Consider the following 57,671-nt stretch of genomic DNA (forward strand, 5'->3'; position numbering starts at 1 on the left):
TGGTCGTCGTCGTCAAGCAGCCCTTCGACATCGGCTTCGCCGCGGCGGGGGCGCCGGGGGCGGTCATCGAGGACCATCCCGGGATCGGAACCTGGGTCACCGCCGGACACAGCCTCGGCGGCGTCGTCGCCTCGACGTATGCCGCCGACCACCCCGACGAGATCGACGGCCTGCTGCTCTGGGCGTCCTACCCGCTGGACGACCTGAGCGGGCGGGAGGACCTGGCCGTCGCCACGGTGTCCGGCAGCGAGGACGGGCTCGCCACCCCGGCCGACATCGAGGCCAGCCTGGCCGACCTGCCGCCGGACACGCAGGTGGTCGAGGTCGCCGGCGGGATCCACGCCTTCTTCGGCGACTACGGCGAGCAGCCGGGCGACGGCATACCGGGGATCAGCCGGGCGCAGGCGCAGGCGGAGATCGTCGAGGCCAGCCTGGCCCTGATGGACGCCGCGGGCGCGCCTTGACCGGGCGACTGGCCCGCTGACCTGCCCCGTCACCCCACCTCGCCTGGATAGGGTGGAGGGGACCGCCCGGCGCCGTGCAGGCTGAGGGGACGGTCGCCGTGGGTTCTGCGTCCATGTCGGGCCACGACCCACCGGTTGGACCACACGTCATACCTGAGGAGCCCCATGGATCTCGCCGGTCCCGTCCTGATCGTCGCGTTCGTCGTCATCGTCCTGGTCGTCCTGGGGGTGGTGGCCTTCGTCTACGCCAAGGTGCGGTTCAAGATCGCCACCCCCGACGAGGCGCTCATCATCACCGGTCGCAAGAGCGGCACCCCCGTCATCAACCCCGAGACCGGCGACGAGACCACCGACCTGTCCGGCCAGCGGGTGGTCATCGGCGGCGGCACGTTCGTCAAGCCCATCTTCGAGCAGGTGGCGCGGCTGTCGCTGGCCTCGCAGAGCTTCCCGGTCACCGCCGAGGACGCCACCACCAAGAGCGGGGTCGGGGTGACCCTGCGCAGCATCGCCGTCGTCAAGGTGGGGGGCACCGAGCGCATGGTGCGGGCGGCCGCGCAGCGCTTCGCGGGGCGCAGCCAGGAGCAGGTCATCGAGCAGCAGACCAGTGAGGTGCTGGTCGGTGTGCTGCGCACCATCGCGGGCACGCTGACGGTGGAGTCGATCCTCTACGAGCGGCAGGACTTCTCCAAGGAGGTCAAGGACATCGCCGTGCCGATGCTGGCCGAGCGCGGGCTCATCCTGGAGAACTTCGAGATCCAGACGGTCGAGGACTCCGGCGACTACATCCGCAACCTGGGCCGGCCGCGCGCCGCCGCGGTCGCCCGGGACGCCGAGATCGCCGAGGCGCAGGCCCGGCAGGAGAGCACCGAGCGCTCCAACGAGTCGGCCGTGCAGATCGCGGAGTCCGACAAGGCGCTGGCGCTGCGCAACGCGCAGATCGCCCGCGAGACCGCGCAGGCCGAGGCCGAGGCCGGGGCGGCGAAGGAACGCGCTGAGGCCGAGGCGCAGCAGTCGGTGCTCGTCGAGCAGGAGCAGGTGGCCCAGCGCCGGGCGGCGCTGCGCGAGCAGGAGCTGCAGACCGAGGTCCGCAAGCCGGCCGAGGCGCGCAAGTACGAGGCGGCCCAGGAGGCCGACGCCCGCAAGTACGCCGCGGAGCAGGAGGCCGAGGCCGCCAAGACCACGGCCATCCGCAAGGCGGAGGCCGAGGCGCAGCGCACGACCGCGCAGGCCGACGCGGAGGCCGCAGCCCTGCGGGCCCGCGCCGAGGCCGCGCTGGTCGAGCAGCAGCGGAACGCGGAGGGTGCGCTGGCGCAGGCCCGCGCCGAGGCCGACGGGGTGCAGGCGCGCGGTGAGGCCGAGGCGGCCGCCGAGCGGGCCAAGGGCGAGGCGCGCGGTGCCGCGATCAAGGCTGAGGCCGACGCCTACCAGACCTTCCCCGAGTCGGCGCGCCTGCAGATGGTGCTCGACGCGCTGCCCAAGATGGCCCAGCCCTACGCCGACGCCCTCGGCAGCATCGACGACATCACCGTCATCGACCGCGACGGCGCCTCCCGGCTCTCCGGCCAGGTCTCGACCGGGGTCCAGGAGCTGGCGAAGCAGCTGAAGTCGCAGACCGGCATCGACCTGCTGCAGATGCTGCGCAGCGGGCGGTCGGCCGACGACCGGCCGGCGGACGAGGTCGTCCCGTCGGCCACGGTCGACACGGCGGACAGCACCGTCGACGGCTGACCGGGCGGTCCGTCGCGCGGACGCGTCGACGCCTCCGGTGACACGGGCCCCGGCCCGGGCCGACGAGGCCTGAAGGAGGGTCCATGGAGAGGACGGACGAGCCCGACCTGGCCGCGCTCGTGCGCCAGGAGGACCTGCGCGCGGTCCGGGAGCGCCTGCTCGAGCTGGACCTGCCCGTGCTGCTCGACGAGCTCGAGCGGTTGGACGCCCGGGCCCGGGCCGTGGCATACCGGATGCTGCCGAGAGCGGCGTCGGTGCGGGTCTTCGAGCTGCTCGCTCCCGCGCTGCAGAGCGAGCTCCTGACGCAGCTGCGCTCCCAGGACGTCGGGCTCCTCGTGGCCGAGCTGGACCCGGACGACCGGGCCTCGTTGCTGGACGAGCTGCCCACGTCGGTGGCCCGGGAGCTGCTCACGGGCCTGGAGCCGGACGAACGCCGCATGACCCTCGCCGTGCTCGGCTACCCGCCGGAGTCGGTGGGTCGCCGCATGACCCCGGAGGTCCTCTCCCTGCCGCTCGGCATCACCGTGGCCGACGCCCTGGTGCAGGTCCGGGAGGGGGCGGACGCGGCGGAGACGATCTACATGCTGCCCGTGGTCGACCCGGGTCGGGTGGTCGTCGGCGTGGTGTCGCTGCGGCGCCTGCTGGTCACCGACCCCGAGACGGTCGTCGACGCCGTCATGTCGGCGCCCATCACGGTCACCGCGACCCTGGACCAGGAGGTCGCCGCCCGGTCGGTCCGCGACCACGGCGCGCTCGCGGTGCCGGTCGTCGACGCCGAGGACCGACTGCTGGGGGTGCTCACCGTGGACGACGCCATGCGCATCCTGGAGCTGGAGGAGTCCGAGGACGTCGCCCGCTCGGGGGGCACCGTGCCCACCGGCCGTCCCTACCTCTCCACGTCGGTGTGGCGCCTGGTCCGCAGCCGAGTCGCCTGGCTGCTGATCCTCATCGTCGCCGCCGCTCTGACCGTCAACGTCCTCGACTACTTCGAGGACACGCTCGCCCGGGTCGTCACGCTGGCGCTCTTTGTCCCCCTGCTCATCGGCACCGGCGGCAACGTGGGCGCCCAGTCCGCGACGACCGTCATCCGCGCTCTCGCGCTGGACGAGGTGCGCACCCGGGACGTCGGCCGGGTCCTGGTCCGGGAGGTGGCGGTCGGCGTTCTCCTGGGCGGTGCGCTGGCGCTGCTCGCGTTCCTGCCGTCGGCCTGGCTGGCCGGGGTCGACATCGCCGTCGTGCTCGCCATCTCGTTGGTGGCGGTGTGCACCCTGGCGGCGGGCGCCGGTGGCGTCATCCCCATCGTCGCGCGCCGCCTGGGGGTCGACCCGGCGGTGATCAGCGCGCCCTTCATCACCACGTTCGTGGACGCCACCGGGCTCGTCGTCTACTTCCTGGTCGCCGGGCTGGTCCTGGGGCTGTAGGCGGGTCGGTCACTCCAGTGACAGACCCAGCTCGGCGAGCACCCGGTCGCTGACCACCGCGGACCCTCCCACGACGTAGATCGCCGAGAGGGTGAGCCGGTCCAGGGCGGCGGCGGTGCGTCCGGGCACCGTGGTCTCCCGGGTGAGCAGCAGGGGAGCGTCCTGGCGCCCCGCCCGTGCGGCGGCCACCAGCGCGTCGGGGTATGCGGTGCCCGAGGTCACGTAGGCGCGGCTGGTGCCGGCGGGGTAGAGCTGGGCGACGGACTGGGCGGTGGCGTACCGGTCGGCGCCGGACACCCGGGTGAAGCCACCGGTGTCGCTGAAGCTGCCGGCGGCCCGTGCCGTGGCCCCCGAGACCGCCGCATCGCCGCCCAGCACGATGACCTGGCCGGGGGAGAGGCGTCGCAGCTGCTCGGCGACCACGGGGGGGAGCGACGTCGGGCGGGTGAGCAGCAGCGGTGCTCCCTGGCGGGCGGCCAGGGCGGCGCCGGAGAGCGCGTCGGGGTAGTCCTGCCCGCTGGCCAGGTAGACCCGCGGGACGTCCGGCGGGTAGTGCGCGGCGACGGTGGCCGCCACGTGGTAGCGGTCGGCGCCACCCAGCCGCTGCACCTCCCCGCTCGAGGAGTATGCCGCCAGCTGGGAGACGACCGTGTCGGAGACGGCCGCCGAGCCCCCGACCACGACGATGCGCCCCGGCTGCAGTCGGGCCAGCGCCTGGGCGGTCGACGACGACAGCGACGCCGGGTCGGTGATGAGCAGGGGCGCGTCGCGGACCCCGCTGCGGGCTGCCGCGGTGAGGGCGTCGGGGAAGTCGCGACCGGAGGCGATGTAGGCGGTGGAGACCCCCACCGGCCAGGCACGCGCCACGGCGGCGCTCGTGGCATACCGGTCCGCGCCCGCGATGCGGGTGGCAGGTCGCACCGTGGGCTCGGCGACGAAGGTGAAGTAGTGCGAGGACAACCCGTTGCGGTGGGTCGGGTACGGGCGGGCGAAACGCAGGTCAGGGCCGGTCACGTCGCGGTAGGTGTAGCGCCCCGCGGAGGTGTAGCCCTCGATCCGGGCCCTCACGACGCGGCCACCGAAGGCCCCGAACCCGTCGCGCTGCAGCACCTGCACCCGTTCCACCCAGGAGATGCCGAAGGTCGACTCCAGGGTGCTCACGGGCAGCTCTGCGGTCCAGGTGTGGCGGGCGTTGCCGGCGACGCCGTCGTAGGCGTCCGGGTGGGCACGCAGGTAGGGGTGCGCCGCTGAGCCTGGTGCGGTGTGCCCGCCCGAGGAGGAGGAGAACATCGTCGTGGCCAGCGCCCGGCCGGTGCCGAACGGGTAGCTGAGCACCTGGCCCGCCGTGGCGCCGACCGCGGCGTCGGTGTTGGGGTGCTCGTAGGAGGTGATCCCACCGCCGCTGGTCCGCACCCCTCTGCCCCGGTAGACCTGGCAGGCCACCGTGTCGCACGTGTCGTAGATCGCCGTCCCACCCACCCCACGGGCGGCATACGTCCGCGCGCTCACGGCCTGGCTGCGCAGGGCGGCGGCGTGGAAAGAGGCGGGCATCTCCGAGGCCACGACCGAGCGCAGGTACGACTGCATCGGCAACCGGTTGACCGTCTGGAGGGTGGACGTGCCGGTGTGCACCGCCGTGAGTGCGCCGCGGTAGATCCGCCGGGAACCGTCGGGCAGGAAGAGGTCGACCGTGCCCTCGGTCGGGGAGCTGAAGGTCAGCGGGCAGGCGCGGGTGAGACCCGCCGGCCAGGTGGTCGACCACACCCCGTCGACCCGGCCCTGCAGGGTGCAGCTCCTCGACGAGGTGCCCGTCGCCGTCACCCGCCACTGGGCGCGACCGGAGGGCAGGGCATACGTCGTGGTGCTGGTGGCGGCGTTGCCGACCCGGAGGCCGGAGCGGTGGGCCACCCGGGTCACCCCGTCGTCGTCGACGGTGATGCCGACGCGGATGGGCCCGAAGGTGAGCGTGTCCAGGCGGGTGCCCGGGTAGTAGTAGCTCAGGATCTGGCCGTGGGTCAGCCCGGCGAGGCCGGCTCCGTGCGCGCCGTACTGGGACATGCCGATGCCGTGGCCGAAACCGCGTCCGCTGATGGTGTACGACCCGTCCACGGGGCGGCGGTAGACCTCGGCGCCTGGCTGGGGAGGGGGCAGCTGGGACAGGACCGGTGCTGCAGCCGACACTGCGGGCGACACCGCCGGACGCGCAGCACCAGCACTGTCGGCCTGGGCAGGGACCTGCCCCAGCGCGAGGGCCAGCGCGGAGCCAGCCACCACCACGGCTGTCGAGAACCGTCGAAGGAGCATCATGGACTCCTTGTCCTCCCGGCGGCCCACGAGGTCGCCGATCTCCTCAGTGTGGCACTCCGCGCCCAGGATGGACAGAGCCTGTGCGGGACCGAACCTGCACCACCCTCTCGAGGTGCGTTCGGCGAGCTCAGGGGCCCGACCGGCCGGCGGGTATCAGCGCAGGTGGCTTGCCCCGTTGAGGTCCAGGACCGCCCCCGAGGCCCACTCCGCCCGCGGATCGGCGAGGGCGAGCACGGCATCGGCGACCTCGTGCGGCTGAGCGACCCGGCCGAACGGGCTCTGCGCCTTCGTGGCGGCCCCCCGGTCCCCGGCCAGCGCATACCCGGCCATCTCGGTCTCGATGAAGCCCGGTGCCACCGAGGTCACCGCGATCCCGTGCCTCCCCAGCCGGATCGCCATCGACTGGCCGAAGGAGTGCAGGCCGGCCTTGCTCGCGCCGTAGGCCGGGATGTCCGGCTCGCCCCGGTAGGCACCGCGGCTGCCGATGTTGACGATCCGACCCACCGGGACGCCGTCCGCGGGCCGCACGTCGATCATATGGCGCGCCACCTGCCAGGTCAGGTGGGCCGGGCCGAGCAGATTGGTCTCCAGGGTGCGCCGCCAGATCTCCACCCACTCGGGGTATGCCGTCTCCTCCAGCGGGTGGTCGCCGCGCCGGCTCCCACCCTCCGACGGTGCGGCGAGCATCGCCGCGTTGTTGACCAGGACGTCGACCCGGCCCAGGGCCTCGACCGCCTCGGTCGCCAGCCGCTCGACGGCGTCCGGGTCGGCGAGGTCTGCCTGCACGACGGCGTGACCGTCACCCGGGAGGGAGCGGCATACCTCGTGCGCGGCCTCGTCGCTGCCCAGGTAGTGGACGACCGCCCGGTCGCCGCGCGCAGCGAAGGCGCGGGCCACCGCCGCCCCCACACCTCGGGAGGACCCGGTGACCAGGACGCCGCGGGAGGGGTGGGAGCTCATCCGACCATCCTGTCACCCACCGGAGGGAGGCGCCCATGACGCAGGCCCTCCCCGCGGTGCGGGAAGGGCCTGTGCCGTCACTCGGTGGAGGCGACCGGACTCGAACCGACAACCCTCTGCTTGCAAAGCAGATGCGCTACCAATTGCGCCACGCCCCCGAGGGGTATGAAGTTGTCCGACCGCCGCGCACCCGCTCCTGCTGGGCGGGAGCCGGGTCCGGCGGGTGGTGGGGTTACTGGCCCGGCTGACCGGGCACGTCGTCGGTGGCCTCGGCCCACAGGTCGCGCTCGGCCTGCTGGTCCTGCATCCGCTTGAGGGCCACGAGGCCGGCGGCGGCGGCGGCCACCATGAGGAGACGCTTCATCTGTCGATCAACTCCTGATCTCGGCGACGACGCAGGTGGGTGGTGGGCCTAACTGGACTTGAACCAGTGACCTCTGTCTTATCAGGACAGCGCTCTAACCGACTGAGCTATAGGCCCGGGCACGTGCGAGGCACGCGACGGTCGAGATTACCTCACGGCCCGGAGCGCCGCCAAAACACCGACCTCCGGCTCCTCGCACCGATAGCAGGTCTTGAACACTATGTAGCAGGTCTACTACATTGGCTCCATGTCGTCCTTACCAGCGGCGATCCACTGCCACGGCCTCACGATGTCCTACGGCGACCACCTGGTCCTCGACGGGATCGACCTGGAGGTGCCCCGCGGCCAGGTGGTGGCCCTGCTGGGACCCAACGGCGCGGGCAAGACGACGACGGTCGAGATCCTCGAGGGCTTCCGTCAGCCCTCCGCCGGCCAGGTCACGGTACTGGGGGAGAACCCGTCGACGGCCCCCGAGTCGTGGCGGTCCCGGGTGGGCGTGGTGCTGCAGAGCTGGCGCGACCACGGCACCTGGAAGGTGCGCGACCTCATCGAGGTCATGGGTGGCTACTACGCGCCCTACGCCACCGCGGCCGTGCCCCGTCCCTGGTCGACCGACGAGCTGCTGACCCGCGTGGGGCTCGCGACCCAGGCCGGCGGCCGCATCGACAAGCTCTCGGGCGGGCAGCGCAGGCGCCTGGACGTGGCCATCGGCCTGGTGGGCCGGCCCGAGCTGCTCTTCCTGGACGAGCCGACGACCGGCCTGGACCCGGCCGGCCGGCGCGACATCCACGACCTCGTCGCGGACCTCGCCGACCTGCGGACGACCGTCCTCGTCACCACCCACGACCTCGCGGAGGCGGAGAAGATCGCCGACCGGCTGCTCATCCTGGCCGGGGGTCGCATCGTGGCCGACGGCACCCCGGACGCGCTGCGCCACCAACTGTCGCGGTCCAGCGAGGTGCGGTGGCGCGACCGGGCGACAGGGCAGGTCACCGTGCACGCGGACGCCGACCCCACGGCATACCTCGCGCATCTCCTCAGCACCCGTCCGGGCGAGGTCGAGGTGCTCGAGGTGCGCGCGGCCTCCCTGGAGGACATCTACCTCGACATCGTGCGCCGCTCCGAGACCGACGAGCACGACGGCGCCGACCTACCCACCGCCGCCCTGGAGGCTCTGCGATGACCACGGCCATCCCGACCGCCGTGGTCCGGTCCGCCGCCCGGCAGGCCCGGATCACCCTCGTCCGGAAGTACACCTCGCCCGCCGGCCTGAGCGTCGTCGTCGTCTCGCTCGTGGTCCTCGTGGTGCTGTGGTTCCTGCGGGACGCCGAGTTCGGTGTCGCCCAGGTCGGGGCGAGCGGCTACATCTTCAGCGGCTTCCTCGCCTTCGGCGTCATCTCGGCGGCCGTCCTCGGGGTCGCCGGCGAGCTGCAGGCCGAACGTGAGGACGGCACCCTGCTCCGCGCGAAGGCGGTGCCCCACGGTATGACGGGTCACCTGCTCGCCAAGATCCTCGTCGCGCCCTTCGACGCGCTCATCCCCATGCTGCCGGCCATCGTCGGGGCGGCGATCTTCCTGCCCGACGTCATGCCCCGCGACCTCCTCGGGTGGGTGCTGCTCCTCGTCGTCTTCCTGCTGGGGGTGGTGACCATGCTCCCGTGGGGTGCGGTGCTCGGCTCGGTCTTCCGCACGATGATCGGCCTCGCCTGGGCGATGATGGCGATGTATGCCGTGGCCGCCCTCTCCGGGGTGTTCTACCCGGTCGGTGGCTGGCCGGCGCCGCTGCAGTGGGCCGCGCAGTGCAGCCCGCTCTACTGGATCGGGGTCGCGGTGCGCTCCGTCCTGCTGCCGCCGGAGGCGGCCGCGGCCGAGATCGGGGGCGAGTTCCGGCTCGTGCTGGCCCTGCTGGTCCTCCTCGGGTGGGCGGTGGTGGGCCTGCTCGTCGCCCCGGTCCTGCTGCGCCGGATGGCGCGCCGGCAGTCCGGCAGCACCGTCCAGGCGGCCCGCGAGCGTGTCCTGGCGAAGGGCTACTGACCCCCGTGCCCAGCGAGTCACCGCCGCTGCACAACCGCATCGCGATGCTGCGGGTGGAGCGCGGCATCAGCCGCCGCGAGCTGGCCGAAGCGCTGGGCGTGCACTACCAGACGGTGGGCTACCTCGAACGGGGCGAGTACAGCCCCTCCCTCGTCCTCGCGCTGCAGATCGCCGAGTACTTCGCCGTGCCGGTCGAGACCGTCTTCAGCCGACGACCCTTCCCGCCGCTGGGCGGCTGACCGCCCCTGCCGACGATGGCGGGCAACCCCCTCACCAGGCTACTATTGAGTGTAGTAGTTATCCCACAGAGAGGTGAGGACGATGAACACCACCCAGAGCACGACCCGACCGATCGTCGTGGGCTTCGACGGGTCGCAGAGCTCCCAGGACGCCATCCGGTGGGCGGCTGACGCCGCGGCCCGCCTGGTCGCGCCCCTCGTGGTCCTGCACGCCGCCGACCGCATCGTCCACGCGCAGGACGTCTCCATCGGCATCTGGGACCCCGCCGCCGAGCACCAGCGGGCCGCCGACCTCGCCGAGCAGGGCGCCGCGATCGCCCGGGAGGCGCATCCCGACCTCGAGGTCACCGCGCAGGGGTCCTTGCTCGGTCCCCGCCAGGCGCTCGACGAGGCGTCCGCCCACGCGAGGGGCGTCGTCGTCGGGTCGCGCGGCTTCGGCCGGGTCCGCAGCACCCTCCTGGGCGCCACCGCCTACGGCCTCACCGGCCACGCCCGGTGCCCGGTCACCGTCGTCCCGGGGCCGGCCTCCATGCCCGGGCCCGAGTCCCGCGTGGTGGTCGGTGTCGACGGGTCCCCGGAGTCCGAACGGGCCGCCGAGGCTGCCGCGAGGTGGGCCCAGGCTTGGGGCGCGGACGTGCTCGTCGTCAGCAGCTGGGAGCGGCCGACGACCGACCCGTGGGGTCTGAGCGTGGACGGTATGCGGTCGGTCGACGAGGCCGCCGAGGTGCGCCGTGAGCGGGCGGCGGGGCAGGCGCGGCATGCCGCGGACGCCCTCACGACCGCCTTCCCCGACCTCTCGGTGGAGATCGCCACCCCCAGCGGGCGCGCCGACGAGAACCTCGTCGAGGCATCGTCCGACGCGGCGCTGCTGGTGCTGGGCAACCGGGGCAGCGGACGGCTCTCGTCGTTCCTGCTGGGGTCGACGACGCGCAACATCCTGCACATGAGCATGGTGCCGGTGCACATCGTGCGCTGACCCGGCCGTCCCGTGCCGGCACCGGGCGGCCGGCTCACCTCACTCGTCGGAGAGCGTCACCTGGGCGCCTCCGACGAGGGCGGCGCAGATGTTGTAGAGGAAGGCCGAGAGGGTCGCCAGGGCGGTGAGCAGGAAGACGTTGAGCACGCCCAGCACCGCCGACAGGGCCATGACCCGGCTGAACCCGAGGTAGTCGGTGAGGTCGATGGTCGGGCCGCTGGCCTCGCCGCTGGTGATCTGGGCGAGGAAGCCGTTGATAGTCGAGAAGACATTCATCCCGGACAGCACGGTCCACAGCACCGCCACCATGACGACCCCGGAGATCCCCAGCGCCACCGAGACGAGGAAGCTGATCTTCAGCACCGACCACGGGTCGACGCGCTGCGCGGTGAGGCGCACGCGTCGCGGGCCGCCGCGACGTGGGGCCGGGCGGCCGGGCGGGCGGTTGCCGGACGTCCGGGCCGTGCTCCCCTGGATCCCGTCGCGCGGGCCCGCCCCCCGAGCCGTGGACCCACCCCGTCCCGCGCTGGCCCCTGCGGCCGACCCCGAGGCCAGGCCGGCGGTCGCGCCACGCAGGGCACGGGCCTTGCGGGCGGCCAGGTCACGACCCTGAGCGGTGCGCGCGAGCGCCCCGTCCTTCATCTTGGCGGCCGCCGAGCGGTCGTCCCCGTCGTCCCGGGGGGTGGACGCCGACCCGCGCTGGGGGGAGGCGCCGGCGTCGCCGGCGGCCTTCTGGTGCACCTGCGTCTCGTCGGTCGAGGAGCGGGACCCCGAGGGGCCCGGAGTGCTGCTCATGCGCCGTCGTCCTCCGTGCTCTCGGTGCTGTCGGTCTCAAAGCCCTCGGTGCCGTCGGCCGCGTGCTCGCCGGCCGGCACGGTGTCCTCGTTCTGACCCGACGGTACGCCATCGTCCTCGCGGACCGCCGCATCCGCGCCGTCGACCTGCCCGGCGACCTCGGCAGCCTCGACGGCCTCCGCGGCCTCCTCGAGCTCCTCCTCGCCGGCCGCCTCCGCGTTGCGGGCGATCGCCAGCACCGCATCGCCCCGGCCGGGGTTGGCGAAGCGCACACCGCTGGTGTCGCGACCGGTGACCCGGACCCCGCGCTCTCCGCCCACCGCCGAGCGCACGACGTTGCCGCGCTCGGTGAGCACGAGCACCTCGTCCGAGTCGTCGACCAGCAGCGCTCCGACCACGGGCCCGGCCTTCTCGGTGGCCTTGGCGACCTTGATCCCGAGCCCACCACGACCCTGCACGCGGTACTGCGACACCGGGGTGCGCTTAGCCATACCGGTCGAGAAGACGACGAAGACGTAGGGGTCGGTGCCGGCGGCGACGACCTGCATCGCCAGCAGCTCGTCGTCGCGGCGGAACTTCATCCCGGTCACGCCCGAGGTCGCGCGCCCCATCGGGCGCAGCATCTCGTCGGCCGCGGGGAAGCGCACCGACTGGCCGTCCCGGGAGACGAGCAGGACGTCGTCGTCGCCGTGGGCCAGGGCCGCACCCACCAGCTCGTCGCCGTCGCGCAGGTTCACCGCGATGAGACCGCCGGAGCGGGGGGAGTCGTAGTCGGTGAGCCGCGACTTCTTGACCAGGCCGTTCTTGGTCGCCAGGAGGAGGTAGGGCGCCTGCTCGTAGTCGCGCAGCGGCAGCACCGATCGGATGGTCTCGTCCGGCTGGAAGGCCATGAGGTTGGCGACGTGCTGACCCTTGCCGGTCGGTCCGGCCTCGGGGAACTCGTAGGCCTTGGACCGGTAGACCCGCCCCTGGTCGGTGAAGAAGAGCATCCAGTGGTGGGTGCTGGTGACGAAGAAGTGCTGCACGACGTCGTCCGCCCGCAGCGCTGCCCCGCGGCGGCCCTTGCCGCCCCGGTGCTGGGCGCGGTACTCGCGCACCGGGGTCCGCTTGACGTAGCCGCCCCGGGTGATGGTGACGACGACGTCCTCCTCGGTGATGAGGTCCTCCATCGACATGTCGCCGTCGAACAGGTCGATCGTGGTGCGCCGGTCGTCGCCGAACTTGTCGACGATCTCGGCGAGCTCGGTGGAGATGATCTCCCGCTGCCGGGCCGGGCTCGCCAGGATCGCCTCGAACTCGACGATCTGCGCCTCCAGCTCGTCGTGGTCGGCCTGGATCCGGGCCCGCTCCAGCGCCGCGAGCCGGCGCAGCTGCAGGTCGAGGATGGCGCGGGCCTGGAGCTCGTCGATCCCCAGCATGTCCATCAGGCCGGTCAGCGCCTCGTCGGCCGACGGGCTGCGCCGGATGTGCGCGATGACCTCGTCGAGCTGGTCCAGCGCCTTGAGGTAGCCGCGGAAGACGTGGATCCGCTTCTCCGCCTCCCGCAGCCGGAACTGCGTGCGCCGGACGATGACCTCGACCTGGTGGTCGACCCAGTGCCGGATGAACGCGGAGATCGGCAGCGTCCGCGGGACCCCGTCCACGAGCGCCAGCATGTTGGCGCCGAAGGACTGCTGCAGCTGGGTGTGCTTGTAGAGGTTGTTGAGGACGACCTTGGCGACGGCGTCCCGCTTGAGCACGATGACCAGCCGCTGCCCGGTGCGTCCGGAGGTCTCGTCGCGCAGGTCGGCGACCCCGGTGAGCTTGCCGTCCTTGACGAGGTCGGCGATCTTCTTGGCCAGGCTGTCCGGGTTGACCTGGTAGGGCAGCTCGGTGGCCACGAGGCAGGTGCGGCCCTGGATCTCCTCGACCTCGACGACGGCCCGCATGATGATCGAGCCGCGGCCGGTGCGGTAGGCGTCCTCGATGCCCTTCTTGCCCATGATGAGCGCACCGGTGGGGAAGTCCGGGCCCTTGATGATCCCCAGGAGCGCGTCGAGCAGCTCCTCCCGGGAGGCGTCCGGGTGCCGCAGCAGCCACTGCGCGCCCTCGGCGACCTCGCGCAGGTTGTGCGGCGGGATCTGCGTGGCCATCCCGACGGCGATGCCCGCCGAGCCGTTGACCAGCAGGTTCGGGAAGCGTGACGGCAGGACCGCGGGCTCGCGGGTCTTGCCGTCGTAGTTGTCGACCATGTCGACGGTGTCCTCGCGGATGTCGCGCACCATCTCCATGGCCAGCGGGTGCAGCCGGCACTCGGTGTAGCGGGGTGCGGCCGCCGGGTCGTCCCCGGGCGTGCCGAAGTTGCCCTGCCCCTGCACCAGCGGGTGCCGCATCGACCAGTCCTGCACCAGCCGGACCAGGGCGTCGTAGATCGCGCCGTCGCCGTGCGGGTGGTACTGGCCCATGACGTCGCCGACGACGCGCGAGCACTTGTTGAAGCTGCGGTCGGGGCGGTAGCCGCCGTCGTACATCGCGTAGAGCACCCGCCGGTGCACCGGCTTGAGGCCGTCCCTGACGTCCGGCAGCGCCCGGGAGACGATGACGCTCATCGCGTACTCGATGTAGCTGCGCTGCATCTCGGCGTTGATGTCGATCGGCTCGATCCGGTCGCCGACGCCGGTCACCGCCGCCTCGAGGGCGGCGTCGGCACTCTGGGCCGCGGTGGACGCGTCGGGGATCTCGGGCAGGTCGGGGGTCTGGTCGTCAGCCATGGGTCCTTCGGTATGCGGTCACGCGGGTCGGGGGGTGTGCGGGGGCCACGCGGTTGGGGGGTGTGCGGGGGGCGGAGCCCCCCGCATGATCAGATGCAGCGTCTTCTGGACATCTTCGTCATCGCTCGTTCCTCGCTTGATCCTCAGATGTCAAGAAAACGCACGTCGCGGGCGTTGCGCTGGATGAACGCCCGCCGGGACTCCACGTCCTCGCCCATGAGGATCGCGAAGATCTCGTCGGCCTTGGCGGCGTCCTCCAGCGAGACCTGCAGCAGCACCCGGGTGTCCGGGTTCATCGTGGTGTCCCACAGCTCGCTGTAGTCCATCTCGCCGAGTCCCTTGTAGCGCTGCACCCCTGTGTCCTTGGGCAGCCGCCAGCCCTTGGCCGCGCCCTCCTCGAGGAGGGCGTTGCGCTCCCGGTCGGTGAAGGCGAACTGGTGCTCGGCGTTGGTCCACTTGATCCGGTAGAGCGGCGGCTGCGCGAGGTAGACGTAGCCGGCCTCGATGAGCGGCTTCATGAACCGGAAGAGCAGCGTGAGCAGCAGGGTCCGGATGTGCAGGCCGTCGACGTCGGCGTCGGCCATGAGCACGATCTTGTGGTAGCGCGCCTTCGAGATGTCGAAGTCTTCGCCGATCCCGGTGCCGAAGCCGCTGATGAGCGCCTGCACCTCCTGGTTCGCCAGGATCTTGTCCAGGCGGGCCTTCTCGACGTTGAGGATCTTGCCTCTGATCGGCAGGATCGCCTGGTTGTGCGGGTTGCGGCCGCGCACCGCCGAACCGCCGGCCGAGTCGCCCTCGACGATGAAGACCTCGGAGATCGTCGGGTCGTTGGACTGGCAGTCGCGCAGCTTGCCGGGAAGCCCGCCGGACTCCAGCAGGCCCTTGCGCCGGGTGGCGTCGCGCGCCTTGCGGGCGGCGATGCGGGCGGTCGCGGCCTGGACCGCCTTGCCGACGATGTCCTTGCCCTCGCGCGGGTGCGCCTGCAGCCAGTGCCCGAACTCCTCGTACATCGCGGTCTGCACGAAGCCGCGCACCTCGGAGTTGCCGAGCTTGGTCTTGGTCTGCCCCTCGAACTGCGGCTCGCCGAGCTTGACGCTGATGACCGCGGTCAACCCCTCGCGGATGTCGTCACCGGTGAGGTTGGGGTCCTTCTCCTTGAGCAGCTTCTGGTCCCGGGCGAAGTCGTTGACCATGCGGGTCAGCGCCGACCGGAAGCCCTCCTCGTGGGTCCCGCCCTCGTGGGTGTTGATCGCGTTGGCGTAGGTGTGGACCGCCTCGGTGTAGGCGCCGGTCCACTGCATGGCGATCTCCAGGCTCAGCATGCGGCTCTCGTCGACGCTCTCGAACGCGATGACGTCGGCGTGCACGGGCTCGCTGCGCTTGGACTTGTTGAGGTAGGTGACGTAGTCCAGCAGGCCGTTGTCGTAGCGGTAGGTGTGCGAGCGGCCCGTGCCCGACCCCTCGCCACCGCGCTCCACACCGGGGGTGGTGCCGTCGTCGTCGGCCTCGCCCTCGCCGTCCATGGGGTCGTCGTCCAGGGCGTCGACGTCGATCTCCACGTGGCTGGGACGCTCGTCGACGAGGGCGATGGTCAGGCCCTTGTTGAGGAAGGCCATCTGCTGGAAGCGCGCCCGGATGGTCTCGTAGTCGAAGTCGACGGCGTCGAAGATGTCCGGGCTGGGCCAGAAGGTGATCGTCGTGCCGGTCTGCCGGTCGGCGTCCGAGGCGGGCTCGTGCTCGGCCAGGGGCGCCTGGGGCACGCCCAGGTGGTAGGTCTGGGTGAAGACGGTCCCGCGCTGGCGCACCTCGACGTCCAGCCGCTCGGAGAGCGCGTTGACCACCGAGGACCCGACTCCGTGCAGCCCGCCGGAGACCTTGTACCCGCCACCGCCGAACTTGCCACCTGCGTGCAGCTGGGTGAGGACGAGCTCGACGGCCGGCTTCTTCTCGACCGGGTGGATGTCCGTGGGGATGCCGCGCCCGTTGTCGCGCACCCGCACCGCCCCGTCGGCCCTCAGGGCCACGTCGATCCGGTCGGCCTCGCCGGCCAGCGCCTCGTCGACCGCGTTGTCCACGATCTCCCACACCAGGTGGTGCAGGCCGCGCGCGCCGGTGGACCCGATGTACATCCCCGGTCGCTTGCGGACGGCCTCGAGGCCCTCGAGGACGGTGATGGCCGAGGCGTCGTAGGCCGAGGCCGTGGCGAGCGACTCCGGTGCCCCGGACTCCGGTGCCGTCTCCGGGAGCTCCGGCATGGCCGGGTCCTCGGTGACGTCGGAGATCGCTCCGTGCTCTGGTCCGGCACTGGACAAAGGGGCTCCTCGGGTGGATGTGTCAAAGACGTCTCAGTCTACCCCTTTCGAGTTCCAGAACCGAGTTTCCACTGCCCCTCGTGCGTCGTCTGGGCCGTCCCAACGGCGGTGTGAGCGGAGCGACCCTCGATCAGGCATCCCCCCACGCACCCGGGGTCGCGACCGCCAGGAGCGCGTCTCAGCCGTAGGTGTCCCGCGGCCCGCGACCTCCGGAGGACAGCGGCCCCTTGCGCCAGTGCGGCCCGGCCGGCCCCTGCACGACGATCTCGGCGACCACACCCTCCCCGACGAGCTCCTCGATCCGCGCCAGCACCGTGGACGTGAGCAACCGCATCTGGGTGGCCCACGCGGTGGAACGGGCGCGGACGGTGAGGGTGCTGCCCTCGAAGGCGACGACCTCCACCTGGTCGGCCACCTGGTCACCGACGATCGCGCGCCACCGACCGACGACACCACCCACCTGCACCTCGCCGGCCCAGCCGCGACCGGCGACGAGACGCTCCATCTCGTCGCCGAGCAGCTGCGGGTCGCGACGGGCCCGCGGGTCGGGCTCCTCGCCGGCACCCCCGCCGCGGCGGCGGCGGGCGCGTCCCGGGGATCCGGGCCGCAGACCCTTGTCGCGCGCGGTCCGGCGGGCGCGCGAGAGTGCCTCCCGGGCGGCCTCCATCGCCCCGTCGCCCGCGGCAGCGTCCTCGTCCCCCGCCCCCGGTCCCGCAGGAGGCCCGGCGTCGGTCATGGCTGCGCGGGCTCCTGCTCAGGGGACGCCTCGGTGGACTCCGAGGTCCGGGCGGTCACCGAGCCGAGCGTCACGTCGAAGACCCGGCTCCCGGGGCCGAGCAGGCGTGCGGGTACGTCCTCGGCCACCGCCGCGGTCACGAGCACCTGCTCGCAGTCCGCGACGAGCCCGGCGAGCCGTTCCCGGCGACCGGAGTCCAGCTCGGCGAAGACGTCGTCGAGGACGAGCACGGGGTCGGTGCCGAGGTCGTGCCGCAGCAGGTCGAAACCGGCCAGCCGCAAGGACAGGGCCAGGCTCCAGGACTCGCCGTGGCTGGCGTAGCCCTTGGCCGGCAGCTCGCCCAGCGCCAGCACCAGGTCGTCGCGGTGCGGTCCGACGAGGCATACCCCGCGCTCCTGCTCTTGGGTCCGCACCGCCTCGATCGACTGCAGGAGGGCCGTGGTGAGCTCCTCCCGGGTCGGGACCTCACCGGCGGCGACGGCCTCCGTGACGTCCGTGCCGGGGTCCAGGCTGCTGCGGTAGGTCGCTCCGGCGCGGGTGTCGCTGTCGCTCAGGGTCCGGTAGGCCTGCTCCAGGTAGGGCCGCAGGTCCCGCAGCAACCGGAGCCGGGCGTAGAGCAGCGCCCCGCCGATCTGCGCCAGCTGCTCGTCGAAGACCGCGAGCGTGGCCAGGGCCCCGTCGCGGGCCTCCTCCAGGCTCTCACCAGGGGCCAGCCGTGGGCCGCCGGAGCGCCGGGTGGGGGCGCGCCACAGGTGGCCGGCCTGCTTGAGCAGGGCCCCGCGCTGGCGCACCGCCCGGTCGTAGTCGGCCCGGACCGACGACCACCGCGGCTGGCGGGCGACGAGGAGGTCGTCGAGCAGGCGGCGCCGCTCGCCCGGGTCCCCCTTGACGAGCGCGAGGTCCTCGGGGGCGAAGAGCACGCTGCGCAACGTGCCGAGGACGTCGCGCTGGCGCCCGACCGGGGCCCGGTTGAGCCGGGCCCGGTTGGCCCGGCCGGGCACGATCTCCAACTCGACCAGGGACTCGCGGCCGTCCCGCAGGACGGTGGCCCGCACGATGGCCGAGCCGGTCGCGCCTGCGCGCACCAGCGGCGCGTCCTGGGCCACCCGGTGGCTGCTCAGGGTCGCGACGTAGCCGGCGGCCTCGACGAGGTTGGTCTTGCCCTGCCCGTTGCGCCCGAGGAGCACGCTCACCCCGGGCTCCAGGTCCACCTCGGCGGCGGGGTAGCTACGGAAGTCGCTGACCTCCAGGTGTGTCAGGTGCACCGCTCTCGCGTCGGCTCAGTGCGCGTCGCCGGTGCCGGAGGTCGGCCCGGGCGCGTCCTCGGTGGCACCGGAGCCGGAGGAGGGCCCGGCGTCGGGCGAGGAGGCGGGCTCGTCGCCGCCGTCCTGGCGGGCACCCGGGCGCTGCTTGCTGTCGGAGTCGTCCTTCTTCGGCTCCGCGCCCCCGTGCACCTCCTTCTGGTCCTCCTCCAGCTCCGCGTCGTCGAGCAGCCGCACGTCGTGACCGCCGAACTGGCCGCGGAGCGCGGCGACGGCCTGCATGGCGGGGGAGTTCTCCTGGCGGGAGGCGAAGCGGGCGAAGAGCGCGGCGCTGATGACGGGCATCGGGACCGCGTTGTCGATGGCCTCCTCGACGGTCCACCGCCCCTCGCCGGAGTCGGTGGTGTAGGCGTCGATGCCCTTGAGCCCGGGGGTGTCGCCCAGGGCGCTGACCAGCAGGTCCAGCAGCCAGGAACGCACGACCGTGCCGCGGCTCCAGGCCTGGAAGCAGCCGCGCACGTCGGTGACGATGTCCTTGGCCATGAGCAACTCGAAGCCCTCGGCGTAGGCGTGCATGAGGCCGTACTCGATGCCGTTGTGGACCATCTTGGCGTAGTGACCGGCCCCGACCTCGCCGGCGTGCACGAAGCCCTCCTCACGGGGGCCCTCGGGGCGCAGCGCGTCGAAGATCGGCATGGCCTTCTCGACATCCTCCTCCCGCCCGCCGCACATGAGGCCGTAGCCGTTCTCGAGCCCCCAGATGCCACCCGAGACGCCGCAGTCGACGTAGCCGATGCCCTTGGGCTCCATGAGCGCGTCCAGCTCACGGTCCTCGGTGTACTTGGAGTTGCCGCCCTCGATGATGAGGTCGCCCTCGTCGAGCAGCTCCCCGAGCTGCTCGACCGTGGAGCGGGTCGGCGTGCCGTGCGGGACCATCACCCAGACCACCCGCGGGGGCTCGAGCGCCTGCACCAGCGACTCGACGTCGTCCACGTCGCGGAGGTTCTCGTCCAGGTCGAACCCGACGACCTCGTGCCCGGCGCGACGCAGTCGCTCGCGCATGTTGCTGCCCATCTTGCCCAGGCCGATCATGCCGATCTTCATCTGCTGCTCCTTCGGTGGGTGGTGATCTGGCGGCTTCGGGTCAGCCCGCGAAACGTACCGGCATGAGGACGTACCGGTAGGAGTCGTCGGCGTCCCCGTCGAGCTCGGCCTGGCCGGAGATTACGGCCGGGCGTGAGGGCTGGGTGAACGACAGCCGCGTGTAGGGCTGCCCGAGGACCCCGAGACCGTCGAGCAGGAACTGCGGGTTGAAGGCGATCTCGATCTCCGGACCCTCCAGGGTGGCCTCCACGGCCTCGCTGCCCTGGGCGTCGTCGCCCGTGCCGGCCTCGATCGCCAGCTGGCCGTCGGTGAAGCGCAGGCGTACCGGGGTGTTGCGCTCGGCGACCAGCGCGACGCGGCGCACCGCCTCGATGAAGGACTGGGTGTCCACCACCGCGACGCTGTCGACCGAGGACGGGAAGATGGAGGTGACCTTGGGGTACTCGCCGTCCAGCAGACGGGTGGTCGTGCGGCGCCGACCGGCCTCGAAGCCGACCAGGCCGTCGCCCCGGCCCGCGGCGCCCAGCGAGAGCTCGACGGCCGCGCTGGCGCCCAGGGACTTCGCGGTCTCGGAGAGGGTGCGCGCCGGGATGAGGCACACGTGGTCGGCCTCGGGGCTGCCCGGCGACCACGTCAGTTCCCGCTGGGCCAGGCGGTAGCGGTCGGTGGCCAGCATGGTGATCCGCTCGCCGTCGATCTGGACGCGCACCCCGGTGAGGATCGGCAGGGTGTCGCCGCGGTCGGCGGCGATGGAGACCTGGTTGACGGCCTGGGTGAACGCGTCGCCGGGGACCGACCCGCTGGTCTCCGCCTGCGCCGGCAGCTGCGGGTAGTCGGCGACCGGCATCTGGATGAGGGCGAACCGGCTCGAGCCGCAGGTGAGCGAGACCTTCGCACCGTCGGTGGACACCTCGACCGGCTTGGTGGGCAGGTTGCGGGCGATGTCGGCCAGCAGCCGGCCGAGCACGAGCACCTGACCGCCCTCGGCCACCTCCGCCTCGACGGTGACCGTGGCGGAGACCTCGTAGTCGTAGGCGGAGAAGGTCAGAGTGCCCTCGGGGTCGGCCGTCAGCAGGACGCCGGCCAGCACCGGGACGGGGGGACGGCTGGAGAGGCCACGAACGACCCACGCCACCGCCTCGGAGAGCACATCGCGCTCGACACGAAACTTCACGACACCTGGAACCTTCCGCACTGTGTGGTCTTCGGGGCAACTCTGCCACGAACCCCCCGGTCCTGCTGCAGCACGTCCCCAGGGACGTAGGAGGATCATCGTGGGGGAGGAGAGTGTTCGTCATCGTCATCGGGCCTGTGGATCCTGTGGACAACCCGGGTCCGGGAGCCTGTCCATGCAGGTGGGCAGGCGTGCCGAGCCAGGGGCCCGCCTGTGCACACCCCGTGCAGGGACCGGTGGAGCACGAGGCGGTGCCTGGGGACGGATCGGCGCGCTCCCCAGGCCGCGACCGTCCCTGCACCGTCCTTCCCCATGCTGACCTGCGCCGATGCCCAGCTTCTCCACACGTCGTGCACACCCGGACCACCGGTCTCCGGACGCGCGGCCGCGGCGGGGTGAGGAACGGGTGTGACGGCGGTGAACGCTGAGCCGCAACGCACAGGGTTATCCACAGGTGTGGACAGAGAGGTGGGCGAGGGCAGGCGGGCGGTCAGCGCTGGGAGGCTCGCCGGATGCGCCCGGTGAGCTCGGCGATCTGGTCGTAGAGGGCGCGTCGTTCACCGATCTGACCCCGGATCTTGCGCTCGGCGTGCATGACCGTCGTGTGGTCGCGACCGCCGAACTCCTGGCCGATCTTGGGCAGCGACAGGTCGGTGAGCTCACGGCACAGGTACATCGCGATCTGCCGCGCGTTGACCAGGGTCCGGGAGCGCGAGGTGCCGCACAGCTCCTCGATGGTGATCTGGAAGTACTCCGAGACCTCGCGGATGATCGTCGACACGGTGATCTGGGCCGTCTCGCTGCCGGGGACGATGTCCTTGAGCACGTGGGCCGCCAGGTCGGCGTCGGCGGGCTGGGAGGACAGCGAGGCGAAGGCCGTCACCCGGATGAGGGCTCCCTCGAGCTCACGGATGTTGGTGGTGATGCGGCTGGCGATGTGCTCGAGCACCTCGTCGGGGAGCTGCATACCCTCCTGCGCCGCCTTCTTGCGCAGGATCGCGATCCGGGTCTCGAGGTCCGGCGGCTGCACGTCCGTGAGCAGTCCCCACTCGAAGCGGCTGCGCATGCGCTCGGCGAACCCGGACAGCCGCTTGGGCGGCTGGTCGGAGGTGATGACCACCTGCTTCTCGCTGTTGTGCAGCGTGTTGAAGGTGTGGAAGAACTCCTCGACCGTCTGCTCCTTGCCCTGCAGGAACTGGATGTCGTCCACCAGCAGGAAGTCCACGTTGCGGTAGCGGCGCTGGAAGGCGCCGGCCTTGTCGTCGCGGATGGAGTTGATGAAGTCGTTGGTGAACTCCTCGGAGTTCACGTAGCGCACCCGCACCCCGGGGTAGAGCTTGCGCGCGTAGTGGCCGATGGCGTGGAGCAGGTGGGTCTTGCCCAGGCCGGACTCGCCGTAGATGAACAGCGGGTTGTAGGCGCGGGCCGGCGACTCGGCCACCGCCAGCGAGGCCGCGTGAGCGAACCGGTTGGACGGGCCGGACACGAAGGTGTCGAAGGTGTACTTGGGGTTCAGCCGCGCCTCGTCCGCGGCGCCGGTGACCGCGGGACCCGCCGGTGTCGCTGGGCGGGGTATGCCGTTGCCCGAGGCGCCAGGCCCGGCACCGTCCCGGGCCGTGGGGGGCGCGGAAGCCGATGCCGACGAGCTGGGTTGGGAGGCAGGGCGGGTGAGCGACTCGCGGGTCGCAGGGTCGTCGTCGGTGTCGTCGGCCTCCTCCTCCACCTGGTGGCGCAGGTCGTCGTCGACGGTGATGGCCAGCCGGATCTCCCGAGCGAGCTCCTGGGAGAGGAGGTCCACGATGGGCTGGCGCAGGCGTGTCTCCAGCAGCTCCTTGGTGTGCGGGTAGGGCACGGCCAGCAGCACCGTGGTGTCCAGCACCCCGACCATGCGGGTGATCCGCAGGAACGCCTTCTCCCGAGCCCCCAGCCCGTTGGCCTCGAGCGCCGTGACGACCCGTCCCCAGGTGTCGTCCGCGTCGGTCGAGGGTGAGGACATGGGTGGGCTCAGCCCCCTCTCGAACGGACGAAGACGATCGTGGTGGCAGTCATCCACAACGTTATCCACAGGATGTGGATGAGGGGGTGGACATGTGCCGGAAGCGCCGACGCTAACAAGCAGCCGCCGCGACCCGCAAGTGGCCTGGTGGAGGATCGGGTTCCGCCCGGCGTGTCGTCAGCACCGGCTCGACGGTCGACGGCAAGATGCGGAGTTTGCCCTTCCTCCCCTCCGGGCCCCGGCGCAGTTTGACCGGCGAGGACGCGCTCCCGTACCGTGGACCAGGCCGATTCTCGGCCGCTTTCGCCTGCCCGTGCCTGGACGTCTCCGCCCTCGTGCGCGGGCTTCCGTTGGCGGCCGACCCCGGCCCTGCCGACCGTACCGCCCGCACCGACCGGAGTAGTGATGAGCAAGCGCACCTTCCAGCCGAACAACCGCCGTCGCGCCAAGAAGCACGGCTTCCGCCTGCGGATGCGCACCCGTGCCGGACGCAGCATCCTCAACGCTCGTCGCCGCAAGGGCCGCTCCTCCATCTCGGCCTGAGCCGTCGGTACCGCCGGCGCTGCGTCCGTGCTTGCGCGCCGCCACCGCCTGACCGCCGGAGAGGACTTCCGTGCGGTCCTGCGGGGTCGTGGTGACGGACGACGGCGCCAGCGGGCCGGTACCGACCTCCTCGTCGTGCACGTCTGCCTGCCCCGACCCGACGCGACTGCCGTCGCGTCCCTCGGCGCCTGCCCACGCGTGGGCTTCGTCGTGTCCAAGGCGGTCGGCAACTCGGTCGTGCGTCACCGCACCGTCCGTCGTCTGAGGCACCTGGTGGCGGACCGGTTGGGGGGCCTCCCTCCGGCCGCGGACGTGGTCGTGCGGGCGCTGCCGCCCGCGGCGAGGGCCACCTCGGCCGAGCTCGGTGCCGCCCTCGACCAGGCCCTCGCTCGTGCTGTGACGAGGCGCTCGTGACCGGCCGGCCGGCCGATGGTCCCGGCGAGCAGCTGCGCGACGTCCACCGCGGCGGGGTGGGACCTGGGGAACGCCGCAGCGTTCTCGCTCGTCCTCTGGTGTGGCTGGTGCGGATCTACCAGTGGACGGTCTCACCGCTGCTGGGCCCGGTATGCCGGTACTACCCCTCGTGCAGCGCCTACGGCGTGACGGCGCTCGAGCGGCACGGTCTGCTGCGCGGCGGCTGGCTGACCGTGGGCCGGGTGCTGCGCTGCCACCCGTGGGCGGCCGGTGGCGTCGACCACGTGCCGCCGCGGCATACCGACGCCTCCACGCCCGACCCGTCCGGGGACCACCCCGGACCCTCCACCTCGGTGGGCGGCTCTGTCGCGCACCGCCGACCCTGAGGACCGCATGGGATTCTTCGACACCCTCCTCTTCCCCTTCATCTGGTTCGACTCCGCCATCCTCGTGGGGCTCGAGTGGTTGCTGACCCGGATGGGTCTGCCGGACACCAGCGGGTGGACCTGGGTGCTGGCCATCGTCGGCCTGGTCGTGACGCTGCGGGCGCTCCTGACCCCGCTGATGATCCGGCAGATCAAGAGCCAGCGACGGCTGCAGATCGTGCAGCCCGAGCTGATGAAGATCCAGGCGAAGTACAAGGGCAAGAAGGACCAGGCCAGCCAGAAGGCCTTCCAGGAGGAGACCTTCGGCCTCTACCGGGAGGCGGGGGCCAACCCGTTCGGGGCGTGCCTGCCCATCCTCATCCAGATGCCGTTCTTCTTCGCGCTCTTCCGTCTGCTGAACACCGCGGAGACGGTCTCCCGCGGGGAGATCGAGCCACTGGGTCTGTTCACGCAGGAGCTGGCCAGCAAGATGGCCGGGTCGGAGATCTTCGGCGCAGGGCTCACCTCGACCTTCCTGCACGACCAGGACCTGTCGGCCAAGATCCTCTCCCTCATCCTCATCCTCGTGATGTCGGGGACGCAGTTCATCACCAGCCACCAGCTCATGCGGCAGAACATGTCGCCCGAGGCCCTCAACAGCCCGATGGCCCGGCAGCAGCAGATCCTCATCTACGTCCTGCCCATCGTCTTCGCGGTCACCGGTGTCAACTTCCCGGTGGCGCTGCTCATCTACTGGACGGTCAGCAACTTCTGGACGATGGGGCAGCAGTTCTTCGTCATCCGTAACATGCCGGCGCCGAACACCCCGGCCGAGGAGAAGTACAAGGCCCGCATGGCGCGCAAGGGCAAGTCCGCCCTCGGCGTCCAGCTCAAGAACCCCAACTTCATGGCCGAGCGTGAGGCGGCCCAGGCGCAGGTCCAGGCGCGCGTCGCCGGCCAGCGGGCCCAGCCGAAGAGCAAGAAGCGCCGCAAGAAGCGCTGACGACGGCCTGCCCGTCCCGCGTCGCCCCCACTGACCCGACCGTCCTCGAGACAGGAGTGCAGATGAGCACCACGAACGACACCGACACCACGACCACCGACGAGCAGGCGGCGGCCGAGCATCCCGCGGCGCAGGAGCCCACCCAGGGCGGACCGGTCACCGACGAGCAGGGCGGGACGGACGACGGCACCGACCCCACGGATGTGACGCAGGTCACTACCGGCGACGAGGTCCCGGAGGCGGGTGACGGGGCCTCGCCCGACCTCGTCCGGGAGGGTGAGGTGGCCGCAGACTTCCTGGAGACCCTGCTCGACATCGCTGACCTCGACGGGGACCTCGAGGTGGACGTGGACGGCGATCGCGCCGCCGTGGCTCTCGTCGACTCCGAGGACGGTGCGGCACCCCGTCGGCTGGTCGGCCCGGGCGGTTCGGTCCTCGAGGCGCTGCAGGAGCTGACCCGGCTGGCCGTGCAGGCAGAGACCGGGGAGCGCAGCCGGCTGATGCTCGACGTCGCCGGCTACCGCGCGGACCGCCGCAGCGCCCTGGTGAGTCAGGCCCGCAGCGCCATCGCGGAGGTCAAGGAGTCCGGGCAGCGCCGAGACCTGGAGCCGATGACCGCTTTCGAGCGCAAGGTCGTGCACGACGAGGTGCTGGCGGCAGGACTCACCTCGGAGTCCGAGGGTGCGGAGCCCTCGCGCTACGTGGTCATCCTGCCGGCTGACTGACGCCGTGCCGGCCACCGGGGGCGCGCCACCGCCCTCTGACCAGGCGCGCGAGATCTTCGCCGACCGCCTGCCGGTGGCGGTGCGGTATGCCGAGCTCCTGGCCACGACCGGCATCAGCCACGGGCTCATCGGCCCGCGGGAGGCGGATCGCCTGTGGGACCGGCACCTGGTCAACTGTGCCGTCGTCGAGGTCCTCTGCGAGGACGACGCCCAGGTCGTCGACATCGGGTCGGGTGCCGGGCTGCCGGGTGTCGTCCTGGCCATCGCCCGGCCCGACCTGAGGGTGCACCTCGTGGAGCCGCTGCTGCGACGTACGACGTGGCTGGAGCAGGCCGTCGTCGCGCTCGGCCTGGACAACGTGACGGTGCACCGGGGACGGGCCCAGGCGGTCGACCTGCGGGCGCCGGTCGTCACCGCCCGGGCGGTGGCCTCGCTGGACAAGCTCGTGACGTGGGCCTTGCCCCTGCTCGCCGAGGGTGGTCGGCTGCTCGCCCTCAAGGGGCAGGCGGCGGCGACCGAGCTCGAGCAGGCGCGGCCGGTGCTGCGCCGGCACGGGGTGCGCGACGCGCAGGTGCATGTCCTGGCGGAGAGGACGCCCGCCGGTCCGGTCCGGGTCGTGGAGATCGTCCGTCCGGAGCCCGGGAGGGCGCGGCGGGCGGTCAGTCGGTCGTCGAGGGGCTGAGGTCGTCCCGTCCGAGCAGGTCGAGGATGCGCTCGAGATCGTCCTGACCCGCGAACTCGATGACCATCTTGCCCTTGCGGCGACCCATCGACACCTGGACCCGCGTGTCCAGGCGCCCGGAGAGCGAGCTGGCGATCTGCTCCAGCTCGGGTGAGGGTGTCGACCCGGTCGCCCGCCTCCGGGTGGGGCGGTCCTCGTCGCCCATCATGACGATCTCCTCGACCGACCGCACCGAGAGCCCCTCGGCGACGATGCGTTGGGCGAGCCGCTCCATGGCGGCGCCGTCGGCCAGGCCGAGGAGCGCGCGGGCGTGCCCGGCGCTGAGCACCCCCGACGCCACGCGGCGCTGCACCATGGGCGGTAGACGGAGCAGCCGGATCGTGTTGCTGATCTGCGGACGGGACCGGCCGATGCGCCCGGCCAGCTCGTCGTGGGTGCACCCGAAGTCCTCCAGCAGCTGCTGGTAGGCCGCCGCCTCCTCCAGCGGGTTGAGCTGCGCGCGGTGCAGGTTCTCCAGGAGGGCGTCCCGCAGCATGTGCTCGTCCTCGGTGGCGCGCACGATGGCAGGGATGGTGGACTGGTCCGCCGAGCGGGAGGCCCGGAGGCGACGCTCACCCATGACGAGCTCGTAGGGCGGCTCACCGGCGGCCACCTCGGCCGGGTCGGTGGGTCGGACGACGACGGGCTGCAGCACGCCGAGCTCCCGGATGCTGCTCACCAGCTCGGCGAGGTCGTCCTCGTCGAAGACGGACCGCGGCTGACGGGGGTTGGCGCGGATCTGGTCGAGATCGATCTCGGCGAACGACGCCCCGGGGACCGGCGCGAGGCCGTCATCGGGTGCGTCGGCCTCAGTGACCGCCTCGGGCTGTCCGGTGCGGCGAGGGTGCTCGTTTCCCGTGGAACCGGCCGACCCGGCGTCAGCGCCGCCGCCGGCGACCTGTGGGTCGTCCGCGGGCGCCGGCTCCGAGGCGGGGTCCGGGGTGGCGACCGGGGCCGGGACGCCGCCGTCCCCCCGGGGGAAGAAGACATCGCGCGGACGGTCCAGGTCTCCGGCCGGCTGCTGGGGGATGAGGGCCCCCAGTCCCCTGCCGAGTCCACGTCGTCGGTCGGTCATGACATCTCCTTCGTGCGGCGCATCTCGGCGGCCGCCTCGGCGTAGGACAGGGCTCCCGTGCTGGTCGGGTCGTAGGTCATCACGGTCTCCCCGTGGCTGGGCGCCTCGCTGATGCGCACGGAGCGCGGGATGGCGGTCCGCAGCACGCGGTCCCCGAAGTGCTCACGGACCTGGTCTGCCACGTCGGAGGCCAGGCGGGTGCGCCCGTCGAACATCGTGAGGAGGATGGTGGACACGTGCAGGTCGGCGTTGAGGTGCTGCTGGATGAGATCGACATTCTTCAGCAGCTGGCTCAGTCCTTCCAGGGCGTAGTACTCGCACTGGATGGGGATGAGCAGCTCACGCGCCGCCACGAAGGCGTTGACCGTGAGCAGGCCAAGACTGGGCGGGCAGTCGATGAGCACGAGGTCCGGTGGCTGATCCGTGGTCTCCAGATAGGACTGCACAGCCCGCCGCAGGCGGTTCTCCCGGGCCACGAGGGGGACGAGCTCGATCTCGGCCCCGGCGAGGTCGATGGTGGCCGGGGCGCACGACAGGCCGGGGACCTGGGGGCAGGGCTGGACCACGTCCGCCAGGGGCACGCCGTCGATGAGCACGTCGTAGATGCCTGCCGTCCCGCTGCTGTGCGGGATCGAGAGGGCGGTACTGGCGTTGCCCTGCGGGTCCATGTCGATGACCAGCACGCGCAGGCCGCTGCCGGCCATGGCCGCGGCGAGGTTGACGGCCGTCGTGGTCTTGCCGACGCCACCCTTCTGGTTCGACACGGTGATGATGCGGGTGCCCACCCACGGCCGGTCCCGAGGTGTGTCCGCCCCCGGGGGCTGCGGAGGTGCGGGGGTCTCCCGTGGGGCGCCACCGTCTGTTCCACGTGGAACGCTCGAGGTGGTTCCACGTGGAACAGACGGATCGACGTGCGCCGGCTCGGACGGCGCGGTTTCCCGTGGAACCGGCTGATCGCCCTCGTCGGTCCGAGAGCCGGTCGTGGGCCACCCGAGCGCGGTGGTGGTGAATCCGTCCATGACGGTGGCGCGGTCGTCGTCGTCCGTGCCCGGCCAGCCGAGCGCTCCGTCGTCATCAGTCATGAGGACCCCATCATCGCTGATCACCGACCTGCCACCAAGTCCGGCACGCACAGACGAAGCCGTCCACAGGGTGGTGGATCCACCCTGTGGACGGCTGTGGATGACGAGCGCCGTGGGGCGCGTCAGCGCCTGCGTCTGGTCAGCCGGTGAACGGCTCGAGCTCGTTCGCCAGCTTCTTCTTGGGCAGCGCCCCGACGATGGTCTTGACGACCTCGCCCCCGGAGTACACGTGCATCGTGGGGATGCCGGTGATCCCGTAGCTCTGCGTGGTCTGGGGGTTCTCGTCGGTGTTGAGCTTGACCACCTTGAGCGAGTCGCCCCACTCCTCCGAAAGCTCCTCGAGGATGGGCGCGATCATCTTGCACGGCCCGCACCAGGGGGCCCAGAAGTCGACGAGCACGGGGCCGTCGTGCTGCAGGACGTCCTCGGTGAAGGTGGCGTCGGACGTGTTGCTGATGCTCATGAATCTCCTTGTGTCACAGCGGTTGCGAGGTGGTGGGTCATGCCCTGGGCGTGGTCCCGGGCCGCGAGGTAGCGCTCGGCGTCCAGCGCCGCCGCACAGCCGGTGCCGGCGGCGGTGATGGCCTGACGGTAGGTGTGGTCGACGAGGTCGCCGCAGGCGAAGACACCCTCCACGCTGGTCTCCGTCCCGCGCCCCCGCACGACGACGTAGCCCTCGTCGTCGAGCTCGACCTGCCCGCGGACGAGCTCGTTGCGGGGGTCGTGACCGATGGCGATGAAGAGCCCGGTGGCGGGGACGTGGCGCTGCTCACCGGTGACCGTGTCGGCCAACTGGACCCCGGTGAGCTTGGGCGAGCCCTCCAGCTCGGTCACCGCAGAGTTCCAGGCGAAGGAGATCTTGTCGTCCGCCTGGGCACGCTCGGCCATGATCCGGCTGGCCCGCAGCTCGTCACGGCGGTGCACGACGGTGATGGAGCGGGCGAACCGGCTGAGGAAGGTCGCCTCCTCCATGGCCGAGTCGCCGCCACCGACGACGACGATGTCCTGGTCCCGGAAGAAGGCTCCGTCGCAGGTGGCGCACCACGAGACGCCGTGCCCGGAGAGCTCCTGCTCACGCGGCAGGCCCAGCTCGCGGTAGGCCGAGCCCATGGCCAGGATGACCGCCCGTGCCTCGTGGACCGTCCCCTCCGCGTCCGTGACCCGCTTCACCGACCCGCTCAGGTCGACCTCCACGACGTCGTCGCGGACGAGCTCGGCACCGAACCGCTCGGCCTGCTCCCGCATGTCCATCATGAGCTGCGGGCCCATGACGCCCTCGGGGAAGCCGGGGAAGTTCTCCACCTCGGTGGTGTTCATCAGGGCGCCGCCGGCGGTGACGCTGCCCTCGAAGACCAACGGCGCCAGGTTGGCCCGCGCGGCGTAGACGGCGGCGGTGTAGCCCGCCGGGCCCGATCCGATGATGATGACCTCGCGGAGGGCGGTGGCGTCACCACCGCCGGAGCCGCTGGGGCGGGGCAGCAGGTCGATGGTCATGGAAGCCTTCCTCGCGGGGGTGCACGGCGGATCGATGGTCCGGACGTGGGGGTCAACCGATCCTAGGACGACATTGTTCCAGGGGGCGGACCCGTGCGGGTGACCGGCCGAGGCGGCCCGCTCGCGACCGTCAGGGACCGGCGACCGGGTCGCCCTCCGGGTCGAGGGGGGCGATGCCCGGCTCCTGGACGCAGGTGCGCGGCACCATCCAGGCGTGCCCGCTGCCGTCGGGGGCGCGACCGAGCAGGACGACGACCTCCTGCTGGTCCGCACCGGCTCGCAGCTGGGCGGGCGCGGCATACCGCTGCTCCCACCGAGACGCGACGGCGGGCGGGAGCCCGCCCCAGCACTGCGTCGCCTGGGCCGTGGTCAGCGCCGACGGGCCGTCCGCCGCAGGGGACGTCGCGCTGACCTCCACGATGCGCGCGGCGTAGTCGTCGTGGACCACGACGCCCAGGTCGGGCACGACCGTGGGCGTCGCGACCTCGCTGAGGGTCCCCAGGCTGCCCGCCCCGTCGGCCTGCTCCTCGGAGGGGATCGCGGTGTCCTCCTCCGGTGTGCCGTCCGCCCCCGCGTCCTGCTCGCCCGCTGCGCCCGAGGTGTCGTCGCGGCCCTGCTCCTCCTGGTCCGCGACGGTCGTGTCGCCGGACTCCGCCCGGGACGGGTACTGCGCCAGCGCCCCGCTGTCACCGGTGCCCGTGCCCCCGAGGAGCTGGGTCAAGGTCACCGTGGTGATCGCCAGCCCTGCGGCGGCGGCGCCCAGCAGGCCGAGCGTCCGACCGGGCCGTCGCCGGCCCCGCTCGGCGGCGAGGTCGACCACCCGGTCCGCCGACCCGGTCAGCGAGTGGCCGGAGTCGGTGTCGAGGAGGTGCTCCCGCTCGACCGCCAGACGTGTCTGGATGCGGTGCACGAGGTGCTCGGGCATCGGCCCTGGGTCGGGCAGTCCGGAGAGCAGGGCGCGGACGCCGGTGGGGTCGTGCTCCTGGTCGTCGGGGTCGTTCGCCTCCGAGGGGTCAACGGGGGGCATGGCGCACCAACCTCCTCTCCTCGTGGGTCGTGGCTGCGTCAGGTGCGGGGTCGGGCCCGGACCGGGGCCTTCGGTGCGGCCCACGGGGATACGACGAGCAGGACGGGGGCGTGGTTCCCTGCCGGTCCGGCGCCACGCCGCTCACCGCCCCTCACCCTGACCGTCGAGGTGCAGCAGCCGGGCCATCGCCTCGCGCCCGCGCGAGCACCGGGACTTCACGGTGCCCTCGGCGACCTCCAGGACGGCCGCCGCCTCGGCGATGCTCAGGCCGTGCATGTCGACGAGGACGAGGGCGAGCCGCTGGCCCTCCGGGAGCCGGGCGAGTGCGTCCTGCACGTCCAGGCGCACCTCCACCGAGGTGTGCCGGTCCCGGGGGTCGACCGGCTCGTGCCCCTCGAGCTCGACGGTGGGCCGGCTGCGCCGCAGGCGGTCCAGGCACGCGTTGACCGTGATGCGGTGCAGCCAGGTGGTGACCTGCGCATCGCCGCGGAACGACCCGGCACGGCGGAAGGCGTTGAGGAAGGCGTCCTGGACGGCGTCCGAGGCCAGCTCGGGGTCGCGGGTGGTCCGCAGGGCTACCGCCCACATCCGGTCCCGGTGACGGCGGAAGATCTCTCCGAAGGCCTCGTGGTCGCCGTCCTGGTGGCGGCGCAGGAGGGTGAGGTCGTCCAGCCCGGCGAGCTCGGAGGCGCTGCTCACGGTGCCGGTCGGGCTCACCGGACGGTGATCTCGGCCACCCGCACGATCTCACCGTCCGGTCCGGCGAAGGCCCGGGTGAACCACAGGATGACGTAGCGCCCGGTGGCCGGCTCGTCCGGGGAGACGGTCCACGTCCCCTCCGCGGCCTCCTCGCTGCCCAGCTCGGTGGCACCGTCCAGGGTCGGGGAGTCCGCGACGTAGAGCGTCGCGCCCATGTCACCCTCCCCGAGCACGACCTCCACCTCGGACACCTCGGTGTCCTCCCCGAGGTCGAGCACGAGACCGGTGCCGCTCTTCAACGAACCCCAGTCCTCGGACAGGTAAGTGTGCGAGGTCCACTCGGTGCCCTCGTCGCCGTCGACGGCCAGCGGCGCCAGGTCGTTGCGCTCGTCCCCGTCGCCCTCGGGGTCGAAGGAGGTGATCCCCGCGATGCTGATCGGCCCCTGCGGCTCGGGGGCCGGCTCCGCCTGCTCGGTGTCCTGCGGCGGGGCCTCGCTCGTCACGGCGGCGTCGTCGCCCTCCTCGGGCTGCTGCTCGGTCGGCGAGCTCGTGGTCCCGGCGGTCCCGGGATCCTCATCCGAGCCGCCGAGGCCCCGCAGGACCCCCCAGCCGAGGAAGATGGCGATGCCGAGCAGCGCCAGCGTGATGACGAGGACCATGACGGTCTGGGCCCCCGTGCCCCGCTCCTCGGGCAGGCCCGCACCGGCAGCAGCCGTCGGGCGTGCTGCCGGGGACGTCGTCGTGGTCCGCGCCTGCTCGGCCCGGGCCTGGCTGGCCTCGCCACCGCGCAGGAGACCGCCCATCGTGTCGTCCGAGCGCGCCGGACGGGCCCCGTCGGGGGCCGCCGTGGACGCCTCCGTGCGGTAGTAGGGACGGGGCACCTCGTCGGTGGCGTCCGCGGTCGTGCCGTCCGCCCCTGGGCCACCGGCGCCCGTGGCGTGGGCTGCTGCCCCGGCTGCGGCGGAGGCACCGGCCGCACCGCGCAGCGCGTCGTCGGCGCGACCCTCGCGGCGTCGGGGTGTGGCGGGGGTGGCCAGCTCCCCCGGAGGCGTGCCCCGCACCATCTCCGGCGACCAGGGCGAGAGCTGGCGGACGAGCTCACCCGGCGTGTGCGGGGCCGCGTGCAGGTCGGCCTCCGAGCCGTGCGCCAGCCGGCAGAGGGCGTCGAGGTCGCCGGGGACCCCCGAGACCAGCTCCGAGGGTGCGGGGAGGGTGCCGTCGGCGAGTCGCCGGGCCGGACGGACGCCCGCGAGGTCCTCGCCCGGCCACCGGCCGGTGAGGGCGGTGTAGAGCAGCGAGACGAGGTCGGCGGAGTCGATGAGCGAGGCCTCGTCCGCGGTCACGTCGTCGGTGCCCTCCAGGGCCGAGGCGACCCCGACACCGGAGACCTTGACGGCACCCTCGCTGGTGCGCAGGACCGAGTGCGGGTTGAGGTAGAGGTGGTGCAGTCCGCGGCGTCGGGCCGACTCGAGGGCGGCAGCGCTCTCCCCGACCAGACGACGGGCCTCCTCCGCCGGGAGCGGGTGCTCCTCGACCAGCGAGGCCAGCGACTCCGCCTCGGACAACCCCTCCTCGATGATCCAGCACAGGCCGTCCTCGTCACCGACGTCCAGGACGCGCACGAGCCGGGGGTCGTCGACCGAGGCGACCCGCCGGGCACCGTCCAGCACAGCGGCCGCCACCTGGGCCGACGGGCCCTCGGAGGGCAGCACGGTGACGGCGACGAGGCGCCCGAGGGTGCTGTCCCTGGCCGACCAGTACTCCAGGCCCCCGCCCTCGCGCTCCGCCAGCAGCTCGTCGAGGACGTAGCGGTCACCCAGCCGGGTGCCGACCTCGAGCCGATCCATGCTGGTGTCCTCTCCTGGGCGGGTGCGGTGGTCGTCCCACCCTAGTGTGCCGCGACCCCCCGGCCCGGCTGCTGTCGCCGCGCCGTCCCGGGCCGGTGGATCCGGGGTCGGGCCGCCGGTCGGCTGCTCCTCCAGCCCGGAGGGCGAGGAGGCGGCGTCCGCGGCCGCCGTGGTGTCGACCCGCACCGGGTCGAGGTCGGTGACCGCTGCCGTCGCCCCCGTCGGGGTGAACCGGCGCAGCCCCGGGACCCGGCGGAGGAGGGGGGCGGCGACGTCACCGACCTCACGCACCCCGAAGCGGTGGGCGAGCACGGCATACACGACGAGGAAGAGGGTCCCCGCCACCCCCAGGGTCGCGGTCGCGCTGAGGAAGGCGTCCACCCCCTGCGGCTGGGTCGAGGTGGGGTCGGGCGGCGCGCCACGGTCCAGCAGCCGCATGGCCAGCCAGGCCGGGAGGAGCGCCACCAGCGCCGCGGCGGCCGCCCGCAGGTAGGTGGCCCCGGTGGAGCGCAGGCCCAGCGCGGGCAGGCGGCGGCGGGCCGCCCGCAGCCCCAGGACCGCTGCCGTCGTCTGGCCCAGGGCCTGGCCCAGGCCGAGCAGGACGGCCACCCGGGCGGGAGCGGCGAAGGCGGCGACGAGGCACATCGCCAGGAGCACCGAGGTGACGGCGACCTGGAAGAGGAACGGGGTGCGGGCGTCCTCGAAGGAGTAGAAGACGCGCGAGCACAGCAGGTAGACGCCGTAGGGCACCAGGCCGACGACCATCGCGACGACGATGGCGGCGATGGCGGCGTGCTCGGCGGGGGTGCTGCCGAAGTAGACGACCCGCACGAGCAGGGGCGCGAAGAGGACCATGCCGAGGGCGATCGGCACCATGGCCGACCCCAGCAGGCGCAGCCCCCGCGAGGTGTGCTCGGCCATCGCGGTGAGGTCCTCGCGCGCGGCGTCCTTGGACAGGACCGGGTAGATCGCGGTGAGCAGGGACAGCGCGATGAGCGAGTGCGGGAGGACGAACAGCGAGAAGGCGTAGGTGTAGGTGATCTTGCCGGGGGCGTCCGGCACCTGGTCGATGACATCGCTGAGCAGGTTGGTGACCACCAGCATCCCGCCCTGCGAGACGGCCATGTCGGCCAGCGCCCACCCGGCCATCACCCCCGCCGTGCCGAGACCGACCCCTCGCAGGCCCCACCGCGGACGCCACCGGAACCCGGTGGCGCGGACCGCGGGGACGAGGACCAGCGCCTGCAGCACGATGCCGAGCGTCGCCGACCCGGCCAGCAGCCCGATCATCCCGGGGGTCCAGTCCTGCAGCGCGATCGTGCCCGCGTCGGGGTAGCGGCGCATGAAGACGACGATGCCGGCGATGGCGACGACGTTGGCCAGGGCCGGGCTCCAGGTGAACGCCGCGAACCGGTGGTGGGCCGCCAGGATCTGCCCCATGACCGTGTGCAACCCGTAGAAGAGCATCTGCGGGATGCACAGGTAGGCGAACACGACCGCCAGCTGCAGCTTGGGGTCGTCCCACGCCCAGGAGAGGGCATACACCTTGGTCACCAGCGGGGCTGCCGCGGTGAAGACGACGGTGCCCAGCGCCAGGATGGCCACCGAGACGGTGATGAGCCGGTCGCTGTACTCCTGGCCCTCCCTGCCGCGGGTCATCGCGCGGGTCAGCTGCGGCAGCAGCAGCACGTTGAAGACCCCCGCCGCCAGCAGGAGGTAGATGGTGTTGGGGATGGTGTTGGCGGTGTCCCACACGCTCCCGGCCGGGGTGAGGACGCCGATGGCGATGCCGAGGAGCGCCATGCGCGCCATCCCCAGCAGTCGGGAGGCCAACGTGCCGCCCGCCATGATGACGCTGGAGCGGGCCAGGGACGAGCTGGACCCGGTGCCTGCGCTGTCGCTCACGGGGCTCCCTCCGGGGCAGGGCCGGCGCCGGCGGTCGGGCCCGGGGGCGTGCTGCGCAGCGCCCGCGCCAGGCCGAGGACGAGGACGAGTCCGGCGACCCCTCCCAGGACCCAGTAGACCCAGATCCCGGTGGGCTGGACCCGGACCTCGATCGCGACCGGCTCGCCCAGGGTCGTGCCGTCCGGGGTGCTGAGCTGGGCGATGAGCGTGGTCTCACCCCGGGTGATGGAGCGGGCGGCCACGGACGCGGTGGCCCGGCTGTCGGGGCCGATGTCGACGGGGTCCGGCTGCTCGATGACCTGGAGCCGGCCGTTCGTCGCGACCAGCTCGAGCGCGACGCCCTCGACGGCCACCCCGAGGTCGTTGACGACGGTGATGCCGATGTCACCCTGGTTGGTGAGGAAGTTCACGCTGCTGGGCGTGACCCAGACCCCGTCCCGGGTGGACTGGATGTCGTCGCGCACCACCGTGCGCGTCTGCAGCCATCCCTCCTCGTGACCCCGCCAGACGCCCGACCACAACGTGTCGAGCACCGGGCGCCAGGAGTCCAGCGCCGTGGTGTCGGCGAGCACCACCGCCAGGTCGTCGAGCTGCTCGGCGCTGACGGCGAGCACCTCCGCCCGCTCGGCGTCGACCGGGCTCGCCGGCGCGCGGAGCTGCTGCACGAGGTCGCCGAGCACGGCCTCCTGGGGTCCCTCGCCGGTCAGGCGTACCTGCTGGGTGCCCTCCGCCCGGTCCAGCAGGTCCTGTGCCGACACCGACCGCAGCCACGGGGCCGCGCGCCAGCCGTCGCTGAGCTGCTCGAGCACCTCGGCGCTCGCGGGGGTGAGTCGCGGCGGGGCGATGACGAGCTCGCGCACCTCCGAGGGGTCCTCGAGGTGGGTGCCCAGGGTATGGGCGAGCAGGTGCTGGGCGGCGGCTCCCGCGCCCCGCTCCTCGGCCTCCTGCGCACCCTGGCCGACCAGGGCGCTGGTCCAGGAGTCGGCTCCGAGGGCGACCAGGTCACCGGGGCGCTCCAGCGGTGCGGCCCCCCGGCGCGGCAGGGCGGCGGAGTCGGCGGTGAGGCTCTCCCGCGGCAGGACGACGACCCGCAGATCGGCGTCGACGCCCCGCACCAGGGCCGTCATCTGCGCCATCTCCCCCGGGTCCGGGTCACCCTCCACCGGCCAGGCCACGTCGTGCCGACCGGTGCCCAGCACCAGCGGGTCGGCGGGGGAGGCGGACGGGGCGAAGAGGTCGGCCACGACGTCGACGGGGGGCTGGCGGCGTCGGACCAGGTCCAGGTCGGGGTCGTGGCGGGGCAACCACCACAGCTGGTCGTCGGGCAGCCCGGCCAGCGTCGTGGCGAGGGTCGCGGCGGCGGCCCGGACGTCCTCGGCGTCGGCTCCGGAGGGCTCGGCCGGCGCGGTCTGCTCCGGCGAGGTGGTGGCGGAGCCGTCGTCCGGCACGGGGACGGGGACGGTCTGGTCGGGGGTCGTCGTCTCCTCGGTCCCCGTGGCGTCCCCCGGGGTGGGCGTGGCGGTGGCCGGCGGCTGCGGCGTGGGCGTCGGCGTCTGCTCGACCGTGCCCTCCCGGGGCGTGGAGATCCCCGGTGCGGGTTGCGGGGCCAGCACCGTCGCCGGGTCGACGACGTACGTGGCGTCGGGCACGTCGAGTCCCTGCAACCACTCCGTCAGCGTCGACCCCGGTCCGATGGCGGCGGTCCACGCCTCGGCGTGCTCGTCGTCGACCGGGCTGAACAGGCCGGGGTCCGCCGGCAGCGTCAGCGGGACCACCCAGGCGGTCTCGAGGGGGTTCTCGATGTCGTCGCGGCCGGCGCTGGAGAGCGTCGAGCGCAGCTCGGCCCCGGCGGGGGTCCCCGCGGTGTCGTCGTCGTCCTCGGTGGCGCCGATGACCAGGGGCAGCACCCCGGCCGTGTCCGGGAGGTCGTCGGTGACCGATCCGGGGACCTCCACCTGGAAGGGCACGGCCCCGCTGGCCGGGACGACCGGTCCGACGGTGTCGTCCCCGAGGACCAGCTCCGGCCCCCGGGGCAGGTCGCCGTCGAGCCAGCGGTCCACCTGCTCGCGCGAGGTCAGCGAGGTCGGGGACAGGGTGGCGGTGAGCGAGGTCAGCCGCCGCGGCACGGACCCGTGGTTGAGCAGCCGGCCGGTGAGCGTCACGGGCTCACCCGGGACGAGCACGACGGGGTCGACCTCGTCCAGCAGCACCGACACCTCCGTGGTCTCGGTGGCCGAGGGGGGCTGCGCCGCGACGGACGCCGCGGGAGACCCCACGGCGCCGCCGACGGGCGCGAGGACCAGGCTGGCCCACAGCGCGAGGGCGAGGGCCGAGGTGGGCAGGCTCCGGGGACGTAGCGCCCGCCGCGGACGAGGGGGGATGGTGGTCAACGCCGTGGTCCCTCAGGCGCTCCGGGTGAGTCGGAGCCAGGCCTCCCGGGCGATCCGACGCTCGTTGGGGAAGGTGAGCTTGCGGTGGACCTGGTCCAGCGGGACCCAGATGGCGTCGATCGCCTCGTGGTCGGGGTCGTTGTCGATGGTGAGACGTCCTCCGGTGGCCTCCAGGAGATAGTGGTGGACCATCTTGTGGATGCGGTGCGAGGGGGTGGTGAACCAGTACTCGATCGTGCCCAGGGTGACGAGCACCCGGCCCTCGATGCCGGTCTCCTCGGCGACCTCGCGCTCCGCGGTCTGCACCAGGGTCTCCCCGGGCTCCACGTGACCCTTGGGCAGGCACCACTCGACCCGGCCCGAGCGGTTGCGGCGCGCGATGATGGCGATCCTCGCCCGTCCCTCGTAGACATCGATGACGACACCCCCCGCCGAGGTCTCGTTGACCGACGGCAGCCGTCGCGCGCCATGGTGCTGGCGCGGAGGCGTGGTGGTCATCCACCCACTGTAACGAGTGGGGTCCGCCCGGCCCGGACGACGACCCAGCCCGGCGCGGGGGCCGTCTACCCTAGATCCGATGTCCGCCACCGAGAAGACCACCGACGGCGCGCTGCTCCTGCGCGCCCTGCGCCAGCTGACCCCGGCCATGGGTCTGCTCACCGAGATCGGTGAGCTCTTCGGCACCGCCGGGCACGAGGTGGCGCTGGTCGGAGGCCCGGTCCGGGACGCCTTCCTCGGCCGTCCCTCCACCGACCTCGACCTCACCACGTCGGCCCGGCCCGAGGAGATCGAGCAGGTCCTGACCGGCTGGGCCGACACCACCTGGGACGTCGGTCGGGCCTTCGGCACCATCGGCGCGCGCCGGGGACGAGACACGCTGGAGATCACCACCTACCGCGCCGACGCCTACGACGGTGAGACCCGCAAGCCCGTGGTCGCCTTCGGGACCTCGCTCGAGGAGGACCTCGTCCGCCGCGACTTCAGGGTCAACGCCATGGCCCTGCGGCTGCCCGATCTCACCTTCGTCGACCCGCACGGCGGGCTGGGCGACCTGGCCGGACAGCGGTTGCGCACCCCGCACGAGCCCGAGGTGTCCTTCGCCGACGACCCGCTGCGGATGCTGCGGGCAGCCCGGTTCGCCGCCCAGCTGGGCTTCCGGCCGACGACCGACGTCCTGGAGGCCATGACCGACATGGCCGACCGGATCTCGATCGTGTCCGCGGAGCGGGTCCGCGACGAGCTCGTCAAGCTGGTGCTCGCGCCCGATCCCCGTGCCGGGCTCGAGATCCTCGTGACGACCGGGCTGGCCGACCACGTGCTGCCCGAGCTGCCTGCCCTGCGGCTCGAGGTCGACGAGCACCACCGCCACAAGGACGTCTACGAGCACAGCCTCATCGTGCTGGAGCAGGCCATCGGTCTCGAGGACGAGCCGGGGGAGCGGGAGGACGACCCCGACCGCGTGCCGGGACCGGACCTCGTCCTGCGGCTGGCGGCGCTGCTGCACGACATCGGCAAGCCCCCCACCCGGCGCTTCGAGCCGGGAGGAGGCGTGAGCTTCCACCACCACGAGGTGGTCGGCGCCAAGATGACCCGCGCCCGGCTGCGGGCCCTGCGCTTCGACAAGGAGACGGTGCGCGCGGTGACCCGTCTGGTCGAGCTGCACCTGCGCTTCCACGGGTACGGGTCGGGGGAGTGGACCGACGCAGCGGTGCGGCGCTACGTCACCGACGCGGGACCGCTCCTGGGCCGGCTGCACAAGCTCACCAGGTCGGACTGCACCACCCGCAACCGGCGCAAGGCCGCCCGCCTGTCGGCGAGCTACGACCACCTCGAGGAGCGCATCGAGCGGCTCCGGGAGGAGGAGGAGCTGAACGCGGTCCGGCCCGAGCTGGACGGGCACCAGATCGGGGCGATCCTCGGCATCCCTCCCGGCCCGCAGCTGGGTCGGGCCTACCAGCACCTCCTCGCGGTGCGGCTGGACCAGGGACCGCTGGGTGAGGACGGAGCCCGGGCCGAGCTGCTGAGGTGGTGGGCGGAGCAGGAGACGCCCGGTGGGTAGGCACCGCCCGGAACGCCGCAGCCACCCCGCACCCGGCCGCTGGACCCACCTCCTCGCCCGCCTGCCCTGGATCACGCTGGTGCTGCTGGTGGTGCTCGTCGTCGGCACGGCCGAGCTCGTGCAGCCGCGGACCTACGCCGCGAGCGCCACGCTGACCGCCCCGACCGAGCGCGCCGCCGACCAGCTGTCCGTCCAGCTCACCGACCCCGCCCTGCCGTCCGAGGTCGAACGGGCCGTGGAGCTGGACCCCGAGCTGTCCGGCAGCGTGCGGCTGGCGGTCCGGCACGAGGCCGAGGACCGCGAGGTGCACCTCCAGGCGACGGCGCCCGACCCGAGGCTGGCGGCGCTCGCCGCCGACACCGGGGCGGCCCTGAGCGTGCAGGAGCGCGCCGACGGGACCGAGCTGACCCAGGGGGCGAGGGTCCCCACCGAGCCCGTCGACGACCGAGGCCTCCTGTGGCTCATCCTCGCAGCCGCGCTGCTGGCGGTGGCCGTGCGCATCGAGGCTGCCCACCGGGCGCGGCCGGGTGACCACCCCGCACCGCAGCCGTCGGGGGCCTCGTGAGCACCGACCTCGAGGCCCCGCTCACCCGGCGCCGGGCGCGGGCCCTGCACGCGGCCCGGCACGCCCTCAGGGTGCCGCCCGTGCCGCGCGACTTCCGCAGCGACATCGAGGGCCTGCGCGCCCTGGCGGTGCTCGCCGTCATGCTGTGGCACGCCGGGGTCCCCCTCCCCGGCGGCTTCGTCGGCGTCGACGTGTTCTTCGTGGTGAGCGGGTTCCTCATGACCTCGCTGCTGCTGGAGGAGGGGCGCGCCCGCGGGCGGATCGACCTCGGTCGCTTCTACGCCCGGCGCGCCCGGCGCCTGCTGCCGGCGGCACTCGCCGCGCTGGCCGGCACCGCCCTGCTCACCGTCCTCTTCCTGCCGCGCGGCCGCTGGGGCGAGGTGGGCGGTGACCTGCTCGCGTCGGCGACCTACGTCGTCAACTGGCGGATGGCCTGGCGCTCGGTCGACTACCTCGACCTGGAGCGCGCCCCGAGCCCGCTGCAGCACTACTGGTCGCTGTCGGTGGAGGAGCAGTTCTACCTCGTGTGGCCGGTCGTCCTGCTGCTGGTCCTCGTCTACGCCGCCGGCCGGGCGCGGGTCTTCAGCACGCTGACGTGGGTGCTCACCCTCGGTCTGCTCACCGGGTCCCTGCTGGTCTCCTGGCGCTGGACCCTGGAGGAGCCGGCCGCCTACTTCGTGACGCCCACCCGGGTGCACGAGCTCATGCTCGGTGCGGTCGTCGCCCTGGGCGCCCGCGCGTGGCCACGGCTGCCGCGCGCCGTCGCCGCCGCTCTCGGCTGGCTGGGGCTGGGCCTGGTCGGCGTGGCGTTCGTCGTCATCACCGCGCAGACCCCCTTCCCCGGCCTGTGGGCGCTGCTGCCCACCGTCGGCGTCGCCCTGGTGCTCGTGGCGGGCCCGGCCGCGGGTGGTCTGGGGCCGGTCGCGCTGCTGCGGGCCCGGCCCCTGCAGTGGGTGGGTCGGCTGTCCTACAGCCTCTATCTCTGGCACTGGCCGTTCGTCGCCGTCGCGGCGGAGATGGTGCACGTCGGTCGCGGGGGCCCCGACACCCTCCCCGTCCACTGGGGCCTCCTGGCGGTCGGGCTGTCCGTCCTGCCCGCCTGGTGGTCCTTCGCCCTGGTGGAGGACCCGGTCCGCCGCCACGGGCGGGTGCTGGCGGCGCGGCTACCCCCCGGCGTCGTCGTCCGGCGCACCCTGCGGCTCGGGGTGAACTGCACCCTGGCGGGTGCGGCGCTGGGGCTCGCGCTCCTGCTGGCGGCACCGCAGTCGGAGACCGAGCAGGCGGCCCGCTGGCGGACCCCGGACGTGGTGGAGCAGCTGCGGTCACCGGTGGGTGCCGACACTCTCGCCGTCGGCGTCGACGACCCGGCACCGGCTGAGGCCGGCGGGGGGACGGGGCCGGTCGTGGCCGCGTCCGCGGGCAGCGGGGCCTCGGACGTGCTCGGCGAGCCCCCTCCCGTCGTGCAGATCCCCGAGCGGGTCGGCGACCTCGCCGTGCCGCTGCAGCAGGTCCCCGACGACGTGCCGGTGCTGGAGCCGGAGGAGTGCTTCGTGGCGCTGGGCGGCACACGGGTCGGGGTGTGCGAGGGCGGCGACCCCGAGGGGGAGGTCACGGTCGCGCTCATCGGCGACAGCCACGCGGGCATGTGGATGACGGCGATGGACGCGATCGGCCGGGACCGGGGGTGGCGGGTCCTCGCCATGACCAAGTCGTCGTGCCCGCCGGCCCGTGGCCTCGTGGTGGAGCGCTCGGGTCAGGCGGGGGACTACCGCCAGTGCACCCGGTGGCAGCAGCGGCTGGACGAGGCTCTCGTCCGCGAGTCGCCGGACGTCGTGCTGCTCTCCAGCGCGTCCTACGGCACCACCGGGGACGAGAAGGTGGCAGCGGGGCTGGGGGCGCGGATCGACATGCTCCTCGAGGAGGGGATGCGGCCCGCCCTCGTCCGGGACGTGCCCCGGGCGCCCTTCGACGTGCCGGCCTGCCTGCTGGAGAACGAGGACGACGTCCCGCGGTGCGCGTTCGACCGGGAGCAGGGGCTGGCGACCTCCGGCACCGGCCACGACCTGCTGGCCGAGCAGCGCCCCGGGCTGCCGGTCCTGGACCTCACCGACGCCGTGTGCCCCGGCCGGACCTGCAGCCCGATCGTCGGCGAGGTCGTCGTCTGGCGGGACAGCAACCACTTGTCCGCGACCTACGTCCGGTCGCTGCGCGACGTGGTGGAGGAGCAGGTGTCGCCGGTGGTGCTCGCCGATCGGCTGGGTGAGGCCGTGCGGTCCGGGGTGGCGGTCGGCACCGGTCGCTGAGCGGCCGTCCGGTCGACCCGTGCGACCTCCCACAGGACCCACGACCAGGCCACCGCCCGGAGGACCACGGCGAGGGCGTACGCGTCGCCGGGCAGACCACGACCGGGGTCGCTGGCGAAGGCGATGTGCAGCCACGTCGTGAGGAAGACCAGCGACTCGGCCAGCGCCCACAGCAGGTGCCTCGACCACGGCAGGGCGGAGAGGGCCAGGAAGGGGAGGACCCACAGCCCCGACTGGACCGACAGGGAGGACGCGGTCAGGGCGACGACGAGCAGCATGAGGGCGGAGAGCTGGACGACCCCGCGCCCGCCCCCCGGTCGTCCTGGCGCCGAGAGCAGCACCCCCAGCGCCAGGGCCAGCAGCCACCCGGTGGCGGCCACGGCCGTCGTGAGGACCGTCGGCACCGTGACGCCGACGAGCCGGGGCACCATCTGCAGCGCGCCGTACCCCGCAGGCTGACCCCACCACTGCTGCGCAGCGGAGAGCGCCTCGGGCTGGATGGTCACCAGGGGCAGGATCACCAGCAGCGCACCGAGGACCGCGCCCACCACCGTCTGCAGGGCGGGCAGGAGCCGGCCGCGCCGCCACGCGACGATGACGATCGCCGCCAGCACGAGCACGGGGAACGGCCGGACGAGGCAGGAGAGGCCCAGCAGGACGCCAGCCGTCCAGCTGCGCTCGCGGTGCCACGCCCACAGGCCGAGCAGCAGGAGGCTGACCCCGAGCAGGTCGGTGGACACCAGGGCGAGCAGGGCCAGCACCGGGCTCGCGGCCAGGTGGGCCGCCTGCCAGGGCCGCCCGGGTGCGAGGCTCACCAGCGCGAGCACGGCCAGGCCCACCAGCACCACGGACACCAGTGCCCAGAGGGTGAAGACCCACTGCTGGGCGGCCAGACCGTCTCCGGCGCGGGGCGAGACCTGGGCCAGCAGCCACATCACCGCTCCGGGCAGCGGGGCGGTCCCCGTGGCGGCCCCCTCACCGGCCCAGGGCAGCGAGCGCTCGGCGAGCGGGGAGCTCACGTGCACCACGGGGAGGTCGGAGTAGCACGCCCGCCAGAACTGGTCCGGTGTGCTCCACCCCTTCATGAGGCAGTGCCCCTTCTGCCACACCCCGAGACCGAGGACCAGCGAGCCGGTCAGCGTGAGGGCGGCGGCGACCCCGGCCAGCCCTCGGCCGCCGACCACGGCATACCGGCCCAGCGGCCCGCCGATGACCCCCGTGGCCCTGGCGACGACCGGGTCCACCCAGGACGGCACCTGCCAGGGGCGGTCGTCACCCCGTCCCGCCGTGCGCGGGTCCGACGTGAGGCTCACCCCGTCGGCTCGGGCTCCGTGCCGTCACCGGGGGGCGCGGGCTGCGTCTGCGTCGGGGCCGGTGTCGTCGGGTCCGGGACGGTCGGTGCGGGGCTCGTCGGCTCCGGCGCCGGGCTGGTCGGGTCCGGCTCCGTCTCGGTGGGCTCCTCCGTGGGCTCGGTGGTCGTCGGCTCCTCGGTGGGCTCGGTGGTCGTCGGCTCCTCCGTCGTCGGCTCCTCGCTCGTGGGCTCCGGCTCCGGGGTGGTGGGCTCCTGCATGGTGGGGGTGTCGTCCGTGGGGCCACCGGTCCCGACCCGTGGTGCGAAGTCGAGCACCTCCTCGCCGTCGAGCGCGAGCCGCATGAACTCCCCCCACACCTGCGCCGGGAAGGTCCCACCGGTGATCTGCTCCAGCCCGGCGACGTCCTGCATCGGCACCGTGCCGTCCCCCTTGTACATCACGACACCGGCCGCGAGCTGGGGGGCGAACCCGTCGAACCAGGCCGACACGTTGTTCTCGCTGGTGCCGGACTTGCCGGCGGTCGGGCGGCCGAGGTCCCCGGCGGCCATCCCCGACCCCTGGTCGATGACGACGGTCATCGCCTCGGTCGTGTCCACCGCCGCGTCGCGCTCGACACCGGCCTCGGTCTCGGGCTCGGCCTCGTAGGTGACCTCGCCGGCCACCGTCTCGACCTGGTCGATGAGGTAGGGCGTGGCGCGCTCACCCTCGGCGGCGAGGGTGGCATACGCGTTCGTCATCTCCAGCAGGGTCGGGGAGGCGGTCCCGAGGACGTTGGTGAGGTCCGTGTCCAGACCCGGCGTGTCCTCCGGCAGCCCCAGGTCCACGGCCGCCTCACGGGTGCGGTCCGGCCCGATCTGCTCGTTGAGCTGGACGTAGATGGTGTTGACCGACTCGGCGAGCGCGACCCGCAGGTCGATGAGACCGAAGGAGAGGTCCTGGAAGTTGTTGACCTCGATCTCGTCCGCGCCGAAGGTCATCGGGGTCGGGCCCTCGAAGGTCTGGAAGGTGTCGACGCCGTCCTCGACGGCGGCGACCAGGGTCACCGGCTTGAAGAGGGAGCCGGCCTGGACCCGGGCGTCGGTGGCCGCGTTGAGCTGGGTCTCCTGGAAGTCGTCGCCGCCGTACATCGCGGTGATGGCGCCATCGCCGGGGCGGACGGCGGTGAGGGCGACGGTGATGTCGTCGGTGCCCTCCCCGGTGGGACGGTAGAGGTCGACCGCCTCCTCCGCCGCCTGCTGGTGCCGCTCGACGATCGTCGTGGTGACCCGCAGCCCGCCGCCGTCGATCTCCGCGTCGTCCACCCCCAGGAGCTCCCTGAGCTCGCTGCGCGCCTGCTCGGCGATGTAGCCCTCGACCCCCTGCGCGGCCGTCGACGGGCTCGGCTCCTGGATCTCGGGCAGGCCCAGACCCTCCCGTTCGGCCGGCGTCAGCCAGCCCTCCTCGACCATGCCGTCCAGGACGTAGGCGACTCGCTCCTCGGCCCGCTCCTCGTTGCCCTCGGCGTAGTCCGGGTCGAAGAGGGAGGGTGCGTTGGTGACGGCGGCGAGGAAGGCGCCCTCCTCGACGGAGAGCTGGGAGACGTCCTTGCCGAAGTAGGCCTGGCTCGCGGTCTGGATGCCGTAGGCGCCACGCCCGAAGTAGATGGTGTTGAGGTAGTTCTCCAGGATCTGGTCCTTGGAGAGCTCGTTGTCGATCTTGGTGGCGATGATGATCTCGGTGACCTTGCGCTGCAGCGTCTGGTCCGCGGTGAGGTAGTAGTTCTTGACGTACTGCTGCGTGATGGTGGACCCGCCCTGGAGCCCGTCACCGGTGAGGGTGCGCCAGGCGCCCCGCGCCGTGCCGGTGATGGACACGCCCTCGTTCTCGTAGAACGATCGGTCCTCGGCCGCGAGCATGGCGTAGCGGACGTGCTCGGGCACCTCCGACAACGGCACCGCCTCGCGGTCGTAGCCCCCGGTGAAACGCGCCAGCTCGGTCTCCCCGTCGGCGTAGTACAGGATCGAGCTCTGCGCCTCGGCGAAGTCGTTGGGCTCCGGGACGTCGGTCCGGTTGTAGGCCCAGGCGAAGACCCCCACGGCCAGCAGGATCGCCAGCAGGCCGAGACCCGTCAGCCAGAGCAGGACCCGACGCACCCTCCCCCCGCGCCGCGGACGGGAGGACCGGCGGCCGGCGGGAGGACGGGAGGCGGAGGCGGTGCTGGAACGGCTCACGCCCCCTATTGTGCCCATCCCGGCGGGGGGCAGCCGGAATGCGCCCGCGTTCGGTGGCGTTGCCCGAGCGTGAAGGGGCGGCCCGGTGGGCCGCCCGTGGTATGTCGGCAAGGAGCATGGATGTCATCGGTCAGGGTCGCGATCGTCGGTGTGGGCAACTGCGCCAGCTCGCTCGTGCAAGGTGTGGAGTACTACCGCGACGCCGATCCCTCGGCGTCGGTCCCGGGGCTCATGCACGTGTCGTTCGGCGACTACCACGTGGGCGACCTGGAGTTCGTGGCCGCCTTCGACGTCGACTCCGCCAAGGTCGGCCAGGACCTCGCCAAGGCCATCCAGGCCGGGGAGAACAACACGATCTCCATCGCGCAGGTCCCGGACACCGGGGTCACCGTCCAGCGCGGGCCGACCCTGGACGGGCTCGGGAAGTACTACGCGCTCACGGTCGAGGAGTCGCCGGTCGAGCCGGTCGACGTCGTGCAGGCGCTGCGTGACGCCGAGGTCGACGTTCTCGTGTCCTACCTCCCGGTGGGCAGCGAGGAGGCGGACAAGTACTACGCGCAGTGCGCCCTCGACGCGGGGGTGGCCTTCGTCAACGCGCTCCCCGTCTTCATCGCCAGCGACCCCGAGTGGGCCGCGAAGTTCGAGGCGGCCGGGGTGCCGATCGTCGGTGACGACATCAAGAGCCAGGTCGGGGCCACCATCACCCACCGGGTGCTGGCCAGGCTGTTCGAGGAGCGCGGGGTGGCGCTCGACCGGACCTACCAGCTCAACGTGGGCGGCAACATGGACTTCAAGAACATGCTGGAGCGCGAGCGGCTGGAGAGCAAGAAGGTCTCCAAGACCCAGGCCGTCACGTCCAACATGGCCCGCACCATGGCCGATCGGGATGTCCACATCGGGCCCTCGGACTACGTCCAGTGGCTGGACGACCGCAAGTGGGCCTACGTCCGCCTGGAGGGCCGCGCGTTCGGCGACGTCCCGCTCAACCTGGAGTACAAGCTGGAGGTGTGGGACAGCCCGAACTCGGCCGGCATCATCATCGACGCCATCCGGGCGGCCAAGATCGCCAAGGACCGGGGTCAGGGTGGACCGGTCGTCGGGGCCAGCGCCTACCTCATGAAGAGCCCGCCCGTGCAGATGCCGGACGACCAGGGGCGCGCCGAGGTCGAGGCCTTCATCCGCGGCTGACCACCGGTCGCGGCTCGCGTAGGGTCGGGGCGTGCCCGACCGCCCTCTTGACGCCGCCGGGGTGAGCGCCACGAGGCGCGACCGGCGGCGGATCGCCGCCGTCGCCCTGGAGGCCGGCGACCTCGACGCGGCGGCGGAGCGGCTGCGCACGCTCACCGACCAGGGGCACCAGGTCGTCCTGCTGTGGTGCCGGGGCGAACCGGGCCACGGGCTGCGCTCCTTCCGGGCTCGGGTGCCGGTCCGCGCCCGCCGTCCCCGCACCCCCCGCGAGCTCGCCGGGCGGTTGCGCCGGCCGGCCCCGGCCGCGTGGTTCCGGGACCGCGGACCCCTCGCCCGGGCCCTGCGTGCCGATCCCCGGGCACGGCGCACGCTGGACGGCGTGGACGCGGTCGTCCCGGTAGGCCCGCAGGCGCGCAGGCTCTTCGAGCGCACCGGTGCCGCACCCGTCCCCGTGCTGCCGCTGGAGGAGCTCGAGGAGCGCGGTGGCGAGCCGGCGGTGTGGGCCACCCTGCACCGACGGTCGCGCGCCGGCGGGGCCCGCCTCGACGCCGACCTGGCCCGCGAGGTGCTCGCGCAGCTCCCGCCGGGCGGGCGCGGCATACCTCCCCGGCGGCAGGCCCTGCTCGTGCCCCTGGTCGTGGCGCTCCACGGCACGGGGGAGTATGCCCTGGCCGCGCGGCTCGCCGGGTGGCTGGACGCCGACCCGGCCCACGCGCCGCACGCCGCGGTGCACCGAGCCCTGCGGACGCTCGTGGAGCTCTCCCGCACCGGTGAGCCCGCCGCCGACCTCGACGACACGGTCCGGGCGGTGCTCGCCCGGGCGGACGATGCCCTCGGCGCGGACGTCGACGACGTCCCCGAGGAGGTGGTCCGCGCCACCACGCTCGCCCTGCAGCTGCTCTTCCACCGCGAGCTGCACGCGGACGGCCTCGGCTCTCCGCTCGTCGCCGACCCGGAGACCTTCCTGGCCGGCTGGCGGGCCTCTCGGGTGGGGCAGCTGCTGGCCGCGCCGGTGCCCCGGCTACCACCCCACCCGCGGACGGCAGCGGTGCGGCCCGCAGCGGACGGGAACCGTGCGTCCCGGGTGGTCGTCGCGCCCGGGTCCTACCCGCAGTTCGCGACGCCGGTGGTGCAGGAGCTGACCCGGCGCGCGGACGTCCGGGTCCTCGACCTGCGCGCCAAGGACCAGCTGCGGGGGCTGGGCACCCGTGGCGAGCTCGTCGCGGCGCGCCTGCGGCAGGCGGTCGGGCAGCCGTGGGTGCCGGACTACGAGCTGCTGGAGGAGCTGGAGGCGGCCGACGCGCTCTTCGTCGACTGGGCCGACCGCGGGTCGGTGGCCGCCGTGATGAGTGCCCCGACGGGGGTGCGGGTCACGCTGCGCATCCACAGCATGGACGCGCTCTCCCCCTGGATCCACCTGCTGGACTGGACCCGGGTGGACGTGCTGGTGCTGGTGAGCGAGCACCTCCGCCGGGTGGTCGAGGCGCTCCTGGGGGACCGGCTGGCCGGCACCCAGGTGCGCGTGGTCGGCAACGTGCTCGACCCGGCCCGCATCCCGACCGGCAAGACGCCGGGGCACCGCAGGACCCTGCTCATGGTGGGCTGGGCCCAGCGGGTCAAGGACCCGGTGTGGGCGCTGGAGGTGCTCGCCCTGCTGCGTCAGGAGGACCCGACCTGGCGTCTGGTCCTCGTCGGCGTCGACTTCCCCGAGAGCACCGTCGCCTCGCAGCAGGACTACGCCCGGGCCTTCCGCCGGCGGCTGGCTGACGACGACGTCCGGGGTGCGGTCTCTTTCGTCGGCTGGACCCGGGACCTGGCGCCGCACCTGGCCGCGGCCGGGTTCGTCCTCTCGACCAGCCGCCGGGAGTCCTTCGGGCTCGCCCTGGTCGAAGGGGCGGCGTCCGGAGCCGTGCCGGTGGTCCGGGACTGGCCCATCTTCGCCCCCCTCGGCGGTGCCCGCAGCCTCTTCCCGGACGACTGGGTGGTCGCGTCGGTCGAGGAGGCGGCGGCCCGCGTCGCCGCGCTCGCGGAGGAGCCCGCGTGGTCGGCGGCCTCGGCACAGGCCCGCGCGGTGGTCCGGGAGCGCTTCGCCGCAGGGGCGACCCGGGAGGAGCTGGCTGGCCTGGTCCTGGGGCAGTGAGGGGTCAGGAGCGGGCGATCCCGGCCAGCACCTGCACGGCCGCCGAGGCGTGGTCCACCGGTGAGCGGTGGTCCAGGGGCTGGGCGTCCAGCACCGAACCGGGCTCGACCATGCCCCACACGGGGGTGCCGCTGCCCCGGTAGTCGCTCCACTTGCTCGGCAGGAAGGGGTTGGTGGCGAGCAGCCCCTGGGTGACGGCGTCGCTGACCAGCAGGACGTCCATCCGCCGGCACATCGCCAGGAACTCCAGGTAGCCCAGGAAGGGCCCGCTGTGCACGCAGTCCTCCAGCCCCCGCCGACGGACCTCCTCCTCGACCTGCTCGGGCCGTCCGGCGAAGACGTGCAGGCAGATCTCGTCGCGCAGCCGCTGCGGCAGGGCTTCCAGGGCGGCGAGCACGCTGCCCATGCCCCGGGTGGCGTAGAAGTTGCCGAAGTAGCCGATGTTGCGCCGGTCACCGGGGAGCGGGTGCTCCGGGACCGCCATCGAGTAGAACTCCTCGGGGAGGGTCGGGTGGGGGGAGACCCGGCTGCGCTCCCGGACCCGGTCGACCAGCTGCGGGTCGTCCACCCGCTCGAGCATGAGCTCGCGCTGGTGCTCGTTGGTGAAGACGAGGGAGCCGGCCAGGGCGAAGGCCAGGTGCTCGGCCCACTCGAAGGAGTTGCCGCTGGTCGGCGGGGCGAACCCGGCGGAGCGCATACCCTCCCCCAGGACGTCCAGCAGGGCGTCCTCCCGGACGGGGGCGTGCCGCACCGCGCCGGTGACGTCGCGGGAGAGCGGGTCGGAGAACTCGGCCGTCCACTCCACCCCGGGCCGGAGCATGGCCAGCCGGGCCGCCAGCACGTGGCTGGCGCTGAAGTGGGCCCGGCTGTACATCCGCAGGTACCCCTCCCCCTCCCGGTCCCACTCCAGCGCCCGCTGCACGCCGCGCCGGGTGAAGCCGGTGATCCCGCGCCACGAGGAGAACAGGGTGGGGCTGGGCAGCTGCTGGCGGCGCACCACGAGGTGGTCGGCGATACGGGCCAGGCCGCGGTCGGTCCGGCGCTCGGCGGACATGCGGTTCTGCAGCACGTCGACCGGCCGGCCCATCTCGCGCACCCGCTTGGCGGCGACGATGGCGGAGGTGTCGACGAACGGGGGGAAGCAGTAGGACACGACCAGGTCGCGCGCCGCCGGCGCCGGGTCGACGGGACCTGGTGCGGCCCCGACGCCGTCGAGGTCCTCGTCAGGGCCGGGCGCGGCGGTCGTGTCAGCCATCGCCGCTCACTCTAGTGCGCCTCCCGGCAGCAGGGGCAGGAGCCGGTCGCTCCACGGCAGGGCCACCCGGCGGGTCGGTGGCAGCGCGGCGAGCAGCGCGCGCGTCCGCCGGTCCGTGGCCGCGCCCGGGCGGTGGCCGAGCCAGAGGACGGCGTCGGCGGGGACCGCCCGGTCCAGGGCACGGGCCACCTCGACCGGGTCCGCGTCGTCGACCAGGACGAGCCGCTGGTCGACACCGGCCCGGAGGGCGCGGTCCCCACTGCTGATCATGGCCCTGGTGCTGTCGCCGTCGGCCGGGTGCCACCACGTCACCGCCTCGACCGGGGCGCCGGGACCAGCGGACCCCTCGGCAGCGCGCCCGAGCGCAGGGGCGAGGGCGAGCAAGTCGGCCCCGGCGTCCAGGCCGAGCACCGGTCGGCCGCGGCGGGCGAGCAGGGCGACGTGCGCTGCCAGCCGCCGCTCCGCGTCGGCGCCCTGCGCGGCGGCCTGGGCATGCAGCACGGGCAGCGCTCCCGTCCGCCACGTCCGCGGGCCTGCCGGAGGCGTCTGCGCCAGCCGGTCGGCCCCCAGCGGCTCGCCCTCCCCGGCCCCCAGGGCGGCCGCCAGCGCGGGGTCACCGACGATCATCGTCCCGCCGCCGCAGACGCGCAGGTCGGAGCTGGGCAGCGGGTCGGTGACCACCCGACCACCCTGCGGCCCGGCCAGCACCACGGTCCACGACCCGCACAGCGCCGCGGCCCGGCCGGTCGCGGCACCGAGGCCGGCCCCGTGGGCGAGGAGCCGGTGCAGCAGGCGCGCCACGTCGGCGGCGTCGTCGAGCCCGTCAGGGACGTCCACCGGGTCACCCACCACCAGCACCCACGCGGAGGCGTCACCGGTGACGGCGCGGGGCAGGCCCGGGTGGGCCCACAGGCTCAGCCGGCGCCCCGGCAACGGGTGCCGGCGCAGGCCACCGGGGGGCCGCCCGGACCACCGCGACGGCAGCACCGCGAAGGAGCGTGCACCCGCGCCGGGTGAGGGTTCGTGCGGGGCAGGGGACCGGTCCGTGCCGGCGGTGGCCGCCGGCCCGCGATGGGACCCGACCCGACGTCCCACCGCCCGGCGCAGCCGCCTCGCCCCCGTCCTCAGCGACCGGGGGCCAGGTCCACCGGTGGCCCGGGTGCGGCTGGGGGTGGCGTCGACGGTGGCCGGTGCCTCCCCCGGGAGGTGACGCACCCCGGCGTCGGCGAGGAGCCGCTCGAACAGCGCCCGGTCGCGGCGCAGCGGGTAGGGCAGGGACAGCATGGTCTCCAGCAGGACGCGGTCGTTGAAGGGCAGCAGGATGCGGTGTCCGAAGTCCCCGTCCACGAACTTCTGCCACCCCCACCGCCCCATCCGCTGCTCCCAGTAGAGGACGTCGTAGTCGTCGAAGCCCAGCAGGGCGTCCGCGTGCATCGGCACCCGGTCGAGGTAGTCGCCGTAGAGCTCCCCGACGAGCGCGTCGTCGACGTCGGCGCCGCTGCCGAGGTAGAGCTCGGTGAGCCGTCGTGGCGTGAGGACGTGCTCCGGTCGGTGGCGGACGAAGGTCGTCCCGGTCTCCCCGCCGTTGCTCTGCAGCTGCACGAGGTCGCGGGGCAGGTCGGCCCACATGGCGTGGGCCGCGCCGCGGGAGGGCAGCTGGGGGGCGTACGTGCGACGGTGCAGCACGTCGAAGGTCCCGTGCGCGGGAGGCTGGCGCCAGCGCAGGACGCGGTGCGGCAGGCCGAGCGCCCGGGCCGCCTCCCGGGCCACGGTCACGTCCTCGACCGCGGCGCGGCTGCGGGCGGCGTCCCGGGGGTTGAGGTAGGTGAAGGCGAACCCGTCGACGGCCCGCAGGGCGGGTGCGGCCACGGCGGCGGTCACCCGGCTGTCCAGACCGCCGGTGAGGCTGACCGCGGGTCGTCCCAGCCCCGCCAGCAGCTCGACGTGCGCGGTGAAGCGCTCCCGGAACGCGGCATACACCGCGTCCACGTCCTCCGTCGCCACCCGGGGGCGGAACGGCCAGAAGCGTCGCTGCCCGACCTCGAGGCCGGCCGCGTCGAGGCGCAGGCGCAGCAGCGAGTTGGGGACGAGCGCCTCCACCCCGAGGTATGCCGTGCGCAGCCCGGGCAGGTAGGTGACCCGGCCGGACCTGCGCTCGCGCAGGAGGTCGAGGAGCTCCAGGGCCCGCTCGTCGGGGTCCAGGCCGAGGGCACCGGCGACGAGCGCGGGCGCGCTCGCGACGGCGGCGCCACGAGCGGCGCCACCCACGTGGACGGGTTGCGTGGCGTGGGTGTCGGGGACGACCAGGAGCTCCACCGGCTCGTCCGTGCGCCCGCGGGCGTCGGGCGCGACGGCGTCCCCGTCGGGGGACGCCCGGCGGCCCGCCAGCAGCGTCCACCGCCCGCCGAGGTCGGCCACCTCCCGGACCAGGGCGTCCGAGCCCGACCGGGCCCAGGTCGTGGCGAGCCGTCCCGCGACCTCCGTGGGGTCGGTGAGGCCCGCTGCCACGTCCACCGGGTGCCCCAGCAGGACGACGTCCCGGTCGTGGAGGGGACCGCGGGCATGGCCGAGGACCGTGCGCGGCTGCAGGTGCAGGGTGCTGCCGGGCAGCAGCCCCGACATCGCTCGCCAGCCGCGGCAGTCGGGCGGCGCCGCGCCCCGGGCGTCGCCGACGAGCAGGAGGTAGCCGTGCGGGTGGGCCCCCAGCAGGACCGCCGCCTCGTCGACCTGCACTCAGGCCGCCCCCACCGACCCGGCCAGCACGGCGGCGATCCGGGGGCCGGCGTGGCCGTCCCACAGCGGGGGCACCGGCGTGCTGCCCGCGGCGGGCCGCCCCGCCGCGAGACGGCTCGCCACCGCCGCGGGGAGCTCGGCGTGGGTGGTCAGCGCGTTGGTGCCGTGGGTGATGGTCACCGGCCGCTCCGTGTTCGGCCGCAGGGTGAGGCAGGGCACCCCGAGCACCGTCGTCTCCTCCTGGACGCCCCCGGAGTCGGTCACCACGACGGACGCGCCCTGCACGAGGGAGAGGAAACCGAGGTAGCCCAGCGGGTCGGCCGGCCGGATCCCGGGGTGGTCGAGGAGCCCGACGTCGAGCAGCCGCGGGCGGCTGCGCGGGTGCATCGGCAGCACCACCGGGCAGTGGTCGGCGACCTGGTGCAGCGTGGCCACCGCGCGCCGGGCGTGCTCCCGGTCGTCGACGTTGCCCGGGCGGTGCAGGGTGGCCACGACGTAGTCGCCCTCGGCGGCCAGCCCGACCTCGCTGCGCGCCCGCTCCTGGTCCAGGCGTCCCCGGTGGCGCAGGAGGGTGTCGATCATCGGGTTGCCCACCAGGTGGACCGCGGCGGGGTCGACCCCCTCCGCCCGCAGGTTGTCGGCCGCGTCGGCGCAGGTCACCAGCAGCAGGTCGCTGAGCCGGTCGGTGACCACCCGGTTGACCTCCTCGGGCATCGTCCGGTCGAAGGAGCGGAGCCCGGCCTCGACGTGCGCGACCGGGAGGTGCAGCTTGGCTGCCACGAGCGCCGCCGCCACCGTGGAGTTGACGTCGCCGTAGACGACCACCAGGGCCGGGTGCCGCGTGGTCATGACCTCCTCGAGCCCCACCATGGCCGCCGCCGTCTGCCCGGCGTGGGTGCCGGAGCCGATGCCGAGGTCGACGTCCGGCCGGGGCAGCCCGAGCTCGGTGAAGAAGACCTGGCTCATCCGGTCGTCGTAGTGCTGCCCGGTGTGCACCAGCAGCTGCTCCACGTCGTGGGTCCGCAGCGCCTGGATGACCGGCGCCGCCTTGGGGAAGTTGGGACGGGCGCCCGTGACGTGCAGCACGAGCGGGCGCCCGGTCACCCGGGCCCCTGGCCTTCGTCCGCGGCGTGCACCTGCAGCTCGCGCGGCAGCCGCTCGCCCAGCACGCGCAGCAGCCGCTCGTCCGCCGGGCTGAGCACGCCCTCGTCGGCCCGGGCCAGGTGCCACAGCTGGTAGTGGTCCACGATGCCGGCCACCCGTCGGGCCACGTGGTCCTCCCATCCCTCCGGGTCACCGTGCGCCCCTCGGGCGAAGACCGCCCGCGGCACCACCAGCTCCACCGGGACGTCGTGCCGGCGGGCGGCACCGAACACCGGGAGGTCGAGCACGAACAGCGGCCGGAAGGAGAGCAGCCGGCGCTGCAGGGCGCACACCTGGTCGACGAGCCGCTCCGCCGCGGGCTCGTCCAGGCCGGTCGCGAGGATCCCCACCACGGGCAGCCGGGAGACGTCGGCACCGACGACGGCGCGACCGGCGCGCATCGGCACGTCGACCTGGCCGGCCCCGTGGCGCGGGGCGAAGACGCGCCACGCCAGGTCGGACAGGGTCGCGCTGCGGCGTACCCGGGGGAGGACCTCGTCCAGCGCGACCCGGTACCCGGGCAGCCTGCGGGTCCACCGGGCGAGCGTCTGCTGGCGCCGCCGCTGGGTCGGGGTGGGGGTCATGCCGCGCCCGCCACGGCCAGGATGTGGTCGGCCGCGGCCTGCGCGCCGTTGCCCGGGTCGGCGGCCAGTGCGGCCGCGGCGAGCTCCCCGCCGCGGGCCAGCAGCTCGTCGACGAGGGGGCCGGCCGCGCCGCCCGTGAGGGTGGGGGCGACGAGCGCCCAGCCCCGTCGGGCGGCCTCGCGCGCCCGGGCCTCCTGGTCGTCCAGCGAGGTATGCGGGTTGGGGACGAGCAGGGTCGGAACCCCGAGCCGCAGCGACTCGTGGAAGGAGTTGTAGCCGGCCGCGGCGACCACCAGGTCGAAGGCCCGGTAGTGCTCGGACAGCGGGAAGTGGCGCACGAGGTGCACGTCACCGGCATACGCCCGCTCGGCGATCGCGGGGGCGGTGACGCAGACGCCGACCCCCCGTCCCGTCAGCGCGGCCGCGGCCGCCCCCACCTCGTCGTCGGTGTCGTTGATGTTGCCGGCCCCCAGCGAGACCAGCGCGAGGGTGCCCTGCGCGGGCAGACCGAGGGCTGCGCGCGAGGCGGCCCGGTCGTGCGCCTGCCCGGCGTCGACGAGGGTGACCGGCGGCACCCGCAGGACCGCCCCGTCGGGGACCGTGGCCGTCGCGCCCCGGTCCGCCGCGGCCGCCAGGTCGCCGGGCTCGACCACGGCGTCGAACCACGCCGCCTTCTCCAGCTGGTCGGCGTTGCGGCCCGCTCGCCACATTCCCCGCCGCGACCACACGGCGCGGGTCCGGGGGTGGCCGGCCAGCGCCTCGTCCAGCCCGGAGTAGGGGTGGGTGCCGTCGAAGACGAGCACGTCGGGGTCGACCCGGTGAAGGATCTCGCCGACCTGCTCGGCGAACAGGCGCCGCCACGCCGCCGGGCGCAGGCCGGAGGCGCCCTGCGAGGCGAGGTACTCCCACGGCAACCCCTCGGCCTCCACGACCGGCACCGCCTGCGACAACGACACCACGTGCCGACGCACCTCCGGCGGCATCCGGCGGGCGTACGCCAGCAGCCGCGTCAGGTGGCCCATCCCCGCACCGTTGCTGGACAGCAGGAGCACCGAGGACATACCGGCGATCATGGCACAGGGCGTTATGCTCGGGACGCGCCCGGCGGGCGCCCCCGACCCACCCTCTTGTCGTGAAGGAGACTGGCCACCGTGGCTGTCGACGCTGTCATCATCGGCCTGGGCTATGTGGGCCTCCCTCTGGCGCAGGAGGCGACCCGCGCGGGGATGAGGGTCCTCGGTTTCGACATCCACCAGGGCGTGGTGGACGACCTCAACGCGGGCCGGTCGCACGTGGACGACCTGGCCGACGCCGACATCGCGCAGATGCGCGAGGGCGGGTTCGAGGCCACGACGGACGAGGCCCGGATCGCCGAGGCCTCCACCGCGGTGATCTGCGTGCCGACGCCGCTGTCCGCGGACGGCGGGCCGGACCTGCGGGCGGTGGAGTCGGCGGTCGCCGCGGTGGCCCGCAACCTGCGCCCGGGGATGCTCGTCGTGCTGGAGTCGACGACCTACCCGGGGACGACCGACGAGGTGGTGCGGCCCGCGCTGGAGGCGGGTGGCCTGGTGGCCGGTCAGGACTTCCACCTGGCCTTCTCCCCGGAGCGCATCGACCCGGGCAACACCAGCTTCGGCGCGAAGAACACCCCCAAGGTGGTGGGCGGGCACACCCCGGCGTGCAGCGACGCGGCGGCCGCGTTCTACGGCACCTTCGTGGACACGGTGGTGCGGACCAAGGGGACCCGCGAGGCCGAGACGGCCAAGCTGCTGGAGAACACCTACCGGCACATCAACATCGCCCTGGTCAACGAGATGACCCGGTTCTGCCACCAGCTCGGGATCGACCTGTGGGACGTCATCGACGCGGCGAGCTCCAAGCCGTTCGGGTTCCAGGCGTTCTACCCCGGCCCCGGGGTGGGCGGGCACTGCATCCCGATCGACCCGAACTACCTGTCGCACAACGTGCGCGCCCGCCTGGGCTACCCGTTCCGGTTCGTCGAGCTGGCGCAGGAGATCAACGCGGGGATGCCGGCCTACGTCGTCTCCCGCGCCCAGGACATCCTCAACACCGAGGGCAAGGCGCTCAACGGCTCGAGCGTGCTCCTGCTGGGGGTGACGTACAAGCCCAACATCGCCGACCAGCGCGAGAGCCCGGCGGTCCCCCTGGCCCGGCAGCTGGCCGCCAAGGGCGCGCGGGTGCTCTTCCACGACCCGCACGTCCAGGAGTGGCACGCGGTGCCCGAGGCGGAGCGGGTGCAGGACGC

Annotated in this window: 46 protein-coding genes and 2 tRNA genes (2 of these 48 only partly in view); 19 read left to right on the top strand and 29 right to left on the bottom strand. The window is 73.5% G+C overall.

The window, feature by feature from the left end; genetic code table 11:
• The 3 genes from AVL62_RS12485 to mgtE all read left to right on the top strand — a co-directional run.
• On the top strand, positions 1-464 hold the 3' portion of the coding sequence (locus AVL62_RS12485; protein WP_153011784.1) for an alpha/beta hydrolase. The gene continues 535 nt to the left of window position 1, outside the view; 464 of the gene's 999 nt are visible here — the last part of the coding sequence; the start codon falls outside the window, past its left edge; its stop codon occupies positions 462-464.
• Between the two features lie 165 nt (positions 465-629).
• Positions 630-2,192 carry a flotillin family protein gene (locus tag AVL62_RS12490; protein WP_083518932.1) on the top strand — a complete coding sequence of 521 codons (1,563 nt, stop codon included), beginning with the start codon at positions 630-632 and terminating at the stop codon, positions 2,190-2,192.
• Between the two features lie 83 nt (positions 2,193-2,275).
• Positions 2,276-3,613 (top strand): magnesium transporter, encoded by a 1,338-nt coding sequence (mgtE, locus tag AVL62_RS12495; protein WP_058891996.1) that lies wholly within the window; start codon positions 2,276-2,278, stop codon positions 3,611-3,613.
• 9 nt (positions 3,614-3,622) lie between these two features.
• Here the strand turns inward: mgtE and AVL62_RS12500 are convergent, their stop codons facing one another.
• From AVL62_RS12500 to AVL62_RS12515, 5 genes are all read right to left on the bottom strand, one after another.
• Positions 3,623-5,722, bottom strand: coding sequence for a cell wall-binding repeat-containing protein (locus AVL62_RS12500; protein WP_058891997.1), 2,100 nt, complete (start codon positions 5,720-5,722; stop codon positions 3,623-3,625).
• A gap of 351 nt (positions 5,723-6,073) precedes the next feature.
• Positions 6,074-6,880, bottom strand: coding sequence for an SDR family NAD(P)-dependent oxidoreductase (locus tag AVL62_RS12505; protein ID WP_058891998.1), 807 nt, complete (start codon positions 6,878-6,880; stop codon positions 6,074-6,076).
• An 85-nt stretch (positions 6,881-6,965) separates the two neighbouring features.
• A tRNA-Ala gene (locus AVL62_RS12510) sits at positions 6,966-7,038 on the bottom strand.
• Between the two features lie 74 nt (positions 7,039-7,112).
• The gene (locus tag AVL62_RS17910; RefSeq protein ID WP_235585695.1) at positions 7,113-7,244 is read right to left on the bottom strand and encodes a DLW-39 family protein; all 132 of its coding nucleotides are present in this window, start codon (positions 7,242-7,244) and stop codon (positions 7,113-7,115) included.
• Between the two features lie 40 nt (positions 7,245-7,284).
• Positions 7,285-7,361 (bottom strand) — tRNA-Ile (locus tag AVL62_RS12515).
• 130 nt (positions 7,362-7,491) lie between these two features.
• Here AVL62_RS12515 and AVL62_RS12520 point away from each other — a divergent pair.
• From AVL62_RS12520 to AVL62_RS12535, 4 genes are all read left to right on the top strand, one after another.
• A complete protein-coding gene (locus tag AVL62_RS12520; protein ID WP_153011785.1) occupies positions 7,492-8,427 on the top strand; it encodes an ABC transporter ATP-binding protein in 936 nt (311 codons plus the stop codon).
• Complete coding sequence (locus AVL62_RS12525; protein WP_058892000.1) at positions 8,424-9,278, top strand: ABC transporter permease; 855 nt, start codon at positions 8,424-8,426, stop codon at positions 9,276-9,278. The genes AVL62_RS12520 and AVL62_RS12525 overlap by 4 nt, the downstream gene beginning before the upstream one ends.
• 5 nt (positions 9,279-9,283) lie before the next feature.
• Positions 9,284-9,517, top strand: a complete 234-nt coding sequence (locus AVL62_RS12530; protein ID WP_139719084.1) for a helix-turn-helix transcriptional regulator — start codon at positions 9,284-9,286, stop codon at positions 9,515-9,517.
• Positions 9,518-9,599: 82 nt separating this feature from the next.
• Entirely contained in the window at positions 9,600-10,493 is an 894-nt protein-coding gene (locus AVL62_RS12535; protein ID WP_058892001.1) for a universal stress protein, read from the top strand.
• A 39-nt stretch (positions 10,494-10,532) separates the two neighbouring features.
• On the opposite strand, the gene AVL62_RS12540 is transcribed toward AVL62_RS12535, so the two are convergent.
• The 8 genes from AVL62_RS12540 to dnaA form a co-directional block, all read right to left on the bottom strand.
• Positions 10,533-11,288, bottom strand: a complete 756-nt coding sequence (locus AVL62_RS12540; RefSeq protein WP_235585696.1) for a DUF3566 domain-containing protein — start codon at positions 11,286-11,288, stop codon at positions 10,533-10,535.
• Entirely contained in the window at positions 11,285-14,038 is a 2,754-nt protein-coding gene (gene gyrA / locus AVL62_RS12545; protein WP_058892002.1) for a DNA gyrase subunit A, read from the bottom strand. Before gyrA ends, AVL62_RS12540 begins: the two co-directional genes overlap by 4 nt.
• 143 nt (positions 14,039-14,181) lie before the next feature.
• Positions 14,182-16,293, bottom strand: coding sequence for a DNA topoisomerase (ATP-hydrolyzing) subunit B (gyrB, locus tag AVL62_RS12550; protein ID WP_058892003.1), 2,112 nt, complete (start codon positions 16,291-16,293; stop codon positions 14,182-14,184).
• Positions 16,294-16,528: 235 nt separating this feature from the next.
• Positions 16,529-17,086 carry a DUF721 domain-containing protein gene (locus AVL62_RS12555; protein WP_083518933.1) on the bottom strand — a complete coding sequence of 186 codons (558 nt, stop codon included), beginning with the start codon at positions 17,084-17,086 and terminating at the stop codon, positions 16,529-16,531.
• The gene (gene recF / locus AVL62_RS12560; RefSeq protein ID WP_058892004.1) at positions 17,083-18,351 is read right to left on the bottom strand and encodes a DNA replication/repair protein RecF; all 1,269 of its coding nucleotides are present in this window, start codon (positions 18,349-18,351) and stop codon (positions 17,083-17,085) included. The genes AVL62_RS12555 and recF overlap by 4 nt, the downstream gene beginning before the upstream one ends.
• 15 nt (positions 18,352-18,366) lie before the next feature.
• A complete protein-coding gene (gene gnd, locus AVL62_RS12565; RefSeq protein WP_058892005.1) occupies positions 18,367-19,452 on the bottom strand; it encodes a phosphogluconate dehydrogenase (NAD(+)-dependent, decarboxylating) in 1,086 nt (361 codons plus the stop codon).
• Between the two features lie 40 nt (positions 19,453-19,492).
• On the bottom strand, positions 19,493-20,626 hold the full coding sequence (dnaN, locus tag AVL62_RS12570) for a DNA polymerase III subunit beta (RefSeq protein WP_058892006.1): 1,134 nt from the start codon (positions 20,624-20,626) through the stop codon (positions 19,493-19,495).
• Between the two features lie 490 nt (positions 20,627-21,116).
• Positions 21,117-22,622: a chromosomal replication initiator protein DnaA gene (gene dnaA / locus AVL62_RS12575; RefSeq protein ID WP_058892007.1), complete on the bottom strand. Its 1,506-nt coding sequence runs from the start codon at positions 22,620-22,622 to the stop codon at positions 21,117-21,119.
• A gap of 405 nt (positions 22,623-23,027) precedes the next feature.
• On the opposite strand from dnaA, the gene rpmH reads away from it, so the two are divergent.
• From rpmH to rsmG, 6 genes are all read left to right on the top strand, one after another.
• Entirely contained in the window at positions 23,028-23,165 is a 138-nt protein-coding gene (gene rpmH, locus AVL62_RS12580; RefSeq protein ID WP_058892008.1) for a 50S ribosomal protein L34, read from the top strand.
• A gap of 27 nt (positions 23,166-23,192) precedes the next feature.
• Entirely contained in the window at positions 23,193-23,579 is a 387-nt protein-coding gene (gene rnpA, locus AVL62_RS12585) for a ribonuclease P protein component (RefSeq protein ID WP_058892009.1), read from the top strand.
• Positions 23,576-23,965, top strand: coding sequence for a membrane protein insertion efficiency factor YidD (gene yidD / locus AVL62_RS12590; RefSeq protein WP_327282241.1), 390 nt, complete (start codon positions 23,576-23,578; stop codon positions 23,963-23,965). The genes rnpA and yidD overlap by 4 nt, the downstream gene beginning before the upstream one ends.
• A gap of 7 nt (positions 23,966-23,972) precedes the next feature.
• Positions 23,973-24,947, top strand: coding sequence for a membrane protein insertase YidC (gene yidC / locus AVL62_RS12595; RefSeq protein ID WP_058892010.1), 975 nt, complete (start codon positions 23,973-23,975; stop codon positions 24,945-24,947).
• Between the two features lie 62 nt (positions 24,948-25,009).
• On the top strand, positions 25,010-25,672 hold the full coding sequence (locus AVL62_RS12600) for a protein jag (RefSeq protein WP_083518934.1): 663 nt from the start codon (positions 25,010-25,012) through the stop codon (positions 25,670-25,672).
• Positions 25,673-25,676: 4 nt separating this feature from the next.
• The gene (gene rsmG / locus AVL62_RS12605; RefSeq protein ID WP_058892011.1) at positions 25,677-26,354 is read left to right on the top strand and encodes a 16S rRNA (guanine(527)-N(7))-methyltransferase RsmG; all 678 of its coding nucleotides are present in this window, start codon (positions 25,677-25,679) and stop codon (positions 26,352-26,354) included.
• Here rsmG and AVL62_RS12610 read toward each other — a convergent pair.
• The 9 genes from AVL62_RS12610 to AVL62_RS12650 all read right to left on the bottom strand — a co-directional run bounded on the left by AVL62_RS12610 (position 26,332) and on the right by AVL62_RS12650 (position 38,410).
• Positions 26,332-27,468 (bottom strand): ParB/RepB/Spo0J family partition protein, encoded by a 1,137-nt coding sequence (locus AVL62_RS12610; RefSeq protein WP_058892012.1) that lies wholly within the window; start codon positions 27,466-27,468, stop codon positions 26,332-26,334. The two genes, rsmG and AVL62_RS12610, sit on opposite strands and share 23 nt — an antisense overlap.
• A complete protein-coding gene (locus AVL62_RS12615) occupies positions 27,465-28,253 on the bottom strand; it encodes a ParA family protein (RefSeq protein WP_153011786.1) in 789 nt (262 codons plus the stop codon). Before AVL62_RS12615 ends, AVL62_RS12610 begins: the two co-directional genes overlap by 4 nt.
• A 436-nt stretch (positions 28,254-28,689) precedes the next feature.
• Entirely contained in the window at positions 28,690-29,013 is a 324-nt protein-coding gene (trxA, locus tag AVL62_RS12620; protein ID WP_058892013.1) for a thioredoxin, read from the bottom strand.
• The gene (trxB, locus tag AVL62_RS12625) at positions 29,010-30,044 is read right to left on the bottom strand and encodes a thioredoxin-disulfide reductase (RefSeq protein ID WP_058892014.1); all 1,035 of its coding nucleotides are present in this window, start codon (positions 30,042-30,044) and stop codon (positions 29,010-29,012) included. The genes trxA and trxB overlap by 4 nt, the downstream gene beginning before the upstream one ends.
• A gap of 130 nt (positions 30,045-30,174) precedes the next feature.
• The gene (locus tag AVL62_RS12630; RefSeq protein WP_058892015.1) at positions 30,175-31,071 is read right to left on the bottom strand and encodes a hypothetical protein; all 897 of its coding nucleotides are present in this window, start codon (positions 31,069-31,071) and stop codon (positions 30,175-30,177) included.
• Between the two features lie 141 nt (positions 31,072-31,212).
• The gene (sigM, locus tag AVL62_RS12635; RefSeq protein WP_058892016.1) at positions 31,213-31,788 is read right to left on the bottom strand and encodes an RNA polymerase sigma factor SigM; all 576 of its coding nucleotides are present in this window, start codon (positions 31,786-31,788) and stop codon (positions 31,213-31,215) included.
• Complete coding sequence (locus AVL62_RS12640; protein WP_058892017.1) at positions 31,785-35,522, bottom strand: lipid II flippase MurJ; 3,738 nt, start codon at positions 35,520-35,522, stop codon at positions 31,785-31,787. The genes sigM and AVL62_RS12640 overlap by 4 nt, the downstream gene beginning before the upstream one ends.
• Positions 35,519-37,912, bottom strand: coding sequence for a DUF6049 family protein (locus tag AVL62_RS12645; protein ID WP_058892018.1), 2,394 nt, complete (start codon positions 37,910-37,912; stop codon positions 35,519-35,521). The genes AVL62_RS12640 and AVL62_RS12645 overlap by 4 nt, the downstream gene beginning before the upstream one ends.
• A gap of 12 nt (positions 37,913-37,924) precedes the next feature.
• Positions 37,925-38,410 carry an NUDIX hydrolase gene (locus AVL62_RS12650; protein WP_058892019.1) on the bottom strand — a complete coding sequence of 162 codons (486 nt, stop codon included), beginning with the start codon at positions 38,408-38,410 and terminating at the stop codon, positions 37,925-37,927.
• 79 nt (positions 38,411-38,489) lie between these two features.
• Here AVL62_RS12650 and AVL62_RS12655 point away from each other — a divergent pair, with 79 nt between their 5' ends.
• From AVL62_RS12655 to AVL62_RS12665, 3 genes are read left to right on the top strand one after another with little or no spacing between them, the layout of a single operon-like run.
• Positions 38,490-39,971 (top strand): CCA tRNA nucleotidyltransferase, encoded by a 1,482-nt coding sequence (locus AVL62_RS12655; protein WP_058892020.1) that lies wholly within the window; start codon positions 38,490-38,492, stop codon positions 39,969-39,971.
• Positions 39,964-40,536: a hypothetical protein gene (locus tag AVL62_RS12660; RefSeq protein WP_058892021.1), complete on the top strand. Its 573-nt coding sequence runs from the start codon at positions 39,964-39,966 to the stop codon at positions 40,534-40,536. Before AVL62_RS12655 ends, AVL62_RS12660 begins: the two co-directional genes overlap by 8 nt.
• Positions 40,533-42,839: an acyltransferase family protein gene (locus tag AVL62_RS12665; protein WP_058892022.1), complete on the top strand. Its 2,307-nt coding sequence runs from the start codon at positions 40,533-40,535 to the stop codon at positions 42,837-42,839. The genes AVL62_RS12660 and AVL62_RS12665 overlap by 4 nt, the downstream gene beginning before the upstream one ends.
• Here the strand turns inward: AVL62_RS12665 and AVL62_RS17140 are convergent.
• Both AVL62_RS17140 and AVL62_RS12680 read right to left on the bottom strand, forming a co-directional pair.
• Positions 42,728-44,152 carry a hypothetical protein gene (locus AVL62_RS17140; RefSeq protein ID WP_153011787.1) on the bottom strand — a complete coding sequence of 475 codons (1,425 nt, stop codon included), beginning with the start codon at positions 44,150-44,152 and terminating at the stop codon, positions 42,728-42,730. The two genes, AVL62_RS12665 and AVL62_RS17140, sit on opposite strands and share 112 nt — an antisense overlap.
• Positions 44,149-46,362, bottom strand: coding sequence for a transglycosylase domain-containing protein (locus AVL62_RS12680; RefSeq protein WP_235585697.1), 2,214 nt, complete (start codon positions 46,360-46,362; stop codon positions 44,149-44,151). Before AVL62_RS12680 ends, AVL62_RS17140 begins: the two co-directional genes overlap by 4 nt.
• 120 nt (positions 46,363-46,482) lie before the next feature.
• Between AVL62_RS12680 and AVL62_RS12685 the strand changes: the two genes are divergently transcribed.
• Entirely contained in the window at positions 46,483-47,550 is a 1,068-nt protein-coding gene (locus AVL62_RS12685) for an inositol-3-phosphate synthase (RefSeq protein ID WP_058892026.1), read from the top strand.
• 31 nt (positions 47,551-47,581) lie between these two features.
• A complete protein-coding gene (locus AVL62_RS18070) occupies positions 47,582-49,690 on the top strand; it encodes a glycosyltransferase family 4 protein (RefSeq protein WP_153011788.1) in 2,109 nt (702 codons plus the stop codon).
• 4 nt (positions 49,691-49,694) lie between these two features.
• On the opposite strand, the gene AVL62_RS12695 is transcribed toward AVL62_RS18070, so the two are convergent.
• From AVL62_RS12695 to AVL62_RS12715, 5 genes are read right to left on the bottom strand one after another with little or no spacing between them, the layout of a single operon-like run.
• Entirely contained in the window at positions 49,695-50,945 is a 1,251-nt protein-coding gene (locus tag AVL62_RS12695) for a hypothetical protein (protein WP_235585698.1), read from the bottom strand.
• A gap of 6 nt (positions 50,946-50,951) precedes the next feature.
• On the bottom strand, positions 50,952-53,678 hold the full coding sequence (locus AVL62_RS12700) for a hypothetical protein (RefSeq protein ID WP_058892028.1): 2,727 nt from the start codon (positions 53,676-53,678) through the stop codon (positions 50,952-50,954).
• A complete protein-coding gene (gene wecB, locus AVL62_RS12705) occupies positions 53,679-54,782 on the bottom strand; it encodes a non-hydrolyzing UDP-N-acetylglucosamine 2-epimerase (RefSeq protein WP_058892029.1) in 1,104 nt (367 codons plus the stop codon).
• Positions 54,779-55,405 (bottom strand): hypothetical protein, encoded by a 627-nt coding sequence (locus tag AVL62_RS17145; protein WP_058892030.1) that lies wholly within the window; start codon positions 55,403-55,405, stop codon positions 54,779-54,781. Before AVL62_RS17145 ends, wecB begins: the two co-directional genes overlap by 4 nt.
• Positions 55,402-56,466, bottom strand: coding sequence for a glycosyltransferase (locus AVL62_RS12715; protein WP_058892031.1), 1,065 nt, complete (start codon positions 56,464-56,466; stop codon positions 55,402-55,404). The genes AVL62_RS17145 and AVL62_RS12715 overlap by 4 nt, the downstream gene beginning before the upstream one ends.
• Positions 56,467-56,556: 90 nt before the next feature.
• Between AVL62_RS12715 and AVL62_RS12720 the strand changes: the two genes are divergently transcribed.
• Positions 56,557-57,671, top strand: partial view of a nucleotide sugar dehydrogenase gene (locus tag AVL62_RS12720; protein WP_058892032.1) — the 5' portion only. Its footprint extends 145 nt past the window's final position; only the first 1,115 of its 1,260 coding nucleotides appear in the window; it begins with the start codon at positions 56,557-56,559; its stop codon lies off the right edge, out of view.

Source organism: Serinicoccus chungangensis (assembly GCF_001483745.1).
Taxonomy (GTDB): Bacteria; Actinomycetota; Actinomycetes; order Actinomycetales; family Dermatophilaceae; genus Ornithinicoccus; species Ornithinicoccus chungangensis_A.

Bases quoted from the DNA above. Each gene is read 5' to 3' on its own strand.
- AVL62_RS12490 (WP_083518932.1), top strand. From the start codon at position 630: ATGGATCTCGCCGGTCCCGTCCTGATCGTCGCGTTCGTCGTCATCGTC.
- mgtE (WP_058891996.1), top strand. From the start codon at position 2,276: ATGGAGAGGACGGACGAGCCCGACCTGGCCGCGCTCGTGCGCCAGGAG.
- AVL62_RS12505 (WP_058891998.1), bottom strand. From the start codon at position 6,880: ATGAGCTCCCACCCCTCCCGCGGCGTCCTGGTCACCGGGTCCTCCCGA.
- AVL62_RS17910 (WP_235585695.1), bottom strand. From the start codon at position 7,244: ATGAAGCGTCTCCTCATGGTGGCCGCCGCCGCCGCCGGCCTCGTGGCC.
- AVL62_RS12520 (WP_153011785.1), top strand. From the start codon at position 7,492: ATGTCGTCCTTACCAGCGGCGATCCACTGCCACGGCCTCACGATGTCC.
- AVL62_RS12525 (WP_058892000.1), top strand. From the start codon at position 8,424: ATGACCACGGCCATCCCGACCGCCGTGGTCCGGTCCGCCGCCCGGCAG.
- AVL62_RS12535 (WP_058892001.1), top strand. From the start codon at position 9,600: ATGAACACCACCCAGAGCACGACCCGACCGATCGTCGTGGGCTTCGAC.
- AVL62_RS12540 (WP_235585696.1), bottom strand. From the start codon at position 11,288: ATGAGCAGCACTCCGGGCCCCTCGGGGTCCCGCTCCTCGACCGACGAG.
- gyrA (WP_058892002.1), bottom strand. From the start codon at position 14,038: ATGGCTGACGACCAGACCCCCGACCTGCCCGAGATCCCCGACGCGTCC.
- gyrB (WP_058892003.1), bottom strand. From the start codon at position 16,293: ATGCCGGAGCTCCCGGAGACGGCACCGGAGTCCGGGGCACCGGAGTCG.
- AVL62_RS12555 (WP_083518933.1), bottom strand. From the start codon at position 17,086: ATGACCGACGCCGGGCCTCCTGCGGGACCGGGGGCGGGGGACGAGGAC.
- gnd (WP_058892005.1), bottom strand. From the start codon at position 19,452: ATGAAGATCGGCATGATCGGCCTGGGCAAGATGGGCAGCAACATGCGC.
- dnaA (WP_058892007.1), bottom strand. From the start codon at position 22,622: ATGTCCTCACCCTCGACCGACGCGGACGACACCTGGGGACGGGTCGTC.
- rpmH (WP_058892008.1), top strand. From the start codon at position 23,028: ATGAGCAAGCGCACCTTCCAGCCGAACAACCGCCGTCGCGCCAAGAAG.
- yidC (WP_058892010.1), top strand. From the start codon at position 23,973: ATGGGATTCTTCGACACCCTCCTCTTCCCCTTCATCTGGTTCGACTCC.
- AVL62_RS12600 (WP_083518934.1), top strand. From the start codon at position 25,010: ATGAGCACCACGAACGACACCGACACCACGACCACCGACGAGCAGGCG.
- AVL62_RS12610 (WP_058892012.1), bottom strand. From the start codon at position 27,468: ATGACCGACCGACGACGTGGACTCGGCAGGGGACTGGGGGCCCTCATC.
- trxA (WP_058892013.1), bottom strand. From the start codon at position 29,013: ATGAGCATCAGCAACACGTCCGACGCCACCTTCACCGAGGACGTCCTG.
- trxB (WP_058892014.1), bottom strand. From the start codon at position 30,044: ATGACCATCGACCTGCTGCCCCGCCCCAGCGGCTCCGGCGGTGGTGAC.
- AVL62_RS12630 (WP_058892015.1), bottom strand. From the start codon at position 31,071: ATGCCCCCCGTTGACCCCTCGGAGGCGAACGACCCCGACGACCAGGAG.
- AVL62_RS12650 (WP_058892019.1), bottom strand. From the start codon at position 38,410: ATGACCACCACGCCTCCGCGCCAGCACCATGGCGCGCGACGGCTGCCG.
- AVL62_RS12655 (WP_058892020.1), top strand. From the start codon at position 38,490: ATGTCCGCCACCGAGAAGACCACCGACGGCGCGCTGCTCCTGCGCGCC.
- AVL62_RS12685 (WP_058892026.1), top strand. From the start codon at position 46,483: ATGTCATCGGTCAGGGTCGCGATCGTCGGTGTGGGCAACTGCGCCAGC.
- AVL62_RS12695 (WP_235585698.1), bottom strand. From the start codon at position 50,945: ATGGCTGACACGACCGCCGCGCCCGGCCCTGACGAGGACCTCGACGGC.
- AVL62_RS17145 (WP_058892030.1), bottom strand. From the start codon at position 55,405: ATGACCCCCACCCCGACCCAGCGGCGGCGCCAGCAGACGCTCGCCCGG.
- AVL62_RS12715 (WP_058892031.1), bottom strand. From the start codon at position 56,466: ATGTCCTCGGTGCTCCTGCTGTCCAGCAACGGTGCGGGGATGGGCCAC.